We start from the raw sequence: 57,671 nt of genomic DNA, 5'->3' as shown, positions 1-57,671 counted from the left end.
TATCACCTTGTTTAGAAGAAGCGGCTTTAATGAAACGCTTATTACCAAATGATGAATTTAACGTATGGTTAGAAGCATTTTTGCCTCAGCTAAAACAAGAAAATTACACACTTGAAGTAGGCTTAGTTTCAGATAGAACGGATGGCCAATTAGTGCATTTAGATGGTGTTAATTTTTCAAGAGCCTGGAGTTTAAACAAAATAGCTGAAAACCTTCCTGATTACCACCATTTAAAAAATATCGCCAATCAACATATCAGTTATTCCTTGCCAAGTATTGTAGGCGATAGTTACGAAGGCGGCCATTGGTTGGGTAGTTTTGCTATTTATGCGTTGAGTTCGGTAGACCATTAATACTATGTGCAGAAGTTCATAATTTTTTGTTAAGTAGCTTAAAATAAATGCTTAAAATTTCAAAAAGAATTATTTTTGAAGGTAAAATATCATTTTATGAAATTCCTACAAAAATTTTCTATTATTTCGTTGCTTTTTACGTCCATTTGTTTTTCACAAACCCCTTTAATTAGTGCACCATCGGTAAGTCCTGATGGAAAAAATATTGCCTTTAATTATCAAGGTGATATTTGGACGGCCACTATTAACGGAGAAAACACCAAACGATTAACAGTTCATGAAGCCTATGATTCGAATCCGCTCTGGAGTCATGATGGAACATCTATTGCTTTTGAAAGTAATCGTTATGGAAATAATGATATTTTTACCATACCATCTCAAGGTGGTTTGTCTAAACGAATTACCTTTCATTCTGCTTCAGATTATATTACCGATTACACAAAATATGGTGATATTATATTCTCAACACGTCGAAATTTTGCTCAGGTAGAGCGTGAATATGAAACACACATTGTAAGCGATAAAGGCGGAACTCCAACACGTTATATGACAACGGTTGGTTTTGATGCAAAGCGCTCTCCTAATGGGAAATTTATTGTGTTTGTAAAAGGAAATTGCCGAATTCAACGTGAAGCGTATCAAGGCCCGGCTAACAGAAATATTTGGTTGTATGATATTGCTAAAGATGCCTACACTCAATTAACGTCTTTTGAGGGAAATGATTTTTATCCGCAATGGGGTGATGATGCAACTATTTATTTTCAATCGTCAAGATCAGGTAAATACAATGTGCATAAATTAACTATAAATACGAAAGGACAAAAAACTGGAGTTATCGAACCAGTGACCACTTTTAAAAATATGGGCATTTTTTCGTTTAACTTAAGTGCAAACGGAAAAACAATGGTTGCTATTCGAGGTGATAAGTTATTTCAAATAGACGCTTTAACAAAATCGCAAAAAGAAATTGATTTAAATTTAGCTTCAGATTTTAGATTTAATCCTGTTGTTCATAAAACGTATACAAATAGAGTGGATGAAATTGCTATTTCCCCTAACGGAAAATTAAGCGCTTTAGTTATTAGAGGTGAATTATTTATAAGATCGACCGATAAGGATAATAAAAAAACAGTCAATGTATCAAAATCTGCATACAGAGACAGAATGCCAACATGGTTAAATGATACCACTATTGTGTTTGTTTCAGATAGAGAAGGTCAGAGTGATTTATATCTTTTAAAATCTGATGACACGAAAGAATCAAGTTTGTTAAATTCACTTAAACATGATGTTGCAAGGTTGACTAAAACAGATGAAAATGAATCAAATCCAATCATATCTCCAGACGGAAAAACCATTGTTTACCAGCGTGGCAGAGGCGAATTAATTTCGGCTCAAATTGATGAAAAGGGTAAGATGTCAAAGGAAATCACCTTACTTGATGGTTGGGCAACGCCGAGTGATGTTGTGTGGTCTCCAGATTCTAAATGGTTGGCGTATAGTCTGGATGACTTAGATTTTAACGGTGAAATTTATATTCATAAAGCCGATAATACTAAAAAACCAGTCAATATTTCAATGCATCCAAAACAAGATAGTGGACCAATTTGGAGTGCAGATGGTAAAAAGTTAGTGTTTTCATCCAATAGAAATAATAACGATTACGACGTATGGTTTGTTTGGTTGAATACAGCTGATTGGGAAAAAACAGTACAGGATTGGGAAGAGGAAAAGAATACTGACGATAAAAAGGATGACAAAAAAGATGATAATAAAGCCGATAAAAAGAAAAGTGAATCTAAATCTGTTAAAGATATTGTCATAGATTTTGATGACATACATCAACGTCAGGTACAAGTCACAAATTTTGTAGGAGGTGAATTTGCTCGATATATATCTAAAGAAGGAGAAACTATTTACTATACAACGGGCAATGGAAGTAGAGGTGATGCCGAAGTTGAATCAGATTTATACAAAATTTCTTGGAACGGAAAAGATAAAAAAGAAATTACCACTAAAAACAAAAGACCATCAAGAATTACTGTTGACAACAAAGGTAAAACCATGTTTATGACGCTTAGTTCTGGAACACTTTCGAGTGTTACTTTATCCAATAATAAATCTGAAAGCTTAACTATTTCAGCTAAAATGGATATCAATTATTCAGAGGAATCTAATCAGATTTTTGAGGAAGGATGGAAAGCCATTAATGATGGGTTTTATGATCCAAATTTCCATGGACAAGATTGGAGTGCTTTGAAAGATAAATATAAGCCATTGGCAATGAAAGCATCGACACGAATAGATTTTCAAAATATATTCAACTGGATGTTAGGTCAAATTAATGCGAGTCATATGGGTTTCAGAAGTGGAGAAAATCGTGAAGACCTGCAAAGAGAATCCACGGGATTATTAGGTGTTGAATTTGAACCTAAAAATAATATTAGTCTAAAGGTTAATCATGTTACCTATGGCATGCCTGCGAATCGAGCCGCAAGTACGATTCAAAAAGGAGATATAATTACAGCAGTAAATGGGACGAAGCTTACTAAAGACTTAAATGTTTATCGTCTTTTAGAAGGCACTTCCAATGAAAAAATTTATTTAGAGGTACAACGTGGAAACGAATCTCTTGAAATCATTATAAGACCACAAAGTAGCAATAGAGAAGAGAATTATAATGCTTGGGTTAAGGAACGTAAGCGATTAACAGAAAAATATTCAAATGGCAAATTGGGTTATATTCATATTCAAGGAATGAATTGGCAAAGTTTTGAAGAATTTGAAAGAGAATTAACCTCCGCTGGTTTGGAAAAAAAAGGTTTGGTTATCGATGTTCGTTATAACGGAGGCGGATGGACAACCGATTATTTAATGGCTGTTCTTACTGTAAAACAGCATTCTTACACAGTTCCAAGAGGTGCCGCTGATAATTTAGAAAAAGAACAAACAAAATTTGTAAATCATTATCCATATAGTGAGCGTTTGCCATTAGTTACCTGGACAAAACCATCTGTTGCGCTTTGTAATTCTACAAGTTATTCCAATGCTGAAATATTTTCTCATGCCTATAAAACTTTAGGTATTGGAACCTTAGTTGGTGAGCCTACATTTGGTGCTGTTATTTCTACTGGTGCGGCCAGATTAATTGATGGATCTTATGTTAGAATGCCATTTAGAGGTTGGTATGCAAAGTCTACCAGGTCTAATATGGAATTAGGACCTGCCGTTCCAGACGTTTTGGTAACTAATAACCCTGATGATAAAGCAAAAGGCGAAGATACGCAGTTGAAAACAGCAGTAGAAGCTTTATTGAAACAGTTATAAGCATAAGTGAAATCATGGTTTAAGAATATCGGCCCAGGTCCCTTAGTTGCAGCTGCTTTTATTGGCCCTGGAACGATTACTGTATGTACTTTGGCAGGCGTAAATTTTGGGTTTACCTTGCTTTGGGCCATGGGTTTATCTGTGATAGCAACGCTTGTTTTACAAGAAATGTCGGCAAGACTCGGTGTTATTTCACAAAAAGGATTAGCAGAAGTAATTAAAACAGAGATACACAATCCGTTTTTTAAGTTCATTACTATATTACTGATTTTTATTGCCATTGTTTTTGGTAATGCAGCCTATGAAGCGGGGAATATTAGTGGTGCTGTTTTAGGTTTAGAAACTTTGATGACGAATCCAAGATTTTCTATCGGAAGCCTTTCAATCAACGTTTTAAGTCTTACTATTGGATTTATTGCATTTTTAATTTTATTCTTCGGAAATTATAAAACTTTAGAAAAAGCATTAATATCTCTGGTTATTATTATGAGTTTAGCGTTTATAGTAACTGGTATTATTACACAACCCAATATTTCAGATATATTAAAAGGGATTTTTATTCCGCAATTTCCTAAGAATAGTTTATTAACGGTGATTGGTCTTATAGGCACAACAGTGGTGCCATATAATTTATTTTTGCATGCGTCACTGGTTAAAGAAAAATGGAAGACCAAACAGGATTTGGAATTTGCAAGAAAAGACTCTTTTGTTGCGGTGATTTTAGGAGGTATTGTTTCTATGTTTGTGATTATATCAGCAGCATCTATTCAAACTGGTAGTATTTCGAATGCGGTAGATTTAGCAAAAGGATTAGAACCTTTATTTGGTGATTTTTCAACATATTTTTTAGCTATTGGTTTATTCTCAGCAGGAATTACAAGCGCTATTACAGCGCCTTTGGCTGCAGCTTATGTGACCAGTGGTTGTTTAGGGTGGGAAACAGATTTAGATTCTAAAAAATTTAGAGGAGTCTGGATGTTTATTCTCTTGTTAGGAATTTTATTTTCTTCTTTAGGGATAAAACCAATTGATATCATCAAATTTGCACAAATCGCTAATGGTATTTTATTACCAGTGATTGCCGGTTTTTTAATATGGATTATGAACCAAAGGTCGATTTTAGGTGTTTTTAAAAATTCTATTAGGCAGAATATTTTGGCTATTATAATTTTTGGAATTAGTATGTTGTTGTCAATTGCAACGATAAGCAAAATTTTAAATTTAAATCTATTTTAATGTATCATACAGCAGTAGATATTAATGTGGATGTAGGGGAAGGAATTTATAACGAATCTCAATTAATGCCATATATTTCGTCCTGTAATATTGCTTGTGGTGGTCATGCAGGCGATTTAGAAACCATGCGATCTGTTGTTAAATTAGCAAAACAATATCAAGTTAAAATTGGAGCACATCCATCATTTCCAGATATAGAGAATTTTGGACGTATTCCAATTAAGATAACCAGTGCTGCTTTATATACGTCATTAAAAGATCAAATCGATAATTTGATGGTTGTTTTAAAGGAGGAACAAGCTAGAATACATCATGTAAAACCTCATGGTGCTTTATATAATCTTGCAGCTGTTGATTCTAAAATTGCAAACGTTATTATAGAAGTAATGAAAAGTTTTATGTTACCAATTAAACTTTATGTACCGAATAATTCTGTAATTGAAAAATTGGCAATTGAAAACGATATTCCCATTATGCATGAAGCTTTTGCGGATAGGAATTATAATGATGATGGTAGTTTAGTTTCGAGGACAAAAAACAATGCGCTAATTGAAGATGCTACTCAAATGTTTGAACATGTGTATAGAATGATTATTTTTAAAAAAATTAAAACAATAACGGAGTCTGAAATAGATATTTTTGCCACGACCTTTTGTGTTCATGGGGATCATCCAAATGCTGTTTTATTTATAAAAAATTTAAAAACTCGACTTGCTGAAAACGGCATTCAAATACGCTAAAATATGAGTTTTAATTTAATATTTAAACCCTTTGGTGAGCGTTCTATTTTAGTTGAATGGCCTTCTGAGATTAGAGAAGATATTTTAAGAGATATTATTAAATTTAAAACAGCTATCGCGGATAAAAATATTAAATCTATTGTTGAATTAAAATCAGCATACAACTCGTTACTAATTAGTTATAATTCCATTTGTAGGAATTTTGAAAATGAGGTAAGTATCTTAAGAAATATATATATATCACCGAATTCTTATAGTGACATCATGTCAGTTTTATGGAAAATACCGGTTTGTTATGATAAATCTTTTGGTTTCGATTTGCAACATATTTCAGATTTAACAGGGGTATCTAAAAGTGAAATTATTAAGCGACATTTTGAAACTATTTACACCGTTTTTTTTATCGGTTTTTTACCTGGATTTTTATATTTAGGTGGTCTAGATGAAAGTTTATATGCGCCAAGAAAATCGACTCCAAGATTAAAAATTGATAAAGGTTCTGTTGCTATTGGGGGACATCAAACAGGTGTTTATCCAATTGAAAGTCCGGGTGGATGGAACATAATTGGGAACACTCCAATTAACTTTTTTAATGTAGAAAAAGACATACCTTGTTTTGCTAAACTAGGTGATAAAATAAAATTTTCACCTATTTCAAAGAAGGAATATCAAGATATAAAAACGCTTATAGAAGCTGGTGTGTATCAAATGGAAAGCGAGGAGATTTATGATTAATGTTCTAAATGCAGGATTTTATTCTTCTATTCAGGATTTTGGCAGACACGGGTATCAATCATATGGTGTTCCCTTAGCTGGTGTTATGGATAAGCAAGCAGCTGCTTTGGCTAATTCATTATTAGGGAATTCTGAAGATTTACCTGTTGTTGAAATGACTATGACTGGGGCTGCTTTAGAGTTTGATATTGATACTTATATCTGTATTTCGGGAGCCAATATGTCTCCAAAATTAAATGAAACGCCTATAGAGTTATGTAAAATAATTAAAGTTAACCAAGGAGATGTCTTATCGTTTGGTGCTTTAAAATTCGGATTTAGAAGTTATGTTGCGGTTTTAGGAGGAATTAATTCAGAGGCTGCGATGGCAAGTGCTAGTATGTATAAAGGAATCACAAAACAGTATGTTTTAAATAAAGGATATGTAATTTCGATTAATGAATCTGAATTAGATTTAATTGAACAAAATGCATCTGTTCGTGTAGATTTGTCTTATTTAAACTCGATGAATATTAATGTTTTTAAAGGTCCTGAATTTAATCGACTTTCAGAACAACAGCAATCTGAATTATTTTCAAAAGACTTTACGATTTCTAAGAACAATAGTAGAATGGGGTATCAATTACAAGAGTCTTTCGATAATAGTTTAGAGCCTATAATAACGTCTTTAGTGATTCCAGGAACGGTTCAATTAACGCCATCGGGAAATCTTATTATTTTAATGCGCGATTGTCAGACAACAGGCGGATATCCAAGAGTCCTTCAATTGGAAGAAAAATCAATAAATATAATAGCGCAAAAGTTTACAGGTCAAAAAATTTCATTTAAAATAAATTCTAATAATTAGGTTAAAATTTATTTCTTTTAGTTAAGTAGTTACTAGTTTTACGACAGACCATTAAAGTGTTTCCTATGCTAAAAAAAATCATATTGCTATTTGTATTAACGATATCAATTTTAAGTTGTAAAAATGAACTTCACGATGCTGATTTCATTATTAGTAAATCGATTGAAGTTTCAGGAGGCGATATACTTGACAATTCAATAATTGATTTTGATTTTAGAAAAACACACTATAAAGCCACTCGAAATGATGGGCTGTATAAATTTGAGCGAAGTTATTCGGTTCCTAATGGAAACTTAAAAGATATTCTTTCTAATGATGGATTTAAACGATTCTTTAATGATGAGTCTGTAGTTATTCAAGACTCTATGGCAGTTAAATATTCCAATTCTGTAAACTCAGTTCATTACTTTTCGGTATTACCTTATGGATTAAATGAAGCAGCTGTGAACAAACTACTTTTAGGAAAATCGAAAATAAAAGGAAAAAGCTATTATAAAATAAAAGTTACTTTTAATGAAGTAGGTGGAGGAGAAGACTTTGAAGATATTTTTATCTATTGGATTAACACCAATACTTATAAAGCTGATTATTTAGCCTATTCTTATAAGGAAAAGCAAGGTACAGGTTTACGCTTTCGCGAAGCTTATAACGAACGATGTATAGAAGGTATTCGGTTTGTCGATTATGATAATTATAAGCCGAAAGGTGATAATGCTGTTTTAGAAACATTAGACTTACAATTTGAAAATAACGAATTAGAATTACTTTCAAAAATAGAGTTAGAAAACATAACTGTAAGAACTGATTCTAATTAACGAATAATAAGTTATTGGTAATTATATCTGCATTTGCATTTATTGAGATAATATAAATATTACCATTGTTATTATCTTCTATATGCTTATAGATATTCGTTTTTAAAATGGCATTAACAAATTCAGGTGTTGAATTACTATGTCCAACAACCAAAACATTTTTTCCGTCATTTTCTTTTAAAAATATAGGAATGTCTATTGTTTTCGGGTTATAAATAGTAAGTTCTAATTGATTTTTTAACGCTGTCGGTTTTGCTGTTTCTTTGGTTCTGTTGTAATTCGTAGAATAGATAGCATCAAAGTTTATATTTTTTAATACGTCACTCCATTTTTCTGCTCGTTGTTTACCAATGTCTAATAAATGTGGATTATCATTTGTTGCATCACTTCTGTCTTTTTCAGCATGTCTAATAAAATAAAAAGTAGAAATCTTCTCTTTATTTGATTCAGACTTTTTTAGTTCTTTCCCACAGGAAATAAAAACTAAAATACATCCTAAAATAATACGGCTTAAATGTTTCATATTAAAAATTAAGCGAGTTCTAAAGCAATCTCTATCATTCCTTTAAAGGTAGTTTCTCTTTCAGCGCTTGTGGTTCGTTCTCCAGTAACTAAAGAATCAGAAATAGTTAAAATAGAAAGCGCATTTACATTGTGTTTGGCTGCAATTGTATACAGCCCGGCAGATTCCATTTCGACGCAAAGTACTCCAAATTTCGACCATTTTTTATAAGATTCAAAATCATCGGCATAAAACTCATCCGAGGTAAATATATTACCAGCTTTTATTTCTATTTCTTTTGATTTAGCTGCTTCTACAGCTTTTTGGAATAATTTAAAACTAGCAGTAGGAGCAAAGTCTGCGCCTCCAAACCTAAGTTCATTAATTCCAGAATTTGAAGAGGCTGCCATAGCTAAAACAATATCCCTTATTTTAACATGCGCTTGGTATGAGCCAGCACTGCCTACACGAATTAAATTTTTAACCCCATATTCAGTAATTAATTCATGTGTGTAAATAGATATACTTGGGACTCCCATGCCGGTTCCCATAACAGATACACGTTTGCCATGATATGTCCCAGTAAAGCCTAACATACCTCTTATTTTATTGAAACAAACTGGATTTTCTAAAAAAGTTTCAGCGATCCATTTAGCTCTCAAAGGGTCGCCAGGAAGTAAAATGGTTTCTGCAATATCCCCTTTTTTAGCTTCTATATGAACACTCATGCGTTTAAAATTTAGTTTTATTAATAGCTCGAATTTGATACTTCTCCTTTTAGAATTGCAATCCCAGAAGAAGTCCCTAAGCGTTGTACACCAAGATTAATATATTCTAAAGCTGTTTTAGCATTTTTGATACCGCCGGAAGCTTTTATTTTAACAAAGTCTTTAGCAACATCTTTCATAAGGTTAATATCGTTTATGCTAGCGCCTCTGGTTCCAAAACCTGTTGAAGTTTTAATAAAATCTGCGCCTCCCTTTATAGCGAGTTGACTTGCTTTTATAATTTCATGATCGTCAAGGTAGCAAGTTTCTAAAATAACTTTTAACGTGTTATTAGGCATTACCTTTTTAACAGCTTCAACATCTTTATAGACCTTATCAAAATCTTTGCTTTTTAAATAACCAATATTCATGACCATATCAATTTCGTCAGCGCCGTCTTGTATAGCTAATTGTGCCTCAGTCGCTTTAGATCGAGATGACATTGCTCCTAAAGGAAAGCCAATAACACTGCAGATCTTAACCTTTGAATCTTTTAAACAGTCTTTGGCTAACGAAACATAACAGCTATTAACACAAACAGAAAAAAACTGATATGTAATGGCTTCTTTACAAAGTTTTATAATGTCTTTTTCTGCAGCAGATGCTTTTAAAAGGGTATGATCTATATAGGTATTTAAAGGCATCATAATTATATTTTATATAGGTTAAAGTTAAGGCTATTTTATTTGAATAAAAACAGTTTTCAAAATAATTTGAGTATGCAAAGTAATTGAATAATTACCTTATTGCGCTATAATTTATGTTGCTTTTATGCAATGTTAACCTTTTAAATATCATATCTATTAGATGCTGACGTAAATCTTAATATAAGGCTAACAAGATTCAGAAGCATTGATTTTTAAAATCTAACTTTAACTAAATATAGATATAAAAAAATGGAGCTGCTTAATAAAACAACTCCATTTTTTTTATAGTTTATAGCCTAATTTCACTTATCAGTCGTTTGATAAGCTTCCTCAAGTATTGATGCTTTCGATGATTTTAACTCTTGAGATATACTTATTCTTTCAACGCCTAATTGAATAAATTTTTTGGCAGTATCAATATCAGTTATTCCGCCAGAAGCAATAATTTTAATGTCCTCTCTCACTGTTTTTTTAATAATCTTTATAGATGTAAATGTTGCCCCGTTATTGGTAAACCCAGTTGAGGTTTTTATATAGTCTGCATTTGCATCCATACATATTTGAGAGGCTTTTATGATTTCGTTTTTTGAAAGTTCACTTATTTCAAGAATAACTTTTAGCGGCTTATCATTTATAGCCAATTTTACATCAATAATATCTTTTAAAAGAGCCATATAATTTTTACTCTTTAGTAAGCCAATGTTTATAACCATTTCAATTTCATCAGCGCCATTTTCTATTGCCTTTTTAGCTTCGAATACCTTTGCTTTTGTTTCCATGGCTCCTAAAGGAAAACCAACGACCGAGCAAATTTTTACACATGTTTTATTAAGAAGCTGTTTCGCTAGAGGCACATAACAACCATTAATACATATTGAATGATAATTATTGTTAAGTGCGTGATTACATAAGTTAACAACCTCATGTTCTGAGGTAGACGATTTTAAAAGTGTAAAATCTATGAATGAGTTAATATCCATATAAGTAGGTTTTTTTAATTTGTTTTTTTAACATGTTTTGAAGAGGGAATGTTATTAAATTCTTGAGGGGAATTTCAGAACTTAATTATGTTCAAATTTATAACTTATTTACAATATTTTGTAATAAAAATGCATTTTATTGGTTTTTTGATACCGTTTATCGATTATTTGGCAAAAATAAAAGCAATGCTCATCTTCTTTATTTTAATAAAGATTTGATTCACATTGCTTTTAACTAACCAACCAACTTAAAGACTGTTTTCTAACAAAATTGTTACACTTGTATAAAACTTCTTAAATTTTGTTTGAAATTAAATCGTCTTGATTTCTAAAAACTAATTCATCATCAAATGCATCTAATAGAATGACACTGTCAGTTGTTACTTTACCAGCTAAAATTTCTTTACTTAACTGGTTTAATACTTCTCTTTGAATCACACGTTTTACAGGTCTTGCTCCATATTCTGGATTATATCCTTTTTTTGCTAAATAGTTGATTGCTTCTTGTGTTGCATCAAAAGTAATACCTTGCTTAGCAATCATTTTTGTGATACCTTTTATTTGTAAGCCTACAATATCAACAATATCCTCTTGAGTTAGAGGCGTAAACATAACGGTATCATCAATTCTATTTAAAAACTCTGGACGAACGGATTGTTTCAGAAGCGCTAAAACATCTACTTTTGCCGCTTCAATGGCGGAATCTATATCTTTCGTTGCTTCAAAACGATCATGAATAATAGTACTACCTAAATTAGAAGTCATGATTATAATTGAGTTTTTAAAATCAGCAACCCTGCCTTTATTATCAGTTAAACGGCCCTCATCTAAGACCTGTAATAAGATATTAAAGGTGTCAGGATGCGCTTTTTCAATTTCATCTAAAAGAATAACGGAATACGGTTTTCTTCTTACCGCTTCAGTTAACTGACCACCTTCGTCGTAACCAACATATCCTGGAGGCGCACCAACTAATCGGCTTACCGCATGACGCTCTTGATATTCGCTCATGTCAATTCTTGTCATCGCGTTATCGTCATCAAAAAGATATTCAGCTAAGGCTTTCGCAAGTTCTGTTTTTCCAACACCTGTAGTCCCTAAAAATAGAAATGTACCAATTGGTTTTTTTGGATTTTGTAATCCTGCGCGGCTGCGTCTTACTGCGTCACTCACAGCAATAATAGCTTCGTCTTGACCAACAACACGCTTATGAAGCTCATCTTCAAGTTTTAAAAGTTTTTCGCGCTCACTTTGAAGCATTTTTACAACAGGTATTCCCGTCCATTTGGCTACAACTTCAGCAATGTCATCATAAGTAACTTCTTCTTTTATAAGAGAGCTTCCAGATTGATTCTCTTTTAATGTTTTTTGTAATTTTTCTAATTGTTCTTGAGATTCTTTTATTTTTCCGTAGCGCAATTCGGCAACTTTGCCGTAATCACCATCACGCTCTGCTCGTTCAGCTTCCAGTTTATAGTTTTCAATATCTTGTTTAATATTTTGAATATTATCAACTACTTCTTTTTCGCTTTTCCACTTCGCAAACATTTCGTTTCTTTCTTCCTTGATATTCGCTAAATCTGAACGCAATACTTTTAGCTTAGCTTCATCTTTTTCACGTTTTATCGCTTCAATTTCAATCTCTAACTGCATGATTTTTCTATCTAAAACATCGAGTTCTTCTGGTTTAGAATTGATTTCCATGCGTAATTTGGACGCTGCTTCATCCATTAAGTCAATAGCTTTATCTGGAAGAAATCTATTGGTGATATAGCGTTGTGATAATTCAACAGCTCCAATAATAGCTTCGTCTTTAATTCTAACTTTATGATGTGTTTCGTATTTTTCTTTAATACCACGCAAGATGGAAATAGCACTTTCGGTATCAGGCTCGTCTACCATTACTTTTTGGAATCTACGTTCAAGGGCTTTGTCTTTTTCAAAATATTTTTGATATTCATCCAAGGTGGTTGCTCCAATAGCGCGTAGTTCACCTCTTGCTAAAGCAGGTTTTAAAATATTCGCAGCATCCATTGCCCCTTGGCCACCACCTGCGCCAACAAGCGTGTGAATTTCATCAATAAAGAGTACAATATCGCCTTCGCTAGTAGTCACTTCTTTAATCACTGCTTTTAAGCGTTCTTCAAATTCGCCTTTATACTTAGCGCCAGCAATTAAAGCACCCATGTCCAAAGCGAAAATTTGTTTGTCTCTTAAGTTTTCAGGGATGTCACCATCAACAATTCTATGTGCTAAACCTTCAGCAATTGCTGTTTTACCAGTTCCAGGTTCACCAACTAGAATCGGGTTGTTTTTGGTTCTACGTGAAAGAATTTGAAGAATTCTTCGTATTTCTTCATCACGACCAATAACAGGATCTAGTTTGCCATCTTTCGCCATTTGGTTTAAGTTCTTTGCGTATTTATTAAGGGCATTATAAGTTTCTTCCTGGCTTTGAGATGTTACATTGTCACCCTTACGCAATTCGTCAATAGCCGATATTAATCCTTTTTCGGTAACACCTTGATCTTTTAACATTTGCGCAATTTTGCTGTTTGATTTAAAAATAGCAATAATTAAATGTTCAACAGAAACATAGTCGTCTTTCATTTTTTTCGCAATAATCGACGCTTCATTTAATGTTTTTCCTGCTTCTCTGGATAGCATAATATCTCCGCCAGAAACTTTAGAGAAACTTTCTATTTGTTTATCAAGAGCTTGTACTAAGATATTAATATTGACATTCAATTTTTTTAAAATGAATGGAAGTACGTTTTCATCAACATCAAAAAGTGCTTTAAAAATATGTTCATTTTCTATTTCTTGATGACCGAAACTTTGGGCAAGCTGTTGTGCTTGCTGAATAGCTTCTTGTGATTTTATAGTATAATTATTTAAGTTCATAATGTTATTTATTTTTCTTCGTATTCTGAATAGGTCAATAACCTTACCAATAGAATTTAAAGGACAAAACGTCAGTTTAACCCAATAATAATGAGACGTTTAGTCAGATTGTAAGATTAGAAAAGGATTACGACTGAACACTAATTAAATTACAAAATATGGGATTATTTAACAAGATATTTAACAGTTCATCTGAAACTGAAGAAAGAAAAGAATTACCTTGGAAAGTTTTAACTACTATTTCTCAATTAGATGAGATTAAAGACAATTCAATTACAAAAAGGCAGCTTATTTTTAAGCATTCCACCAGATGTGGTATTAGTAGAATGGTTAAAAAACAATTTGAAAGAGATTATAATTTTTCCAATAATGTGTTTGACTTATATTATTTAGATTTAATAAACTATAGAGATGTTTCTCATCAAATAGCACAGCAATTTCAGGTCAATCATGAGTCTCCTCAATTATTAGTTATTAAAAATGGAGTGGTGGTTGTTCATTCTAGTCATGGAGGTATTAATAATATAAATCTTCAACAACTTATATGACACTTTAAGAGTAATTTTATTTTTTTAAGTATTTCGTAAACATTATATTTAGATGATAATATTCTAATTTTAAATATATATGCGTGTTTTATTGTTTGTTTTTTTGTTGTTTTTTTCCTTCACAACAATTAATTGTGGTAAATCAAAAAGTAAGTCTACTTTAAAATTTGATACATTAGTTTGGTCTGATGAATTCGATGAAAATGGAGCTATTAATTCAGAGAAATGGTTTCAACAAACTCAATTACCAGCAGGTGGTGATTGGTATGGTGGTTTAATAAATCATTACACCGACAGAAAAGAGAATGCATATGTAAAAGATGGGATTTTAAATATAGTAGCGAAAAAGGAAATATTTAACGATCAGGGAGAAATAAAAGAATATACATCGGCTAGATTAAATTCAAAATTCACATTCACGTATGGTCGGGTAGAAGTAAGGGCGAAATTACCGATGGGAATTGGTACGTGGCCAGCTATTTGGATGTTAAATAAGAATATTGATGAACCGGGTGCTTATTGGCAAAAACAAGGATTCGGAACTACCTATTGGCCAGTTTGTGGTGAAGTTGATATTGTAGAGCATTGGGGTAAAAGACAAAATTATATACAAAGTGCCGTTCATACGGCATCTAGTGCTGGTGATGATGTCGTAAATCTTGGCGGTAAAAGTGTAGAAAATGTTTCAAATCAATTTCATGTTTATAGCTTAGAATGGTATGAGGATAAGATGATTTTTTCTGTTGATGGTGATGAATATTATACCTACCAACCAACTATTAAAGATGCAAGTACCTGGCCATTTATTTCAGATCAATATTTATTGCTTAATATAGCGATTGAACCAGATATTGATCCATCTTTTGAAGAAAGTGCCATGGAAGTTGATTATATCAGAGTCTATCAATAAAATTTAATGACATATAAAGGCCTTTTTAATAAAAGTATAAAACTAGTTTACCTTGTTTTGTTTCTTTTTTGTTGTTGTGAAAATGATTCAATAAATAATATTGAAGTAAATGAAATTGACGAAAACTGGGATTTAGAACAAATTAAAGCATCGGGTACTTTAAAGGCTTTAATGGTATATAGCGGAACCACTTACTATCTTTATAAAGGGCGTCCGATGGGATATGAATTTGAATTGCTTGAACGATTTTCAAAGTATTTAGGGGTCTCTTTAGAAATAATAGTCGTAAGTAATGTAAATGAGCTTTTTGAAAAACTAAATAATGGAGAAGGCGATATTGTAGCTCATGGCTTAACCATTACAACTGATAGAAAAGAGGATGTTTCTTTTACAAATCATTTGTATTTAACGAAACAAGTTTTGGTGCAAAAGAAGCCTGATAATTGGCGAAGTATGAGTTGGGGCACGTTAACAAAAACATTAGTACATGACCCCATAGATTTGTTAGGAGACACCATTTCTGTTAGGGATATGTCTTCTTTTAAAGAAAGAATATATAATTTATCTGAAGAATTAGGAGGTACAATACATTTAGATCTGCTTCCTGGTGAGTTGGCAACGGATGAAATAATAGAGAAAGTTGCCGAAGGTGAAATTAGATATACCATTGCAGACCAAAACATTGCAAGTATTATGGCAACGTATTATCCAATTTTGGATGTAAAGGTTCCTGTTAGTTTTTCTCAAAGAATAGCCTGGGCAACCAGACATGACTCACAAAACTTACTAAAAGCTACCAATAGTTGGTTAGAACAAATCAAAAGGCAAATAGACTTTAATATAATTTATAATAAGTATTTCAAAAACAAGAAATACTTCAGAAGAAAAATAAGAAGTAATTTTTATAGTTTAAATAAACAACAGATCAGTCTCTACGATGATTTAATTAAGAAATATTCAAAATCTATAAATTGGGATTGGAGGCTAGTGGCTTCTCAAGTTTATCAAGAGTCAAAATTTGATCCCAGAGTGAGTTCATGGGCAGAAGCATCTGGATTAATGCAGTTAATGCCAAAAACGGCTGAAGAATTAGGAGTAACTAATAGGGCAGACCCAGAACAAAGTATAAAAGGAGGAACTAAATATTTGAAACAATTGTGGGAGAATTTTGAACAGGTAAACGATTCTGTACAGCGTATAAAATTTACAATGGCCTCTTACAACTGCGGATTATATCATGTTATAGACGCACAAAATTTAGCAGTAGAAAAAGGATTAAATAAAGATATCTGGGATGATAATGTCGAAAACATTGTTTTAAAACTGAATGAACCAGATTATTATAATCACCCTATTGTAAAATATGGTTATGTGCGTGGTTTAGAACCGTATAATTATGTAAGGCAAATTTTTGAGAGATATCAGCATTATATTCAATTTATAAATGAATAATATCGGTGTTTGACATGATGTATCTCAATATTTAATAAATAGAATAAATTATGACAGCAACTCAAATCTTTTCATTTGCAAATGCCTTCGTAATTCTTGGTTGGTTATTACTAGTGTTATTGCCAACTTGGAAATTTACTCAAACACTTATATTAAAAGGCGTGGTGTTTATACTTGCTGTGATTTATGCCTATTTAATTTTTAATGATATTGGTAACTTTAATTCAGATAGTTTTACAACATTAGAAAACGTGAAGGAACTATTTAAAAGTGACACAGCTGTTGCAGCGGGTTGGCTTCACTATCTAGCGTTCGATTTATTTGTAGGTGCTTATATTGTTAAGCAATCAAAAGAGCTTAAAATATCAAGATTAATATACACACTTATTCTACCCTTTTCGTTTATGTCTGGACCAATTGGATATCTCATATTTGTGTTTGTAAAAACGATAAAAACAAAATCAATGTTTGAGTCAAATTAGGAATATATTTTGATAAAAATATCTGTTTTATTTTAAATTTCATCTAATAAATTGTCTCCTAAATTTTGAGATTTTCAAATCGAAGGTCAGTTTTTTTTATTAACTTGTGAGAATGAAATCACCAAGTACAGACGCTTCAAATCATAAGAAATTTGATTACGATAAAGAACTAGCCATATTACATGAAGAATTAGTTCATTTACAAGAATGGGTAAAAAAGCAAGGTTTAAAAGTAGTTATCGTTTTTGAGGGTAGAGATGCCTCTGGAAAAGGAGGTACTATTAAGCGTTTTACCGAACCTTTAAATCCTCGTGTTTGTAAAGTAGTTGCCTTAGGCGTGCCAACCGAAAGAGAAAAAACACAATGGTATTTTCAAAGGTATGTCCCTTATTTACCTGCTGCCGGAGAAATCATACTTTTTGATAGAAGTTGGTATAATAGAGCAGGAGTAGAAAAGGTTATGGGGTTTTGTACAGATGAAGAATATAATGAATTTTTAAGGTCATGTCCAGAGTTTGAGCGTATGCTGGTTAGGTCTGGAACTATTGTTTTAAAATACTGGTTTTCAGTAAGTGATGAAGAGCAGGAAAAACGTTTTAAAAACCGTATAAGTAACCCTTTAAAACGTTGGAAATTTAGTCCGATGGATTTAGAATCACGTTCTAGATGGTTAGAGTATTCAAAAGCAAAAGACAATATGTTTGCACATACTGATACGAAACAAGTGCCTTGGTTTGTTGTGAATGCCGACAACAAGAAAAAAGCACGATTAAACTGTATAAGTCATGTGTTAAGTCAGATTCCTCATGAAAAAATGGATGTTAAACCTGTGGAACTTCCTGACTTACCAGATTACAAAGCTTATGTAAGGCCACCAATAAATTACCAGACTTTTGTACCTGAAAAATATTGAGTTTTTAGTTTTCCTTTAATACTTAGATTTATTTTTTTCATAAACCTTTGAGTCACTTCACATATTAGTTGTTTTAAATTATTTAAAATTTTTCTGAGTTATAGGTGGAAGTATATTTAAATAAAAGTTAATTTCTGTAAACAAAGAAAGTAACTGATTGTATTAAACTAGGTTACCAACACAAACAAATAGTCATCAATATAATATAAGATAACATGAAACGAAGCGTAAATTATTTTGCTATTTTATTATTTCTATTGTTGAATACTGTTTATTCACAAAATATAATTGATACTTTAACTTTTAAAGAATCCTTCAATTATGGAAAGTCTGTAGCTGTTTTTGGCGGCTCAGTTTCGGTAATTACCGCAAGTGATAGTGCCAAAAATATGTGGAATGAATATTTAGGAATGCGTATTACTAATTATGGAGTCCCTGGTGCAGGTTTTTCCTCATTACAGGGAAAATCTGTTCAACAGCAAGTTGATGAAGCTGGAGAGTTTGATATTTATGTACTTTGGGCATCAACCAATGACTATACAAATGATAGGGCTGTTGGTTCTTATACAGATTATACAGAATTTGATGGTTATGATAATTCAAAATTAATATCGCAAGCAGGAGGAATAAACTATTGTATAAAAAGAATTTATGAATTAAATCCCAATGCTGATATATACTTTTTTACATCTAGCAAAGCCTTTATTGATAGAGGAGGATATGATCCATTTTTTGCTAATGGGATGAATCAATATGTAGAAATGCAAAAAGAAGTCTGCTCACTTCATGGGATACCAGTACTAGATCAGTTTTCTTTAGGTGGATACAATATATACAATAAGCATTTATATTATAGAGACGCTATCCATATGAATGCATTAGGCTATAAAAAATTAGGAGAACTACAGGTGCCGTTTCTTGCTTTCCCGCAGTAGTTTAGTGGTTGAAATTAATATAACAATATATCAATAAAAAACCTCCCAAAATATTTTGGGAGGTTTTTTATTAGTTTATAATCTATAAGAGTTTATAATGTTTTTGAGTTTATTTTTTAAATCTTCACCCGTATCATAAACCATTTGTTCTTCACTAGGGAAGGGGATTGCACGCCTTTCTAAAAAAGGGATTAAACTAGTTTCTAAAGCTCTACGATCTCCTCTAGATGTTGCATAAATATGCTGGAAAACAAATTCACTGGTTATCGGAAAAGCATCCACCAATTGATTGGTTTTTATATTCACATATTCCACATTACCGGTTACTTGAGTTGCTTTAAACTGCGTAAACTCATAATACTCACAACGTACTGTTTTTAAGTTATCAACTTGTATAGCATTGCCAAGGCTGTCTTTTACAACTTGCCCTTTGTCATTTAATAAACTTTTTTTACCGTCGGCAATTTGTTTTTCTTTAATAACCTGACGTTCTTTAATTTGCTCGGGCGATATGTTTATATCTCTTAAATTTACACGCATGTTATAATCGTAGGTCACCTTGTCTTCTGGAGTGGCATGATACACTGCCCAAAAATTGTTAAGTCCGTAACTGCTAAAATTCAATAAATCGCTTTCTAATCTTGTTGGGATAACTTTTTGAGTATCATTAACCATATCAACCAAAACAAAATTAGTCCCTTTAAAGTGTGCGACTTCCATAAGTTGACGCACATCTTTATAATTAGGATTGATGTCTTCAATGGTGCTTAAATCGTCATAAGCAGCTCTGAAATCTAATTTATTATTGGAGTTTAATAATGCCTTGGCATTGTTATAAAGTTGCTCTGAAGCATTGTTTTTTTGATTTATAATTTGATTGTTGTAATTATTGAAATCAAAATTAACTTGTTTTCCATTTATGTATAGAGGAAGTAATGGTTTAATACGCTCCTGCCTGGCATCTAGTTCTACATAGGCATCATAAATACGAATGTAATTTTCAGGATTGTTGTCTTTTTTAAGAAAATCGATATTACTTAAATCACGTTCGGTAGCCTTGTTATAGGCTTCGTGAAGCATGACTATGAAGTCCGCTTTTCCTCTTTTGTCTTTATTAGTTCGTAATTTACCAATAGCATCATAAATAGCTTGGTCGTAATTACCTATGCTGACGGCTTTTTCAATTTTTTTACTAGTACTGCACGATAGCACAAGTATTAAAACGAGTGTAGAAAGTAAAAATTTTTTCATGTGTTCAAGATTTTGGGTTATTGGGGTACATTTCCAAAAGTGGTGCCAAGATACTAAAACAACAGATAAAACGCAAATAAATCAGTTAAAATGTAAATTTAATTAAAAACATGTAAGAGATATCTTATTTTTTATTATAAACAGGTAGTAATTTGGTAGATACTTCACCAAAACCTATTCGAGTGCCATCTTTTTCGCAATGACCACGCATAATTACGGTATCATTATCGTTGATGAATTTACGCTCAGAACCATCTTTCATTTTAATAGGATTTTCTCCTCTCCAAGTCAATTCAAGCATAGATCCGTAGGAATCTGGGGTTGGTCCAGAAATGGTACCACTTCCCATTAAGTCTCCAGAGTTAACAGGACATCCATTAATGGTGTGATGTGCCAACTGCTGAGACATATTCCAATACATATACTTAAAATTAGATTTAGAAACAATGGTTTCTTTAGCTCCTTTAGGTTGAATGGCAACCTCTAAATCAATATCGAAACTTTTTTTGCCTTTGTATTTTAAATATGGTAATTGCGGTTTTAAAGGCTTTGGACTTTCAACACGATACGGTTCTAATGCGTCTAATGTAACAATCCAAGGCGACATTGATGATGCGAAATTTTTAGCTAAAAACGGACCTAAAGGTACATATTCCCATTTTTGAATATCTCTAGCACTCCAATCGTTGAACAATACCAATCCAAAAATATATTCTTCGGCCTCTTCAATGGGAATAGGTTCACCTAAATCGTTCGCATCAGTCGTTATAAAAGCCATTTCTAACTCAAAATCAACTAATTTTGATGGTCCGAAAACAGGTTCCTTAGCACCTTCTGGAAAGGTTTGGCCTTGCGGCCTATGTACAGGAATTCCAGAAGGAATAATAGAAGAACTTCTTCCGTGGTAACCTACAGGAATATGAAGCCAGTTTGGCAATAAGGCGTTGTCTGGATCTCTAAACATGCTTCCTACATTAGTGGCGTGTTCAATACTAGAGTAAAAATCAGTATAATCACCTATTTGTACTGGTAATTGCATTTCAATTTCATCCAATCTAAACAAGACAATTTCTTTATGCTTTGTATTGGTTTTCAGGGTTTCGTTTTCCGAATCAAAAATTTCAGCTATTCTATTTCTTACCGCCCTCCACGTTTTTCTGCCATCAGCAATAAAATCATTCAACGTGTCTTGAAGAAAGATGTCATCGGTTAATGCAATACCATCAAAATACCCTAACTGATGTAGTGCACCAAGGTCGATAGCAGTATCACCAATACGTGTTCCAATAGTAATAATGTCATCGCGCGTTAGGAATACTCCAAAAGGAATGTTTTGAATTGGAAAATCTGAATTTTTATCGACGTGTAACCACGATTTTCTATCTGGGTTATTTGCTGATATTGACATAGTTTATTTTTAGTTTTTGTTATATCTATTCAAACCTACACATTTTTTTTATTTTAAATGAAAAAAATCCCCAAAATATAAGTTCTTTTTAATCGTTGATAAATCAGTTAAAAACTTATCTGTAATTCTAATTTTTTTGACGTATTAAACTAATCAATTTCCTATTTTTGCCGCAATATATAATTAGAACATAAATTTATGCAACGCGACGAACAAATTTTTGAACTTATACAAGCTGAAAAAGAGCGACAACTACATGGTATTGAACTTATTGCGTCAGAGAATTTTGTAAGCAATCAAGTGATGGAGGCTGCCGGTTCTGTATTAACTAATAAATATGCTGAAGGCTATCCAGGAAAACGTTACTACGGTGGTTGCGAAGTGGTCGATGAAGTAGAGCAAATCGCTATAGACAGAGCAAAAACCTTGTTTGGAGCAGCCTATGTAAATGTACAGCCACATTCAGGAAGTCAGGCTAATACAGCGGTTTATCATGCGTGTTTAACACCAGGTGATAAGATTTTAGGTTTCGATTTGTCTCATGGCGGGCATCTAACACATGGTTCTCCTGTAAATTTTTCAGGTAAATTATATGTACCATCATTTTATGGTGTAGAAGAAGAGACTGGTGTTTTAAATTATGATAAAATTCAAGAGATTGCTACTAAAGAACAACCTAAATTAATTATTGCTGGTGCTTCTGCTTATTCTCGTGATATCGATTTTAAACGGTTTAGAGTGATTGCTGATAGTGTTGGCGCTATTTTATTAGCCGATATTTCACATCCTGCAGGTTTAATTGCTAAAGGTATTTTAAACGATCCGCTTCCACATTGTCATATAGTCACGACTACTACGCATAAAACGTTGCGCGGACCTAGAGGTGGCATGATTATGATGGGACAAGATTTTGATAACCCATTTGGCATTACTTTAAAAAACGGAAGTTTACGTAAAATGTCGTCCTTGCTAGATTCAGCGGTATTCCCAGGAAATCAAGGTGGTCCATTAGAGCATATTATTGCAGCCAAAGCGATTGCTTTTGGAGAAGCGTTAACAGATGAATTTTTACATTATCAATTACAGGTAAAGCAGAATGCCGCGGCTATGGCAAAAGCCTTGGTAAGTAAAGGCTATCATATTATTTCTGGTGGAACCGATAACCATATGATGTTGATAGATTTGAGAAATAAAAATGTATCTGGAAAAGATGCCGAGCAAGCACTTGTAAAAGCTGATATTACTGCAAATAAGAATATGGTGCCATTTGATGACAAATCACCATTTGTAACATCGGGTATTCGTTTAGGAACTGCAGCAGTTACAACGCGTGGATTAAATGAAGCTGATATGGTAGCTATTGTAGAATTGATTGATGAAGTGATTACTAATTTTCATGATGAAGCTACATTAGAAGCGGTAAAGCTAAAAGTAAATGCTATGATGAAAGACAAACCTTTGTTTGTGTAAATATGGACTTTGAAACTTTTGTTTATTGCTAATTATTATACGTGTTACAATTTTCATCTTTATTTAAAATTTGGCTATTAGTATGATACAATGTTGTGCTTTCATGTTATCATACTATCTAATACTAGTGTTCAGAACGCTTTGGAGTTGGGGTTTGAATCTTAATTTCATTTGAAAATTTTATCCATTCTTTTAATAGTTCGTCATACTTTTCTTTTTCGGATTCCTTAAGATCGGTTTGCTCGCCCAAATCAGTTGAAAGGTCGTAAAGGGCGAAATTTTCGAGTTTGAAAGGCCTTATGAAATTTGTGATTTTCCAATTCCCCTTTCTCAGCATGGCATTTCCGTAATGCTCCAAAGCAAATACATAAGAGGAGTTGTGAATTTCATTTGTTTTTCCAGATACAAAAGGGATGAGCGAATTTCCTTTTAGAGGGTATACTTTATTTCCCTTGTAAGCTTCGGGATAGTCAACATTGGCAACCTCATAAAAAGTGGGTGCCAAATCCAATAAGCTGGTAAAACCATGGTGAATTTCATTTTCTCTATTTACGTTAGGGCCGCTTATAATCATCGTGGTATTTATACCGCCTTGGGTGGCAAAGTCTTTGAAATACCTGAATGGAGAAGAACCGGCCTCCGCCCATTGTGGACCATAGGAAATGTAGGAATTGGCATTACCCATGTTGTTATAGTCATCGTTGTAATAATCCCTTAAACCCTCATAACGAACATTATTTATGAAGTCTCTGTGTGCTGCTCCATTGTCTGACATAAACACGAATAAGGTGTTTTCATACTCATCAATATCTTTCAGGTGCTTGATTAATCGGCCAATATTGTGATCCAAATTATCAACCATACCTGCATACAACTCCATTTTTCTCGCTTCCTTCATCTGTTCTTGATGCGACAAAGAGGCCCAGGGTCTTACCCTTTCATGGCTTGGAGGAGCGCTCGCATCTTCTGGAATGATACCCGCTTTTTTAAGGCTGATTAATCTTCGGTTTTTTAACTTTTCATATCCATCATCGTATTGACCTTTATACTTTTCCCAATGCTTTTTATCCACTTGTAATGGCCAATGAGGTGATGTATAAGCTGCAAAAGCAAAAAATGGTTGATTATCATCTTTATCCGAATCAATATATTCAATCAGTTTATCGGTATAAAAATCGGTAGAATAATTACCCTCTTTCCACGACGTCGAATTTCCATCTTCGGTGTAACTTGAAAGCCCTTTGCCCATGCCACTTTCCAAGGCACTTTGATTGTTATAATGATTTCCTGCACCATCTATAAGTACAAAAGAGTGTTCGAACCCTTTTTGATGCGGATTGGACTCTGGTTTATTGCCCAAATGCCATTTGCCAGCCATATACGTATGGTAACCACTTTCTCTCAGTAATGCGGGAATGGTGACTATCCGGTTGGTTAGTCTGCCTTCGTAGCCAAACTCTGAAGTGACATTTCCTTGACCACCCATTCCTGCTATATGATTGTCATTTCCAGATAGCAACATGGCCCGGGTGGGCGCACACATGGGCGCCGTATGGAAGCTACTAAATTTGATGCCGTTAAGAGCTAAATCATCAATAGCCGGAGTTTCAATGTCTCCGCCATAGCAACCTATATCTCCAAATCCCAAATCATCAGCGACAATCAATACGATATTGGGTCTCTTTCTATATTCCTTTTTACTCTCTTTTTCAGAACACGATAGCAAGATTACACATACTAGTAATCCTGAGAAAAAATGCGAGATAGGTTTGGATATTTTATACTTATTCATTGTTTGACTGTTTCCTTAACTTCAATTAATACGTGTGATTTCTTTATCGGCATATGTAGTTTTACTATTAGTTATTTTAGATAAAGTACAATGCGGTAATCATTTTATTTAATTGTTTATATCAGTAAGTTAAACGAAGTTAGGGTTTTTAGCTTAAAAAATATATACGCACTATTGTGCATTCGTTTTTAGAGACGTACTAATCTAAATACCATTATTCTTGTTTTAGCTTTTGTTTTATTGTTTCTAAATTTTTCTGAAATAATTCGAGATTGCTATCTTCAGTTGTAACAGCAATATCAACGGCATGTTGATAGTTCTCAAGGGAAGTTTTTAAATGACCATTAATCATTAGTAATTCAGCATAACTATCAAATGCATTTGCAGAGTTTTGATAGAGAATTGTATTGGCTTTCAAAATCGATTCAGCTATTTTGGGATTTTTGTATGTTAGTAAATAGTCATAACCTAGATTATTAATGCCGCCTTCGTCAAACAAATTGGCTTCTTGACATTTTTTTAAACTTTTAAGAATTATGTCGTCTGTTTTTCCAATAATGTAGAGGTCAAGATGGCTGCTTAAATCCATAAACAAAAGGTTGAATTTTTCATTTCTTTGGGCTCTATAAGCTTCTGCTGCTTTCTGAGCTAAACCAAATGTTTTATCATAAGTGTCTTCAACGGTTGTTTTTACTTCTGGAACGACTCCAACGCCTTCCCAATTAGTTTTAGTAATTGGATTAATTGCTTTTCCTGTTGGAATAAAAACACTCAAATTATCATCGATTCTCATGCTTCGTCCCGGATTAGCGCCTCCACCAGTAGTTTGTCCTACTAAAGTGGCCTTTTTTTGAGTTTGCATATTATATGAGAATTCTTCTGCTCCAGAGAAAGTTCTTTCACTAGTCATAATAAATAAGGGAACATCTTCCATTTTAAGTCCTCCAACGTCATCTAATGTCCAAAATTCTTCTGTTGTATTTCCTTCTCTCCAATAAAGGCTATTCAAAAGTAATTTCTGATTAAAAAAATAACTACATAAGTACTGAACCATTCTAGGACTTCCGCCTCCATTTTTACTCAAGTCAATGATAATTGCATCTGTTCTTGACATTAATTTCATATAAGCATCAGTAATGTCCTTTCCAGTTTCCATTCCAGCAAAACCTCTTAAATCCAAATAACCCACATTTCCTTCCAGAATTTTAACAGTTTTGAACCCTGCATTTGCTTCTCTTGATCTATCCATTCTAGCAATATGTTCTGTTAGCATGCTTTTCTCAGTTGTTTCTAAATTCAAATATGGTTGGTTTGCCCGTATACGCATATGTTTATCTTTATTAATGGTTTGAACTGACTTAGTCAAGGCTGCTGCAAAAGTTTTATTATTTCTAAAAGAATCAAAATAACCATCTAACATTTGAGTCTTTAGATGTTGTTCAGTTAGCTTAGCAACTTCTGGAAACACATAAAAATCAATCATTAATTGTGAGAGGTTCTGAATCACCTTTTCCTTGTATTCTTTGGTTAATGAATTGTCCTGTGCTTGAAATAAACTTACAGTAAGAAATAATGCTATAAACAGGATGAATATTCGGGTATTAATTTTTGTTTTTTTCATTTAGTTATTATTTTTTATTGTACTTCTCTTTTTCAAATGCTTTGGTTCTTTTTATTTGTTCTTCAAGGTTCCATTCAAAATCAAATCTGTTTTTTAAATGCTCTGCTATTGGAATCAGTCCAATTTCGGCTCTTCTTTTATCAATATTTGTAGGGTCATAAACAGGCCATATATTAAAACTTTTAGTTTCAGGATAATACTTCATTTGTTCTCCATAAACTTGCATTTTTCCTAAATCTGTAGCTGTTCTATCTTCAATATTTACTAGATATCTGGGTGGGGTATTTCCAGTTTTCACTGCTTTTCTCAGCATAGGAAGGTATTTTGTGCGAGTTTCAAAGTCTGAGTGCTGAACAACTAAGTAAAGTGTTGTGTTTCCTCTATCACCAATAATATCTGAGCCCAACCATCCGTATTCATCTAGGATTTCTGTTACTTTTTTTTCATTAATAATGTGGTTTCGCGTGTATATTTCCTGATATTCCTGTGCTTCTCCAGAATCTACTCCATATTTTTCCATCAAAGCATCTCGTGTTCGAATTGGTTCTTGCTCATTACTGTTTATTGTATCTAAAACAGCCGTAAGATATTCCCGATTCAGCAACCGTGATTCTGTTATTGGTAGTTCTTGGCTTTCCTTTTTCTCATGCGCACATGATGTTACTGCCAATGCACTTAATACAAATGCAAATTTTAGTGTTTTCATAACTGATAAATTAGTTGGGGCTATAAATCTCCACTGCTTTCTTCATAATGTTCATTTGAGTTTGAATTGAATTTCTCCTTCTGTAATCACTTTTAGTTTTAAAAGCTAAGACCACATCAATTTCTGGGTAAATAGTAATATTTTGCCCTAAAGCACCTTGAGCCGAATAGGCATTTTTTAATCTGTAATCATTCGTGTTTTCAAGTAACCACCACATGTAACCATACCCTAAATCTAGTCCGTCTTCTTTAAGAACTGGCACACTTTTTTGAGCTTCTAAGTAGGAGGTACGTTGTGTAATTATTTCATTCACCCATTTTTCGGGAATGATTTGTTGGTCGTTCCATGTTCCTTTTCTTAGCATAAGTAAACCAATTCGAGCCATATCTCTAGTTGAAAACCACATATGATACGCAGGAAATTTTGATACCTCGTAGTTACCACTTTTTCGTTGAAGCGATTTGTCCCAATCTTGCATTTGGAGTGGTATGGCAAGTTGAGATTCTATTTCATCGTAAATAGTGCTGTTTGTTTCTTGCTCGAAGATATGTCCAGCAACATTAAAATCCCAATTACTATATAACCAATGAGTTCCTGGGTTTACAGATCCTCTTTCGGGTGCATATCTGCGAAAATCTCCGCCATTCGAGCCGCTTAAATACACACCTGACTTGGCAGAGATTAAATCTTTAATTTTGGCCTTTTTTTCTATAGGAAGTAGTTTAGACACATCATCGATGTTTAATTCTTCCAGTGTTTTGTCAAGATTTATAATGCCACTTTCAACATATTTTCCAAATAGTATGGTAAGGATGCTTTTTCTACATGAGGCGATATAGCTATTTTCTTCTAAATCTCCATATTCTAATACAATTTGCCCTTTATGAACGATTACTAACCCGGTAATTTTTGTACTGTCAATGATATATCGGGTAAAAATGGAGCGTTCTATATCGTCCCATCCATGTATTGATGGGTCTTCACTTCTTGACCAAATTTGGTCAGGATATATCTGTGCCTCATTTGTACAGCTAAATAAAAGGGAAATGCATAAAAATATAAATGGTAGTGTTTTGCAATACTTCATGTTTATTTAAGGTTTGATAAAATTTTTTTCAATGTTATCTCAAGTTGAATTAATTCTTCTTCTGTAATCCCTGAAAATGCTTTTTTTCTATTGGATACTATCACAGGCTCCAGTTTGTTTAATATGTCTTTTCCTTTGGGGGTAATGTCTATTTTAAATCTTCTGCGATCTTCAGTATTCATAGATCTTTTGAGGAATTTTTTATTGACCATGAGGTCAATCATCCGGGTTAGTGAAGCATTATCCTTAAAAACCAAATCCGCAATTTCTTTTTGGTTCAATTCAGGGAAAGCATTAAGATATTGTAGGATTAATTTTTGATCAATGGTGATATCATCAACCACTTTTAAAAAATTTTGATTCGCGAATTTTCTATAACTTTTTATGGTTTTTTCAATGGTATAAAATACTGTTTTAGAAGGTGTTTTCATGAGATGTTATTTGATACAAATATAATTGATATATCAAATAAAAAAATAAATTTCACATAAATTTTCAAATTAGTGTCAAATCTTTAATTAATTTTCCTCTGTAAAGGTGATATGCTGATATGCGCCTAAATCTGGAGAGGTTGTTCTGTTTACGTTTAAAATATCAAACGGGACCTGACTTGAAAACGTCATGTTTCCCTGATTATTTACGGCAGAATTATCACCAATAATCAATTCATTTAAAAAGGGATCTTTAAAATCAGGTGATTGATTAAAGAGGTTACCTTCGTAATGTGTAGGATCATTAAAATCGTAATTCGCACCTGTAAAGTTATTGTTGCTGTCTTCAAAACGAATTAAACAGTTCGTGAATTTAAAATTAAATGCTACGGCAGCATCTTCAATTTCATCTAACATTATTTCAGGATTATCATTTCCGTAGATAATACAATTATTAAAATTAGCCTCGGTTAAATCGGCTAGAATGGCGTTGTTATCTTCATCAATAATAAAATTATTTAATAATACAGACGGATATTGTCTAAAGCCATTGTCCCAATAATTTGCAATAGTACAATGCGTAAAATTGTATGTTCCGCCAATAGTACCTGCGAATGAAGATTGCCCAGAATTGTTAATCACAACATTTTCAGCGTTAATGGACGTATTTCTTCCAAGGATTCCAAACGCGCTGGAGTTATAGATTTGTGAGTTTGTGATGGTAATTTTATTATTGGCTTCATCAGGATTACCATCACTTAAAACACCAACCGTTGCATTTTTTATGGTGGTATAATCAATGGTGTTATTAATACTTCCGTCTAACAACCAAATAGAACTCCATTGCCCCGGGGTTTCAGAAAAATTAGGTTCTAAACGGTCGCCTTCAAGAACCACTTCGTTTTCCAAAATATCTTGATCTGTGCTGAACGCACCATTTATTTGAATGGAAGATCCTTCGGTTACTAACAGTCCGGAATTCTCATGAAAATGTAAACGCGCCCCCGGATTTATTGTGATTGTCTCACCATTAGGTGTGGCAGCAAACCCATATATAACATAAGGTTTTTCGTTGGTAAAGGTTAATTCTGTTGGCAATAATTCACGTCCTTGAATATCGGTTTCTATAATTTCACCATCAATATTTAATGTTAAGGTTTCAATAACTTTAGTCGTATTATCTCTGTTAGGGTATATAAAAACAGCATCTTGAACTAATGTAACTAGTTCAATTTTTTGAAGGTTGTTACCAGCATCAAATTCAATTTGGTCGGTATATAAATAGTTGGTAGCATTGGTGAGGTTAGTGATATCAACGGTAGTTTCAATAAAAACAAATAAACTGTCTTTTGCGAGAATTTCAAGGTTTTCAAATACGTTTCCTGCCATACCATCTACATTAAGTCTGTAAGCAGACGTTTCACCTAAGCCCAATTTAACTGATGGAATAACAATATCACTATTACTCTTATTGTAGACTTTTAAATTGTAAGTGCTAGAACCAATGTTGGTAAATACCGTGTCAAGATAGACGGTGTCTTTTGAAAATTCTAAGTTTCCAGTGCTGAGAGAGAATTCTAAATCTTTTCGGCATGAGCTCCAAAGCACTAAAAAGACAAGAAAAAAAAGAAAGTAAAAAATACGCTTCATATAGCAAATATAAATCTTAGCATTCAATATTAATTATTTTTAAAGAGATTAGGCGAATAATTCTTTAATTTCATTGGATATTCTGGCAGGACGTTCTGTTTTATTATTAATTAAACACCATTTAGTTTTAGATGTTGCTAAAAGTTGGTTGGTTTTACGATTTGTTATTTCCACCATTCGGGTAGATAGTGCGCCTTCAGATTTTAAAATATAGGTCTTAAGATGTATGGAATCATTTAGAAAAGCTGGATTTTTATATTCAATACAATGATTTACCATAACCCAAAAACAGGAGTCATTAATGTCTTTACTAACCACTTGAGCCCAATGCTGTTTTGCAACCTCTTGAACCCATTCAACATAACGAATATTATTAACGTGGTTTAATTCGTCTAAATCGGTTTCTATAACTTTAAAATCGGTTTCAAAAAATTTCATTAATTAAGGTTTTACAACAAAAATACCTTAATAATTATTGAAATTATAAAAATTTCGATTTCTCTTTGGCGTACAACAGTTCTACTTATTATTTTAATACTTTTGCTACAAACTTAAAAAAACATGACATTAAATTTTCCTATAACTTTTGAACCCATACTAAAAGAACGCATTTGGGGTGGAGAAAAATTAGTCTCTATTTTTAATAAGAAATCAAATCTATCTAATATTGGCGAAAGCTGGGAACTATCTGATGTAGAAGGTGATGTGTCTGTAGTTTCAGAAGGCGTTTTAAAAGGAAAAAGTCTTAAAGAATTGATACAAACTTACAAAGGTAAGTTGGTAGGAGAGAAGGTTTATAATGCTTTTGGAGATGATTTCCCTATCCTTATAAAATATATAGATGCAAAAACACCGCTTTCAATTCAGGTTCACCCAAGTAATGAGTTGGCGAAAGAGCGACATAATTCGTTTGGTAAAAATGAGATGTGGTATATTATGGAAGCCGATAAGGATGCTGAATTAATTATTGGTTTTAATCAAGAGGTAGATAAAGAAGGGTATGTTAATAAAGTAGAAAGTGGCGATATTTTAGATATTTTAAATATAGAAAAAATTACCAAAGGCGATACTTATTATATTCCAACGGGAAGAGTTCATGCTATTGGTGCCGGTGTTTTGTTGGCTGAGATTCAACAAACCTCCGATGTTACTTATAGAATTTATGATTATAAACGGGTAGATGCTAAAACCGGAAAAGAGAGAGAATTACATACAGAATTAGCACTCGATGCTATCGATTTTACATTGCAAGACAGTTATAAAACCTCATATAATATAAAACAAAATAAATCAAGTGAATTGGTGTATTCACCTTATTTTAAAACGAATATTATTCAACTCAAAGGTACATTAAAACAAGATTACTCAACCTTAGATTCTTTTGTCATTTATATGTGTGTTGAAGGTAATTCTGAAATTGTATATGGAAATAATACGTATCAATTAAATCTAGGAGAAACGATGTTGATACCTGCCGTTATTGAAGAGGTGGAACTCTCAGGAAATGATGCTAAATTGTTAGAAGTATTTTTATAACAACTATTCTTGACGTTTTAGTTCTGTCGTTCTTTTAATTTTTTAGATCGCAAAATTTTCAGGAAGTTGTTAATGTACTTTTTAGTGACAATTTTTCTTTTAAAGTACAAGCTGTTTTAGTGATTGCTAATCCTCCTTTACCAGTGCATTTAACACAAGAAGGCATTTGCTTACTTACTGATGATACAGTCTCGATTACTTCATTTAAAGGGATAAGCGCATTATATCCTGCACAAGCCATAGTTGCTGAAGACAGTGCATTAACTGCTGCACTTACATTTTTCCCTAGACATGGTGCCTCAACGCGATCTGCGATTGGGTCGCAAATCAAACCAATCATATTCTGAATAGCCATTGAAGCTGCGTCAATACCTTGTTTAGTAGATCCACCAAATAATTGCACTATTCCAGCTGCAGCCATTCCAGCAGAAGCGCCGCATTCTACTTGGCAACCATGTTCTTCAGCAGAGAAGCCAGGACCCATGGCAAAATAGACTCCAATAATTCCTGTGGCGAAATATGCTTTAATCAATTCATCATTTGAAGCGTTTATGTCATCCGCAACAGCTCTTAAAACACCTCCTACAACACCGCAAGAACCAGCTGTAGGATTGGCTACAACAACTTCCATTGCACTTTTCGATTCCATAATAGCAGATACATTAGCTATGATTTTATTTACAATAGAATTTTCTAAAATTTTCTTTTCCTTTTGAGCATTTTCAATTAAATGTGATTGTTGAGGTAAAATTCGGTCTTCATAATTGGTGCCTTCTAAGCCTGTTTTAATACTGCCTTCAATTATTTCAACAATATTTTTCATTTTATCAATTACCTCGTTATCATTCAATCCACTCTGATTTTTTTCATATAATAAACCGATAGCTCCTAAGTCAAGATTTTCTTTTTCTGCAAATTCTAATAGCGAATGCACGGATGTAAAAGGTAATTCAGATTCATTTCCTGATACAATGGGTAAAACTGGTTTTATTGTAATTAATTCATCAAAACTGATTGAATGTTTTAATTTATTAATTACGTCTATTGAAATGTCTTTTGAGAATTTAATGTTTATTAATCGCTTTTCACCATTAAAAGATTCAGAAATAGATTTATTTTCTGTAAGAAGAAGTGTAACGTCTTGTAATAGAATGTCTTTAGTAATACCAATTAGAAGCAACTCAAAATAACCACCATTAATGCTTACTCTAAAACCGTCTATATCTTGAATTTCAAAGGAGCCACCACCAATTGATATTGCAGTGATTTGCGTTTTTTTTCCATGAACTCCTTCCAATGCTAATCTAAACGTATTTACATGTTTGGTTTGAAACGTATTTATTTCATAAAGGATTGATATACCATTTTCTTTAGCTATTTGTTCGGTGTTTTTTATTTGGTCATCTGACATTTCTAATCCTAATAATCCGCCTTCAATACCAATTGTAGTTCCTTGCTCTCTATAGTTAGGTGCCCACGCACCACCTTTATCAAAATCAATGATGGCTTTTGTAAGAGGCTCATTTAAAATATCAACGCATATTTTGGCCGCACGCCATGATGCAGCAGTATGCGAACTAGATGGACCTCTCATGATTGGTCCAATTACATCATTAAAAATTCCTGGTCTATTTTTCATGATTCCACTTTATTGTATTAGTAAGTAATTTAGTAATTCAATTATTATAAAAAATGGTCTAATCAATAAAATTACACATTGTTAGTCATAGTTATTAATATTTTTTTGATTAATAGCGCAAAGCAAAAATTATTGCATGTAAAACTTGTTTTTATTTCATTTAAGTTTTAAAGGCTTTAATTATAGCATTTTAAGAAGTGTTTATTTTTCTGTTTTTTTAAATACGCTGCCATTAACCAAGTTTAAATCCCATTGGTAAATTCTATCTCCAAAAGTATACTGTCTTGTCCTTAAATATGGCTAATATTTTTTATCAAAAGCATTATTAATCCGAATTAATAAGATTGTTCCTGAATTGATTTAGTTATGGCAGACTTAACATCTCCTGTATGCTTTGTTGTTTTAGTTTCTATTAACATAATTGAGCATTCGTCTATTGAAGAAACTCGATGATTAATTCTTTTTGGAACCACAAACATGTCTCCAGTTTTCATAATTCTGTTAGGTTCATTTTCAATTTCCATTAAAAGCGTACCTTCTATGATGTAAAATAATTCATCCTCATTTTTATGATTATGCCAGGGAACTTCTTGACCTTTAATTTTGGCAATTTTTACATATTGGTCATTAACTTCTGTTACTATTTTTGGTGAAAAATAATTTTCAACCTCTTTTAGTTGTTCTTTTAGATTCATTTGATTTAGCTTTATAATTGTAGCTAATATTAGTATGATGAGTGTGTAGAAAAATGCTCATGATTTTCCTCTTAGAAAATTAGCTCTAAATATATAAACATTTCTGCTTTAAATATGTTTTAATCATACACATTGTTAGCTTTTTTTACATCCCACTATTTTTCCAATTCGAATATTAAAAAGCTTTGAAATTTTCCAATTGGCTCAACTAAACGAGGCTCACATATTTTGTATTTGAGTTTTTTATTATCTTAACATGGGCTAATTGTGGACTAAATATAAAAACAAAAAACCCTAACTAATTGAAATACAATTGATAGGGTTTTTATTTTGCGGAGAAAGAGGGATTCGAACCCCCGGAGGTGTGACCCTCAACAGTTTTCAAGACTGCCGCATTCGACCACTCTGCCATTTCTCCTTGAGTGTTTCTCATTAGGTATTCCCTAAATGCGGTTGCAAATATAGAAACCTTTTTTGTATCTAAAAAGCCTTTTTTCTTTTTTATTTTCTTCTTTTAATTCATTTTTTGACTGTATTTTTGCAGCATGGAACATTGGTATTACTATGTGCTTTTAGTGGTAGTAGGTATTATAGTCGGAATCATCAATACAATGAGTGGTGGCGGGTCTTTACTAACGCTTCCTGTTTTAATATTTATTGGCTTACCTTCTAATGTTGCAAACGGAACAAATAGAATCGCTATTGTTATACAATCTATTTTTAATATTGCAGGATATCAAAGTAAAAAGGCTATTGATAAATCTTGGTTTCCAATTTATTTATCTATTTCAGCAACCATAGGCGCTGTTATTGGTGCTAAATTGGCCATTGACATAAAAGGAGCGTTATTTAATAAAATATTAGCCGTAGTGATGGTGACGGTTGTTGGGTTTATGGTTTTTAGGCCTAAACAGAATTTCTCTCAATTGGCAGATAGAATTACTGGTAAGTATTTAAAATATAGTATCATTGCTTTTTTCTTTATAGGCATTTATGGCGGATTTATTCAAGCAGGTACTGGCATATTTATTTTATTATTACTATCGTCTATAAATCATTTAACCTTAATTAAGTCGAATATTATAAAAGTAATTGTAATGTTTATTTATACATTGGCAGCACTTTTTATGTTTGGAATGAATTTGAAGTTAGATTGGATTGCTGGATTAACATTAGCTTCCGGACAAGCTGCTGGCGGTTGGTTTACCAGCAGATGGTCTGTAAATAAAGGAGATGGCATCGTGAAAATATTTTTAATAATTATGGTCATAGGGATGGCTATAAAATTATGGTTCTTTTAAAAAAATAGTATGGGTAAAATTATAGAGCATTTAAATTGGCGTTATGCCACGAAAAAGTTTGATTCAAATAGAAAACTTTCAAAAGATAAAATTGATATCATAAAAGAGGCATTCAATTTAACGGCGACGTCTTTTGGACTTCAAACAATTAGTTTGGTAATAATTAATAATGACGATTTAAAAGCGTCCTTGGTTCCTCATACTTACTATCAGAATCAAGTTTCAGAAGCGTCACACTTATTAGTGATTTGTATTCAGAATGATATTTCAGATGATGATGTTAATACGTATTTTGATTCTGTAAAAACCATAAGAAATACACCAGATACCATTCTAAATCCATTTAGAGAAAATTTATTGAAAACAATGCAGAATAAATCTGTTGAAAATCGTCAACAATGGTCCAAGAATCAAGCCTATATTGCACTTGGTAATTTAATGACGGTGTGTGCTGTTGAAGGCATAGACTCTTGTCCTATGGAAGGATTTATTCCAGAAAAGTATGACGAAATTTTAAAGTTGAATGAAAAGGGATTAAAATCGGTTTTACTTTTACCTATTGGGTATCGTGCAGATGACGATATGTTTGCAACTCTAAAAAAAGTGAGAAAATCGTTAGACAAAACAATTATAGAAATTAAATAATATTATGCCAGGATTTGAACTATTTGGAGAAGCCGAACGAAATGAAGTAAATGATGTATTAAAAAGTGGCGTATTAATGCGTTATGGTTTTGATGGTATAAGAAATGGCCATTGGAAGGCAAAGGAATTAGAGTTGGAACTTCAAAATCAGTTTAAAGTAAAGCATGCGCAATTGGTTAGTAGCGGTACAGCCGCTGTTTCTATGTCTTTGGCTGTCGCAGGTGTTGGAGCAGGCGATGAAGTGATTATGCCATGTTTTACCTTTGTAGCCAGTTTTGAAGCTATCATGATGCTGGGTGCTATTCCTGTGTTAGTTGATATTGATAATACGTTAACTTTGGATATAGAAGAAGTTAAAAAAGCACTTACACCTAAAACTAAAGCTATTATGCCAGTGCATATGTGTGGTAGTATGGCAAATTTACAAGCGTTAAAAACTATTTGCGATGATAATAATCTTGTGTTAATAGAAGATGCTTGTCAGGCTATTGGCGGCACGTATCAAGGAAAAGCTTTAGGAAGTTATGGCGATGTTGGTAGCTTTTCTTTTGATTTCGTAAAAACAATCACCTGTGGTGAAGGGGGTGCTATTATTACCAATAATGATAAATATGCCCAGTTTGCTGACCATTTTTCAGATCATGGACATGACCATATGGGGAAAGACAGAGGCGCTGAAACACATCCATTTTTGGGATATAATTTTAGAATTTCAGAACTTAATGCAGCTGTTGGTTTAGCACAGGTAAGACGATTAAATGATTTTATAGCGATTCAAAAAAGACATTATACGATTTTAAGAGAAGCCTTATCTCAAATTCCCGACATTGAATTTAGAACGGTTCCTAAAGGTGGTGAGGAGAGTTACGGGTTTTTAAATTTCTTTTTACCAACTTTAGAAATTACACAAGCCGTATCAAAGGCTTTTAAGGAAGAAGGTATAGATGGTTGTTTCCATTATTATAACAACAACTGGCATTATATAAAAGAATGGCATCATTTAAAAAATTTGAAAACACTATATCCGGTTTCAGAAGAAGTGAAAAAGGGCTTAGAATATTTAAAAACTAAATCTTTCGAAAAGTCAGATTATTATATAGGTCGTAACTTATCTTGTTTAATAAAACTTTCTTGGTCGGAACAACAGGTAAAAGAAAGAGCGAATACTATGGTTAAGATTATAAAATACAGCGTTTAGGAATACCATTGATTATTACTTTTAAAGGAATACGATTAGCGCTCTGTATGGTTTTTGTAGTGGTTTAAAGTTTATGGTTTATATATTTAATAATTATATTGCTGAGAAATATAATTAAATGAAAAATTACTACTCTAAACTAATTGTTTTCTTCTTATTTGTTTGTCATGTTTCTATTGCTCAACAAATGCCAATTGATTTTTCTGATACTTCAGAGAATTTTAGTGTTTGGGGAGGAAGTGTATTTTCAACCACACAATCTCCAACAGATTTCAATAATACCGTAGGAGAATTTTTCCATTCTGCATCTGCTGGCGAGCAAGGTTTTTATTTAGATTTATCAAGAGCAATCGATTTAGATTTTCAAAAAACAATAACCCTATCGTTTTACGCTTTCGATTCAAACATACATGCCGTAGGACTAAAGTTGGAACATGGTATAAATCCAGATGTTCAAGTGACTGTAAATACAACCTCTTCACAAAATAATTGGATTTCTCTAACGTTTGATTTTTCAAATGCAGTTTATAGTTCAGGTTTTTCCTCAGTCAATGCCAGTGGGACGTATACCAGATTAACGGTTTTAATAGACCAGGGTATCGCAACTTCCGCAACGTTTTTAATTGATGATATAGATGACGGTTCTACGCCTATTGTGTCTCCTCCAGATCCTGTTTACGATTATTTAGTATGGTCTGATGAGTTTGATGGGAGTGGTGCCATAAATACATCAAATTGGTTTCATCAAACAGTTGGTCCCAATGGGGGCGTTTGGTATAATAGTGAACTTCAACATTATACAGACAGAATCGAAAATTCTTTTTTAGAAAATGGATTTTTAAATATTGTTGCAATAAAAGAAAATTATCAACCAGCCGGGGCACCTTCACTGCCGTATACTTCGGCTAGACTAAATTCTAAATTTGCGTTTACCTATGGGAAAGTTGAAGTTAGGGCTAAATTACCTTTGGGTGTAGGAACCTGGCCAGCAATCTGGACACTGGGAAAAAACATCACAGAAACTGGGGCTTATTGGGAAACTCAAGGATTTGGTACAATAGGCTGGCCTGCATGTGGTGAAATTGATATTATGGAGCATTGGGGTACCAACCAAAATTATGTTCAGAGTGCGATGCATACACCTTCTAGTTATGGTGGTACTGTTAATTTAGGCGGACAAACAATACCAACAGCTTCTACAGAATTTCATACATATGTATTAGAATGGTATGAAGATAAAATGGTATTTAGCGTGGATGGCAATGTGCATTATACCTATCAACCGGCTAATAAAAATCCAGATACCTGGCCTTTTTTTGAAGATCAATACCTTTTGTTAAACGTGGCCATACAATCGAGTATTGTTGCTTCATATACACAGTCGGCAATGGTTGTAGATTATGTGAGAATTTATCAAACGAATCCGTTAAGTGTTGACGATAATGCTCTATTTGACGTTAAAGTTTATCCTAATCCAGCCGATACAGACATTAACATTTCATCTCAATTAAATATTGATAAGGTTGATTTGTATGATATTACGGGAAAATTAATTTTAAGTAAAGTGAAAAACCAAAACACTATGAATGTTAACGGTTTAAATTCAGGTTTTTATGTGCTTAAAATTTATTCTGGAGAAAAAAGCACAACAAAAAAGATACTTATTAATTAATACCTTACATAGTCAACAATCTCTAAGCCATAGCCTATTAAACCAATACGCTTGGTTTGCTCAGAATTTGTAATTAACCGTAATTTATGAATATTGAGATCATGCAGAATTTGTGCTCCAATACCGAAATCTCTAGTATCCATATTAATTCTTGGTGCCTTAGATATTTTGCTGGGAGTTTGGTTTTGTTTTAAAAAATCCAATCGGTTTAGTATGTCCATTGATTGTGATTCTTGATTTATAAAGATGATAGCACCTTTGCCTTCATCATTAACCACCTTAAACATAGCATCAAGTTGTTCATCAACATCGTTGGTAAGCGTACCAAGAATGTCATTGTTAATTAATGTTGAATTTATTCTTGTTAGCACGGCATCATTATTTTTCCATTGTCCTTTGGTAAGTGCTATATGAATTTGGTCGTTAGTTGTTTGCTTGTAAGCTCTTAATCTAAAACTTCCAAAGCGCGTTTCAATTTGAAAGTCTTGCTTTTTCTCAATTAAAGAATCGTGTTGCATTCTATATGCAATTAAATCTTCAATAGAAACAATTTTAAGGTCGAGGTTTTTAGCAACTTCAATAAGTTCCGGTAACCTCGCCATACTTCCATCTTCATTCATAATTTCAACAATAACACCAGCTGGTTTTAACCCTGCTAATCGTGCAAAATCAATGGCAGCCTCCGTATGTCCTGTTCGTCTTAAAACGCCACCTTGTTTGGCAACTAAAGGAAATATATGTCCTGGACGAGATAACTCAAATGGTTTTGTGTCAGGGTCAATAAGGGCTTTAACCGTTTTAGCTCTATCACTTGCAGAAATACCCGTAGTAACACCATTACCCCTTAAATCAACTGAGACAGTAAAAGCTGTTTCCATATGGTCTGTATTATTACGAACCATCATATTAAGATCTAACGCTTCACATCTGTTTTCTGTAAGCGGTGCACAAATAAGACCTCTGCCGTGAGTTGCCATAAAGTTGATCATTTGCGGTGTTACTTTATCAGCTGCGGCTACAAAATCGCCTTCATTTTCTCTATTTTCATCATCCACAACAATGATTACTTTACCATTTCTAATGTCATCAATGGCTTCATGAATGGTGTTAAGCTTAAATTGTGTTTTTTGAGTTCGTGTTTTCATTTCTGATGTCATGTCGCAAAGATATTGCTTATTTAATACTATCGATACAATTTTGTTTTAAGTCGTCACTAATCGTTCTTTTTAAAAGGAAATAAGATAGAAAATAGATAGGTAAGCCTAATATTACAAGGATAATATTTGGCTTTTTATTTGGCTTATTAATAGTATTATAAAAAGTGATAATATTGAGATAGCCTTTTAAATAATAAATGATATATAAAAAGAACGAGATGAGACTAATTTGTAAGGAAGCAGACTCCAAAGAAGGCAGCTTATTATTTTTAAAAACAAAGAACAAAATAATGAGTATCGATCCTATACTATAAAGTATGATTGAAAATTTAGAATGATCATTAAAATCAAGACTAATGTTTTTTGAACGAAGGTATTCTTCTTTTATTTCAATTTCTTTGTTACGAATGTCTTCTAATTGAATTCCTCTATAATTTAAAACTTTAACAACTTCGTATTTTATTTCTTCATCATAACCCAGTGTTTCATAATTTTTTATGACATCCAATAGCTCTTCATTGGTAAATGATACTAAAAACTTATAGTCTACAGCTTCATCGTCTTTTATTCCAAATAATCGTTTAATAGGCTCAATAAAGTTTCCAAAACTAAACAATCCTTTATCAGCTGTTGCTCTCTTTGTTAATACAATACCTAGTGGAAGCATTACTAATGTAGAAAACCATGAAGCAATTACTGGGTTTAAACCACCGCTTTTTGCACTATTTGTGGCAAAAATACCTATAAAGTGATACGTTAAAAAAAGTAAAATAGCAATAACCATTGGTAACCCAATTCCTCCTTTTCTTATAAGAGCACCTAGTGGTGCTCCAACGAAAAATAAGATGATACAGGCAAAACCTAAAGCCAGTTTTTCATGTAAAGCAATAATATGCTTATTATAGTTTGATTTTGAAATTTTAAAACTATTTTTCCGTGTACTTATAATTTGATTGGTACTTCTCGCATTGTTTAATGCAATATTTACTAGCTGTAATTTGTTTTTTGTTTGAAATATATCTAAAAGATTTCCAGTATAGATTGAATCAGATTTTTTAAATTCTGCCTTTTTTAGAGGAATAGCAATAGATCGCTCATAAATTTTATCTGAAAACTCAGTATATTCTTCTTGATTCTTTAGTTTGAGCGAATCAATGGTGTAGTCTAAATCATTAACATTTAGCATGTTATACTTATTTGTGACAGATTTATCGTCTAAATTATCTTCGTTATTGATTGATGATATATCAATATTAATCGTGTATTTTTCAAATGTGCTTTTTGCAAAAGGCACTTTTTTTCTTGCTTTGAGACTTTTAGGTTGTAAATCGTTATAATAATTGCCATCAAAAAGCACAAGTTTCATAACATTAGACGTATCGGCAGTAATTAGCTCTCCGTATTTTGCCTTGATAGTGGTTGTATTAGTTCTTCCATCATCGGCTTTAACATGAATAACCACATTTTGAAGATATTGCTCATTGTCCCCAGTTTTATCACTAAATTTAATATTATAACCTGTACCCTCTACTTGATTGAACTGCCCTTTGGCTAGTAACATAGCCGGTTTCATTTTAGCAATATTTTTTCTAAGATTAAAAGAGTTGTATTCTGACCAGGGAATCACATTGTTAGAAAAGAAAAAAGTTGTAATACCTAAAATAACTATAAAAACACTTAATCCAGACATGGCTCTCATAAGTGAGATTCCTGTAGATTTCATAGCAGCAAATTCGTAGTTTTCTGCAAAATCACCAAACACCATAATGGAAGCTAATAAAATAGTGAGCGGCACAACCAAGGGCATTAACTTGGGCATAAAATAAATTAAGAATTTAAATATGACAATAATATCTAAATCTTTTCCCGCTAACTCTCTTATATAAAGCCAAATAGTCTGTAATACAAAAATCAGCATAAGAATTAAAAATACGCTTATAAAAGTTTTAAGATACGTGGTTATTATGTAACGGTCTAATATTTTCAAGTGGTGCCTAATCTAAATTATTGATGTAATAATCTTTGTATTTATTAGCATCAAAAACAAATAAGGTTTTTGATAATGGCTCATTTGTTTTAAAAGAATTTACTGTAAGCGTTGTTTTTGTGCCATTCTTTCCTATTTGAATTAAATTGTAAATGTGTTTTGTTTGCGAATCTATTCCAAGTAAAATATAATTAATCTCTGAATTAGAATCAATTGGAATAAGTTTTACATATTGAATTTTTCTTCCTTTAACATCTTGTAAAATATCTAGAGAACTCGTGTAACCATTTTCATAAAAAGAAAGCATTTTGCTAGGCGCGATAATATCTTCATCGTCATCATTTTGTTTTGAGATGGTTACTTCTTCATCTTCAGGGCTAATATTATAAAGTGTTTTTCCGTCAAACAGTCTTGTAATTCCAAGAATGTTTAGTTTGTATTTGTCGCCTTTTAAGACAACATCACCTCGTGTTTCTTGTTTAATATTTTCAGCTGTATTTTCAAGAACATATTTAAAATCAATAGAAATATTTTCATAACTGCTAACTTTGTCGGATACTTCTTTTAATAGGCCTTTTCCAGTTTTTTGAGCAAAACTGTTGATGCTGCTTAATACTACAAAAAGTGATAATATTACATGTTTCATTTTAATGGTCGTTATGATTGTTCGTTTTCTAAGAGGTTATCTAAAGACGTTAAATCGGGCAACAAAACTTGTCTTGCTTTACTTCCTTCAAAAGGGCCAACAATACCAGCTGCTTCTAATTGGTCAATAATTCTTCCAGCTCGATTGTAACCTAGTTTTAGTTTTCGTTGCAAAAGTGATGCAGAACCTTGTTGCGCCGTTATAATAACTTCGGCAGCGTCTCTAAATAGTTTATCTCGTTCTGATATATCTACATCAAGACTTGTGCCGCTTTCTTCCCCAACATATTCTGGAAGAATAAACGCGTCAGGATACGCCTTTTGAGACCCAATAAATTCTGTAATTTTTTCAATTTCGGGAGTATCAACAAAAGCACATTGAACTCGAATTAAGTCGTTGCCTTGTGTAAATAGCATATCACCGCGACCAATAAGTTGGTCGGCACCAGAGCCATCAAGAATCGTTCTGGAATCTATTTTAGAGGTCACCCTAAATGCAATTCTAGCTGGAAAATTAGCTTTAATAATTCCTGTAATAACGTTTACTGAAGGTCTTTGTGTCGCTATAATGAGGTGAATTCCAATAGCTCTGGCAAGTTGCGCTAAACGTGCAATAGGTGTTTCTACTTCTTTACCAGCGGTCATAATAAGATCTGCAAACTCATCAATCACTAAAACGATATATGGTAAAAATTGATGACCGTCGTTAGGATTTAGCTTTCGTGCTTTAAACTTAATATTGTATTCAGCTATATTTCTACATAAGGCATTTTTAAGTAATTCATAACGATTATCCATTTCAATACATAATGAATTTAATGTATTGATAACTTTGGTGTTATCTGTTATGATGGCGTCTTCGCTGTCTGGTAGTTTCGCTAAATAATGACGTTCTATTTTATTAAAAAGCGTTAATTCTACCTTTTTAGGGTCTACTAAAACAAACTTTACCTCGGCGGGATGTTTTTTATAGAGTAATGATGTTAAAACCGCATTTAATCCAACAGATTTTCCCTGTCCCGTCGCACCAGCCATAAGTAAATGGGGCATTTTAACTAAATCAACCACAAACGTTTCGTTACTAATCGTTTTTCCCAATGCCACTGGAAGTTGCATTTCTGAATTCTGAAATTTCTTAGAAGCAATCACAGATCTCATGGAAACTATGGTCGCATTTTTATTGGGGACTTCAATACCAATAGTGCCTTTTCCGGGAATAGGAGCAATGATACGAATCCCTAAGGCTGCCAGTGATAATGCAATATCATCTTCTAAATTCTTGATTTTTGAAATTCTAACACCTGCATTCGGAACAATTTCATATAAGGTGACCGTTGGACCAATGGTAGCTTTTATACTGGCAATTCCAATATTATAATTATTAAGTGTTTCAACAATTTTATTTTTATTTTCTTCTAACTCTTCCTGATTGATAGTAATACCCTCAGAGTCATATTTTTTTAATAAATCAAGAGGCGGAAATTGATAATTTCCTAACTCAAGAGTGGGATCAAATAAGCCAAAATCTTCAACGAGTTTATTAGCTAAATTATCGGTTTCAGAAAGTTCTTCTTTAGTTTCTTCGACAATTATTTCTATTTCAGGCTCATTAGGTTCACTTTTTATTTTAAGGTCTAAGCTGGGTTTTGGTTTCGAAAGGATATCTGTTTTCGTCTCTTTTTTAGTTTCTTTTATGGCTGATTTAATGGCTTCAGCTTCAAGAGATAAATTATTTTCTAAGGCAATTGTGTAATTGTCTTCATTTGCTTTTGAAACAAAATCGTTTTTTATATCTTTTTTTGCTGATTTAAATAAACTGATAAAGCTTTGAGCGGTTAGTTTATACCGAACTGCTAAAAATATAATTAAAACGAATAGTAGTAAAGATGCCGTGCCAATTTTTCCTAAATAATCTTGTAAGAAAGTGTTTATTTCATATCCAACAGTTCCTCCTAAAGAATCATTAATATGACTAAAGAAACCTAGAAATACAGAAATCCAAATAATCGTTATAAGTCCCCAAAACCAATGGTTTCTAAGTTTAGCTTTACTAGAATCAAGAAGCACATATAAGCCTGAAAGAATAAATAAACCAGAAAAAATAAATGCTGCTATACCAAAGCCACGTAAAATAAAAAAATTACTTAACCAAGCTCCAGATTTGTTTAACCAGTTATCTGTTTGTACCTGCCGCGATGCAAAATTAGAAAGCGTGCTTTGATCTGCATTGCCAGTAAAGAAAAATGATATAAATGCGACGCCCAATAAAAGACCAAAAATCAATAAAAAACTTCCAAAAATAAGCTTTTGTTGATTAGATAATTTGAAGCTTAAAGGCTTCGTTTTACTTTTTGGAGTGTTATTAGTTTTAGTTTTCTTCTTCGCCATTAATGCGCTGTTATTTTAAACAAAAATACAAATTACTACCATTAACGAAACTATATTTTAAAAAATTGCAGAACTTAGTGTTTACCAGTAATTAATGAAATGATATTCAAAGAATGTATACTCAATTTTTAATACGTTAAAACCTTAAAAATCTTCAAAAATTTTTGGAATATAAATAATAAATCCAATAATAATAGCAAAAATTGATGCTAGAATAACCGCTCCTGCTGCTATGTCTTTGATCACCCCGATTTTTTTATGATTCTCGGGGTGAATAAAATCGGCCATTTTTTCAATAGCTGTATTTATTCCTTCTATACTAATGACTAGACCTATGGCAAGAAACTGAACAATCCATTCTGTTTTTGAAATATTAAAATAGAAACCAAAAGCTGTAACCAAAAGAGCAATTATAAACTGAATTTTAATACTGGCTTCTGTTTTTATTAGGAATAAAGCACCTTTAAAGGCAAATCCAATGCTTTTTAATCGATTGATCAAAAAGGATTCCTTTTTATCCATAAAGTTCAAATAGGTGATGCTTATTTTAAGGCTTCTAATGCAGCTTGATAATTTGGTTCTTGCGCAATTTCTGGAACTTGTTCCGTATATATAATTTCTCCCGATTCGTCAGCTATAATAACACATCTTGAAAGTAAGGAATCAAAGTTGCCAGAAATCATTATTAACCCGAAAGTCTTTCCGAAATCTCCATTTTTGAAGTCTGAAAGCATGATTACATTTTCTAGGCCTTCTGCTGCACAAAATTCTTTTTGAGCAAATGGTAAATCACGTGAGATACACAATACTTTCGTATTTTCTAATTCACTAGCAGATTTATTAAAAGCCCTTACCGAAGCTGAACAAATACCAGTATTTACACTAGGAAAAATATTTAAAATGAGATTATGTCCTTTAAAGTCAGACAAGGTTTTAGTAGATAGATCAACAGCTACTAACTTAAAATCTGCTAATTTTGATCCGATTTTTGGAAGATTTCCAGAAGTTTGAACAGGATTGCCACCTAATGTAATTGTCGCCATAATTTTATTGTTATAAATTTTTACAAAAGTATGAATATTTGCAATATTTTCTATGTAGAATCAGGGATTTTTGTTGAAAGAAAATATAGTTGTAAGTACTGATTGTTTGTTAACATTAATTAACGGTTATAGTTAAAGTTGTAATAAATAAAAATTTATTGTTTAACAAAAACATATATTTGTTAAACAAAAAATAACCTTAAATAAAATTGACAAAATGAAAAATGTATTAAAAACAGTATTAATTGCTCTTACACTTGTAATTGGTAATTCAGTAATCGGTCAAACCAAAAATATTGTAGAGACTGCTATTAGCTCAGAAGCTCATACAACCTTAGTTGGTGCAGTTAAAGCAGCCGATTTAGTTGGAGTTTTATCCAGCGAAGGACCGTTCACAGTATTTGCACCTACAAACGATGCTTTTGCAAAGTTGCCGGAAGGAACCGTTGCATCACTTTTAAAAGCTGAAAATATCGGAACCTTACAAGCGATTCTTAAGTATCATGTTGTGTCTGGAAAATTTATGGCTGCTGATGTGATTGGTTTAATTAAGAAAAATAATGGTAAAGCTATGATTCCAACAGTAAATGGAGAAAACTTAACAGCTTCAATAAAAGATGGTTCTGTGTATGTCACTGATATGAAAGGAAATTCTTCAAAAGTAGTAGCAGCAGATTTAAATAATACAAATGGTGTTATACATGTTGTAGATACTGTATTGTTGCCATAATTAAACAATTGATTGATTTAAATAAAAGCATCTTCTGTTATGGAAGATGCTTTCTTTTTATTAGAAAAAACTATTTCAAAATATTATTCAATAAATTTTATCAATTACAAGATAATTTAATAAAATCTGGTATTCGAATTTAAATCCTGATAATTTCATAATTTTATAACATTGAAAATTAAACTAAAAAATATTTAGAATAATGGATAACAAAGGTAATTACAACATTAATGGAGACGCAAGTCAATGCCCCTTTTTAAGTGGAGCCCAAAAAAAGTCTGCTGGTGGAGGAACGAATAACCGTGATTGGTGGCCTAATGAGTTAAAATTAAACATTTTACGTCAAAATGGTGTAAAGTCAAATCCAATGGGAGAGGGCTTTAATTATGCAGAAGCATTTAAAAGTGTTGATTTTGCAGCACTAAAACAAGAGGTTATTGATTTAATGACTGATTCTCAAGATTGGTGGCCTGCAGATTACGGACATTATGGACCATTTATGATCCGCATGGCATGGCATAGTGCCGGTACTTACCGTGTTGGAGATGGTAGAGGAGGAGCCGGTTCTGGTACACAGCGTTTTGCACCATTAAATAGTTGGCCAGATAATGGTAATTTAGATAAGGCACGTTTATTATTGTGGCCAATTAAAAAGAAATACGGAAAGAAAATTTCTTGGGCAGATTTAATGATTCTTGCGGGTAACTGCGCTTTAGAATCAATGGGTTTTAAAACCTTTGGTTTTGCTGGAGGAAGAGAAGATGTTTGGGAGCCAGAACAAGATATTTACTGGGGATCTGAAAATCAGTGGTTAGGTAATGATGAAAGATATGATACTAGTGATGGTGATTTAGAAGGTCATTTAGGAGCTGTACATATGGGGTTGATTTATGTTAATCCAGAAGGCCCAAATGGTGTTCCAGATCCATTGAAATCAGCGCATGATATAAAAATTACTTTTGGGCGTATGGCTATGAATGATGAAGAAACAGTGGCTTTGGTTGCTGGAGGTCATACGTTTGGAAAAGCACATGGAGCTGCAGATCCTGAAAAATATGTAGGACCAGAACCACATGGTGCCCCTATTGAGGAGATGAGTACAGGTTGGAAAAATAGTTTTGGTACCGGGGTTTTAGATGATACGATTACGAGTGGTTTAGAAGGCGCTTGGACACCTAATCCAACAAAATGGGATCATGACTATTTTGAAGTGTTATTAAATTACGACTGGGAATTAACAAAAAGTCCAGCAGGGGCACACCAATGGACGCCGACTGCAGATTCTCATGCTAGAATGGCACCAAAAGCTGGTGACCCAAATGGTAAACAAGCTTTAATGATGTCTACCGCAGATATGGCACTTAAAATGGACCCAGTATATTTAGAAATTTCTAAAAAATTCCACAAGGACCATAAAGCGTTTGAAGATGCGTTCGCAAGAGCATGGTATAAATTAACTCATAGAGATATGGGGCCAATAGCGCGTTATTTAGGTCCTGAGGTGCCAAGTGAAGAATTATTATGGCAAGATCCAATTCCGGCTGTGGATTATACCTTAAGCGATTCAGATATTGAATCTTTAAAGAAGATGGTTTTAACATCAGGACTTACAGTTTCGCAGTTAGTAACAACAGCTTGGGCATCAGCATCTACGTTTAGAGGTTCAGATAAACGTGGTGGAGCCAATGGTGGTCGTATACGTTTAGAACCACAAAGAAGTTGGGAAGTAAATAACCCTGCTGAGTTGGATAAAGTTTTAAAGGTATTAGAAGGTATTCAAAATGAGTTTAATGGCTCTGTTTCAATGGCAGATCTAATTATATTAGCTGGCGTTGCTGGAGTTGAAGAAGCTGCAAGAAATGCCGGACACAAGGTTTCTGTTCCTTTTACGCAAGGTAGAGGTGATGCCTCTCAAGAGCAAACTGATTTAGAATCTTTTGGTTATTTAGAGCCTTTAGCAGACGGTTTCAGAAATTATATAAAATCTGATTTAAAAGTTGCTGCAGAAGACTTATTGGTTGACCGCGCTAATTTATTAACGCTTTCAATTCCTGAAATGACTGCGTTAGTGGGAGGTTTACGAGTATTAGGCGCTAACTTTGATGGTTCTAAGTATGGTGTGTTTACTGATAAAGTAGGAAGTTTAACGAATGATTTCTTTACAAATATTTTAGATTTTACGTATACATGGAGTGCTACTTCAGAAGACGATAGAATTTTTGAAGGACGTGACCGCAGAACTGGAGAAGTTAAGTTTACAGGTACTCGCGCAGATCTTATATTTGGTTCTAATACCGAATTGAGAGCGGTAGCAGAGGTTTATGGTGCCAATGATGGTGAAACAAAGTTTGTAAATGATTTTGTTGCTGCTTGGACTAAAGTGATGAACTTAGATCGTTTTGATTTAGATTAATTTTCAATAATTAATTTTTATAATGGGATGAGTGTATACTCATCCCATTTTTTATAAAGACATAATACCATGAATGAAATAGAACTTTTTTTTAATACAATTCAAACTGGGAATATTGATAATGTTGAAGCTCAATTAAAAAGAAATCCAGAATTAGTGAATACGACAGATTCCAGAGGATTTACACCGTTAATTTTTGCTGCTTATTTTGATAAGGAAATAATTGCCAAAAGTTTGATTGAACATAAGGCACCAATAGATGCGAAAGATGCGTCAGGTAATACGGCTTTAATAGGTGTTTGTTTTAAAGGAAATGTGAATCTCGCAGGATATATAATTAACCATGGTGCTGATGTTAATGCTGTTAATAATAATGGGACTTCTCCTTTAATATTTTCCGCCATGTATAATAAAGTTAACAGCATAAAATTACTCCTTGAAAATGGGGCAGATGTTAATATTAGAGATAATGAAGGAAAAACAGCTTTAGAATATGCACAACAAAAAGGGTTTACAGAATTAGTTGGTATACTAAAACGTCTAGAATAACTTTTGCATTCTTTTTATTTCTTTTTAAAATGATAAGCCACAAATTATTTTTTTACTAGTTGTCTTATTTTAATATTTAAAGCTGCATATAAAAGGGTGGTAAAAGGACTCAACCAGTTGAATATAGCATAGCCAGCATATTGCAAGGTGTCAACACCTAAAACCCCTGCCTGATAGGCGCCACAGGTATTCCAAGGAACTAATACCGATGTAACTGTTCCACTATCTTCTAAGGTTCTTGAAAGGTTTTCTGGTGCTAAGCCTTTATCTCTAAAAGCTTTTGCATACATTTTGCCGGGTACTACAATGGCTAAATATTGATCACTGGCTGTTACATTTAAAGCTAAACAACTAGCCACTGTGCTGGCAAATAAGCCGAATGTAGTATGAAATAATTTTAATAATGCTTTACTAATTGTGGTTAATGCACCAATGGCATCCATAATACCTCCAAAAGTCATGGCACAAATAATAAGCCATATGGTTCCCAACATCTTTGCCATTCCACCGGCTTTAAATAATCCTTTTAAGGCTTCATTATCAGTAGGAATAGACGTATCAACCGTGATCGCATTCATGATGCCTTTATAGCCCGTTGAAAAATCTAAAGTATTACCTCCTCCAATAGTGGTTACTATGTCTGGTTGAAAAATTAAGGCTGCTATTGCTCCTAAAAGAGTTCCTATTAAAAGAGCTATAAGAGGTGATGTTTTTTTTACGATTAAGACAATAACAACTATTGGAACTACAAATAGCCACGGACTCACATTTACAGAAGATTCTATAGATTCGATAATAACATGAGTGTCTGCAGAACCTTTAGTGTCTAGATTTAAACCAATAATAATAAATACAATTAATGCCACAATGATTGTTGGAACCGTTGTATACAACATATACCTTATATGTGTAAATAAATCTGTTCCAGCCATTGCGGGAGCTAAATTTGTAGTATCACTCATTGGAGATATTTTATCTCCAAAATAGGCACCAGAAAGAATAGCACCAGCTGTCATTCCTAAAGGAATGCCTAAAGCATCTGCAATACCAATTAAAGCAATACCAACTGTAGCAGAAGTGGTCCAGCTACTTCCTGTGGCAACCGATATCACCGCACAAATAATGACACATGCTGCTAAAAAAATCGTTGGGTTTAAAATTTGTAAACCATAATAAATCATTGTTGGTATAATACCACTAATAAGCCACGTACCTGCTAGTGCTCCAACCATTAACAAAATAAGAATAGATCCAGCAGTTGATTTTATGTTTTCTCCAACTTCTTCAACCATTTGATCAAATTTAACTTTGTTAAAAAAACCAACAATTGCTGCAACAGCACCTCCCATTAGTAAAATGAATTGGTTTGAGCCACTTAAAGCTTCATCACCAAAAGAAAATACGTTATACGCCAACATGCCAACCAAGGCAACAACAGGAACTAAAGCTTCCCAAATATTTAATTCTTTATTTTCATAAATGTGTTCATCTTTAGGTCCTTTAGGTTTAATGTTTTGACTTTTCATAGGGAAGGTTGCGTTTTTATCTTTTTTTTTGAAGTGAAATAAGCTTTTAGAACTGTAATGTTACGCTTTTAGAATAAAAATAGCAAATACAAAAAAAGCCAAAATGTTAATTTTGGCTTTTTATAAAATTGATTTAGTTAGTTTTTAACTTAATATGTGAAGTTGTTTCATGCATGCATTCATCATTTCGTAGGTTCTTTCTATATCGTCATCCAAACCAATTGAAAAACGTATTAATCCATCGCTTAAACCCATTTCATTTTGTTCATCTTCAGGAATTTCGCTCGATGTTGAACTTCCTGGTGCACTAAATAATGTTTTGTAAAATCCTAAACTTACTGCCAAATATCCAAGATTGTTGTTTTGCATGAGTTCCATAAGTTCATTGGCTTTATCTAAGGTGCCAACATCAATGGTAAGCATACCTCCAAAACCATAATCAGGATGCATTATATTTTTAAACAATTGATGTGAAGGATGCGATTTTAATCCGGGATATACAGTTTTCAATCCGTTGGATTCAAACTTCTGAGCAAGGTATAAGGCATTTTTACTGTGTTGTTTTATTCTTATATGAAGTGTTCTTAGATTTTTTAAAACAGATGCGGATCTCAAACTATCCATAGTAGAGCCTAATAACATACTAGCACCATTATTAACGTTTCTTAAATCATTAATAAATTCTTGAGTTCCACAAACTACGCCACCCACAGTATCACTAGAACCATTAATAAACTTTGTTAAGCTGTGTATTACCACATCGGCTCCTAACATTGCAGGAGAAATAGATAACGGAGAAAAAGTGTTATCTACTACTAATTTTAAATGATGTTTTTTGGCAATTTTTGCTAAAGCTGCAATGTCTGCAACTTCAAGAAGCGGATTGCTAACCGATTCGCAATAAATAACTTTTGTGTTTTTTGTAATCGCAGCCTCAACAACATTAGGTTTAGTAATATCAACAAATGATGTTTCAATTGACATTCTAGAAATAAAATTTTTTAAAAAAGCGTAGGTTCCTCCATAAATGGTTCTACTGCTAACGATATGATCTCCAGATTGACAAAGCTGCAATAATGTTGGTGTTATAGCTCCCATTCCAGAGGCAGCAACATTTGCTGTCTCAGTTCCTTCCATAGCTGCTAAAGCTTCACCTAAGTATAGATTAGAAGGCGATGAGTGTCTTGAATATAAGTAACAGCCATCTGCGTTACCTTCGAAAGTGTCAAACATAGTTTTGGCAGACAGAAAGGTATAAGTTGAGGAGTCAGAAATGGAAGGGTTAACCCCTCCAAATTCTCCAAAATATTGTAAATCTTGGATATTATTTGCGGGTTTAAAAGACATAATTTTATGTTTAACTGGAATCAAATATCAATATATTTAGATTAATATACAATGATTATTCATATATTTAGATTATAAAACTATATATTATTATTTTTATAGAATAAAAATAATATTTAGTTTGACTTTAGGTGTTATTTAAGAAAATTTTTCAATTATGAAGTTAGATGCCATTGATGCACAATTATTAACTTATTTGCAGCAAGATTCAAAACAGACCAATAAGGAATTGTCCAACAAGCTTAACCTTTCGGTTACGGCAGTTTATGAACGCATAAAAAAACTTGAAAAAGAAGGCGTCATTAAAAAGTATGTTGCCTTAGTTCAAAAGGAAAAGGTAGACAAAGCTTTTGTAGCATTTTGTCATATTAAACTTATTCAGCACACGCAAGAATATGTTGTAAGATTTGAAAAAGAAGTTGCTACTTTAAAAGAGGTTTTAGAATGTTATCATATTAGTGGTGATTATGACTATTTATTAAAAGTATTGGTTAAAGACATGCAAGCATTTCGAGAATTTATGGTTAATAAGTTGACGAATATTAATCACATTGGGAGTACTCATAGTATGTTTGTTATCAATGAGGTAAAACATACAACTTCAATAACAATTTAATATGTTATCTAGAAATTTTAAAGGCATTGAGCTATTTATCATTTTTATTGTGTTACCAATATGCTTTGCTCTTCAATTTTCCATATGGATTAAGATGGGTATTGGTCTTATTGGGTTTATATATATTATTTACATATTGCTAAAAGTAGAACAGATAAAAATTAAAATTTCAACAAATATAAACTGGATATTTTTTTGGAAACAAACCATTTATAAACTATTAATTATTATGTTTTTAACCACACTTTTTGTTTGGTTATCCAATAAAGATTTGCTTTTCAATGTTTTAATTAATAAGCCCATATTATGGGGCTTTATAGTGTTTATTTATAGTTTTTTTTCAGTATTTCCACAAGAATTAATCTACAGAAGGTTTTTCTTTCAACGATATAAATCGCTATTCAAAAGCAGTAATCAATTCATGTTCTTAAACGCCATTATATTTTCTTTAGGGCATATTTTCTTTAGGAATAGTTTAGTCATTGTGTTAACGTTTTTAGGAGGTTTATTGTTTGCTTTTACTTATAACAAAACGAAATCCACACTTTTAGTTTCTATTGAACATGCTCTTTATGGGAGTTGGTTGTTTACTGTTGGTATGGGATCCGTTCTAGGGTTTCCTTCTTAGTAGTTAATGATAACTTTTTTATCCAATGGTTTTTTTCTATTTTTATCAAAAGACAATTATCAAATTAAACAATGAAAAAAGCGAGTTTATTTTTATTAGGAATAATTATCGGTGCTTTTGCCACCTATTTTTTTTGTCCGAGACAAGCAGCTAAATTAAAGGAACAACCTATTGTTAAACCTAAAGGTGTTATTACGGTTGAAAAAGCAAAAGAACTAAATACTAATTGGACCTTACATAGAAAAAAAGCTGTAGATTCGGCTGCGGCTAAGCAAGGACGAAAACAAGATGATCGTTCTGTTTGGTGGTCTTTGGATGATGTTGAAAATTATGTAGCCTATGCAAAAAGTGAATCACAACGTTTAGGCTATGATATGAATGGTATTCGTGTCTATCTTGGTGTTTACGGAAAAAATGCGGGGCAAACTAAAAAAGATTTAACAACCATGTTTTTAGTTCCAACAGGTAACGTTTCTAAGTCTCAAGCGAGTAGTATTGTATTGCCACCTACAGATGATGATTTGCCAATTGATCCTTTAAATGATGGTACAGGAAGTGGTAACGGATATCCTAAATAACAAGTGCAAGAAATTTTAATACAGAATTATATTTTATTAACGCATTCTTTTGAAGCCATGGCTGCTTTAACGGGTGTGTTCTTGTTCAAGGAGTATAAGAATAATGTTGGTAAATACTTTATTTACTTTTTGATATATTTAATTCTGTGTGATATTTTGGGCGGGTATACCAGTTTAGTATTTCCCGATAGATTACTTAGTTTTCTTGTGGGAACTATTATTGAAAAAAACTATTGGTGGTCAACACTATATTGGAAGATTGGTGCGATTATGTTTTTTGCTTTTTATTATCGAAAAATTTTAAAGACAAGATCTTTTACTGCAATCCTAAAATATCTTAGTTATGGTTTTTTTGCTTTTTCCATGGTTTATATTTTATGGCATTGGCAAGATTTTTTTATAAGTTTCTTCCCAATAATAAGTGTTTTAGGGTCTATAATTGTTTTTTTATGTACTGTTTTCTATTTTATTGAAGTTTTGCAAAGTGATAATATTTTAACATTTTATAAATCATTAAATTTCTATATAAGTGCAGCAATTTTTATTTGGTGGCTCATTATTACGCCTATTGTTTTTTATGATAATTATACAACTTATCAAGTGGAAGTTTACGAAAGAGACTGGAACTACATTACACTAAGAAGACTTATCTATTTATTATCTAATATTTTCATGTATTCAACTTTTACCTTTGCTTTAATATTTTGCAAACCAGAATTAAAAAATGATTAACTTTTTATTTTTGACTCAATCAAAGTTGGTTTCAACAGCATCAGAACGCTACTTGTTAGTGTATATGATTGGTGTTTTGGTAATTATTACCTCATTGGTTATTATTTTCTTCATGGTTTTTCAAAAACGAAAAAATAAACTACTACTAGATAAAATTAAACAACAACAGATTTTTGAAGAAGAAATAGCTCTAGCGCAAACAGAAATTCAAGAGCAAACCTTGAAAAATATTGGGTGGGAATTACATGATAATGTTGGTCAATTATTGGCTTTTGCAAGTATGCAATTAAGTATTTTAAAAATGCAAGTAACTGATGATGTTAAAGATAAATTTAAAGATACGTCTGAAGCACTTAAAGAAAGTTTAAAAGAGGTAAGGTCGTTGTCAAGATCATTAAACAATGAAGTGGTACTGAATATTGGTTTTGAAAAATCGATTAATAATGAATTGGACCGATTAAAGAAAATGAAATTTGCTTCAGTAACGTTGGAGGTCAAAGGTGAAAAAGTAGATTTTAATAATAAGAAAGATGAAATTATTATTTTCAGAATTATTCAGGAATTTTTATCGAATTCGGTAAAATATTCTGAAGCTAAACATCTTAAAATAGTTCTTGTATATATGCCTGATTTATTGAGAATAGTGGCTTCAGATGATGGAAAAGGATTTGATACGAACACTGTTGAAAAGGGTTCAGGATTATTAAACATGAAAAGTAGAGCCGATTTAATTAAGGCTAAATTAAATATGGTTTCTAAGCCAAATGAAGGTGTACAGTTAGTGATTGAATATCCTTTTAATAAACGCTAAAAATATTTCATAAAGAATTTTACAAGCTTTATTTTTCCGCTGTAGGGCGCATATCGCATAGGAACATCCATCCAGCTTCCTCTTTTTACCACTGGTTTTTTATGTGAAAATGTATAAAACGTGTGTTTTCCATGATAGGCTCCTATGCCACTGGAACCAACGCCACCAAAAGGAAGTTTAGGATTTGCAAATTGAACAATCGTATCGTTAATAGCGCCACCACCAAACGAATAAGTTGTTATCATTTTATTCGCAAATTTTTTATTATTACTGAATACATATAATGAAAGTGGCTTGTTATATCTTTTAATAATATTATTAATATCATCTTCATTTTTATAGCTCAACACAGGTAAAATGGGTCCGAATATTTCATCTTTCATAATCTCACTATGTAAACTTGGCTCATCAATAACTGCAGGAGCAATGAATAAGTCGTCCTCATTGGTTTCTCCACCAATAACGATATTTCCGTTGTCTAGCATTTTAGACAAACGTTTAAAATTTTCAATATTAATAATTCTAGCAAGATCTTGAGATTCCATTGGGTTTTTGGAATAAAATGTCTCTATTTTTTCTCGAAGCGCCTCTATAAAATCTTTTTTAACAGTATCATGAATCAATATATAATCTGGCGCAATACACGTTTGACCGGCATTTAAAAATTTGCCCCAAGCAATACGTTTTGCAGCAAGTTTTATATGGGCTGTTTCGTCTATAATGCAAGGGTTTTTTCCACCTAATTCTAAAGTGGTAGGCGTGAGGTGTTTCGCAGCTGCTTGTGCTACAATTTTACCAACATTTACGCTTCCGGTGAAGAAAATGTAATCCCATTGTTGTTTTAGTAATTCCTGAGCAATGGAAGCATCGCCTTGAACAATAGCCACATAATCTTCCCTAAAAACAGTTTTTATAATAGACTCAATAACCTGAGATGTATTCGGCGTTAATTCACTTGGATTTAAAACGACGGTATTTCCCGCTGCGATAGCGCCTATAATAGGTAGAAAAGCCAATTGATATGGGTAATTCCAAGGCGAAATAACCAACACGGTTCCGTAAGGTTCATAATAAATTTTATCTGTAGAAGGAAAATTTAAAAGCGATGGAAATACCCGTTTTGGCTTCGCCCAATTGTTTAATTTTTTTAAAGTTAAATCTAGTTCAGAAAGTACTATTCCAGTTTCAGATAAAATAGATTCGAATTTTGGTTTCTTAAAATCTGCGAATAGTGCATCAATAATGTGTTGTTCATATTTAATGAGTTCAGACTTTAAACGTAATAGCATTGATTTTCTGAAGGCTAAAGATTTAGTTTCTTCAGTT

51 protein-coding genes, 1 tRNA gene and 1 pseudogene (1 of these 53 running past the window's edge) are annotated in these 57,671 nt (G+C 32.6%); 27 read left to right on the top strand and 26 right to left on the bottom strand.

All coding sequences use genetic code 11. The annotated features are described in order from the left end of the window. The 7 genes from AC15TD_RS08200 to AC15TD_RS08170 form a co-directional block, all read left to right on the top strand. Positions 1–353: the final stretch of a DUF2891 domain-containing protein gene (locus AC15TD_RS08200; protein WP_484451652.1), read on the top strand. The gene continues 757 nt to the left of window position 1, outside the view; the window shows 353 of its 1,110 coding nt (coding positions 758–1,110); its start codon lies off the left edge, out of view; it ends in the stop codon at positions 351–353. Positions 354–449: 96 nt separating this feature from the next. After that, positions 450–3,680: a S41 family peptidase gene (locus AC15TD_RS08195; RefSeq protein ID WP_484451651.1), complete on the top strand. Its 3,231-nt coding sequence runs from the start codon at positions 450–452 to the stop codon at positions 3,678–3,680. A gap of 6 nt (positions 3,681–3,686) precedes the next feature. Then, on the top strand, positions 3,687–4,916 hold the full coding sequence (locus tag AC15TD_RS08190) for an Nramp family divalent metal transporter (RefSeq protein WP_484451650.1): 1,230 nt from the start codon (positions 3,687–3,689) through the stop codon (positions 4,914–4,916). Next, the gene (pxpA, locus tag AC15TD_RS08185) at positions 4,916–5,656 is read left to right on the top strand and encodes a 5-oxoprolinase subunit PxpA (protein ID WP_484451649.1); all 741 of its coding nucleotides are present in this window, start codon (positions 4,916–4,918) and stop codon (positions 5,654–5,656) included. Before AC15TD_RS08190 ends, pxpA begins: the two co-directional genes overlap by 1 nt. Before the next feature lie 3 nt (positions 5,657–5,659). Beyond that, complete coding sequence (gene pxpB, locus AC15TD_RS08180; RefSeq protein WP_484451648.1) at positions 5,660–6,391, top strand: 5-oxoprolinase subunit PxpB; 732 nt, start codon at positions 5,660–5,662, stop codon at positions 6,389–6,391. Continuing rightward, a complete protein-coding gene (locus tag AC15TD_RS08175; RefSeq protein WP_484451647.1) occupies positions 6,384–7,238 on the top strand; it encodes a 5-oxoprolinase subunit C family protein in 855 nt (284 codons plus the stop codon). Before pxpB ends, AC15TD_RS08175 begins: the two co-directional genes overlap by 8 nt. Before the next feature lie 65 nt (positions 7,239–7,303). Further along, entirely contained in the window at positions 7,304–8,053 is a 750-nt protein-coding gene (locus AC15TD_RS08170; RefSeq protein ID WP_484451646.1) for a DUF6503 family protein, read from the top strand. On the opposite strand, the gene AC15TD_RS08165 is transcribed toward AC15TD_RS08170, so the two are convergent. From AC15TD_RS08165 to clpB, 5 genes are all read right to left on the bottom strand, one after another. Further along, positions 8,046–8,576: a phosphoglycerate mutase family protein gene (locus tag AC15TD_RS08165; protein ID WP_484451645.1), complete on the bottom strand. Its 531-nt coding sequence runs from the start codon at positions 8,574–8,576 to the stop codon at positions 8,046–8,048. The two genes, AC15TD_RS08170 and AC15TD_RS08165, sit on opposite strands and share 8 nt — an antisense overlap. An 8-nt stretch (positions 8,577–8,584) precedes the next feature. Continuing rightward, the gene (gene deoD, locus AC15TD_RS08160; protein ID WP_484451644.1) at positions 8,585–9,283 is read right to left on the bottom strand and encodes a purine-nucleoside phosphorylase; all 699 of its coding nucleotides are present in this window, start codon (positions 9,281–9,283) and stop codon (positions 8,585–8,587) included. A 20-nt stretch (positions 9,284–9,303) separates the two neighbouring features. After that, positions 9,304–9,966, bottom strand: coding sequence for a deoxyribose-phosphate aldolase (deoC, locus tag AC15TD_RS08155; RefSeq protein WP_484451695.1), 663 nt, complete (start codon positions 9,964–9,966; stop codon positions 9,304–9,306). A gap of 305 nt (positions 9,967–10,271) precedes the next feature. Beyond that, complete coding sequence (gene deoC, locus AC15TD_RS08150) at positions 10,272–10,949, bottom strand: deoxyribose-phosphate aldolase (protein WP_484451643.1); 678 nt, start codon at positions 10,947–10,949, stop codon at positions 10,272–10,274. 294 nt (positions 10,950–11,243) lie between these two features. Then, complete coding sequence (gene clpB / locus AC15TD_RS08145; RefSeq protein ID WP_484451642.1) at positions 11,244–13,853, bottom strand: ATP-dependent chaperone ClpB; 2,610 nt, start codon at positions 13,851–13,853, stop codon at positions 11,244–11,246. A 158-nt stretch (positions 13,854–14,011) separates the two neighbouring features. Between clpB and ytxJ the strand changes: the two genes are divergently transcribed. The 6 genes from ytxJ (at position 14,012) to AC15TD_RS08115 (ending at position 19,093) form a co-directional block, all read left to right on the top strand. Then, positions 14,012–14,401 carry a bacillithiol system redox-active protein YtxJ gene (gene ytxJ / locus AC15TD_RS08140; RefSeq protein ID WP_484451641.1) on the top strand — a complete coding sequence of 130 codons (390 nt, stop codon included), beginning with the start codon at positions 14,012–14,014 and terminating at the stop codon, positions 14,399–14,401. A 79-nt stretch (positions 14,402–14,480) separates the two neighbouring features. Further along, positions 14,481–15,311: a glycoside hydrolase family 16 protein gene (locus AC15TD_RS08135; protein WP_484451640.1), complete on the top strand. Its 831-nt coding sequence runs from the start codon at positions 14,481–14,483 to the stop codon at positions 15,309–15,311. A gap of 6 nt (positions 15,312–15,317) precedes the next feature. Beyond that, on the top strand, positions 15,318–16,763 hold the full coding sequence (locus AC15TD_RS08130) for an MltF family protein (protein WP_484451639.1): 1,446 nt from the start codon (positions 15,318–15,320) through the stop codon (positions 16,761–16,763). Between the two features lie 50 nt (positions 16,764–16,813). Further along, positions 16,814–17,245: an ABA4-like family protein gene (locus AC15TD_RS08125; protein ID WP_484451638.1), complete on the top strand. Its 432-nt coding sequence runs from the start codon at positions 16,814–16,816 to the stop codon at positions 17,243–17,245. A 112-nt stretch (positions 17,246–17,357) separates the two neighbouring features. Continuing rightward, a complete protein-coding gene (gene ppk2, locus AC15TD_RS08120; RefSeq protein WP_484451637.1) occupies positions 17,358–18,158 on the top strand; it encodes a polyphosphate kinase 2 in 801 nt (266 codons plus the stop codon). A gap of 215 nt (positions 18,159–18,373) precedes the next feature. Next, on the top strand, positions 18,374–19,093 hold the full coding sequence (locus AC15TD_RS08115) for an SGNH/GDSL hydrolase family protein (protein ID WP_484451636.1): 720 nt from the start codon (positions 18,374–18,376) through the stop codon (positions 19,091–19,093). Positions 19,094–19,168: 75 nt separating this feature from the next. Here AC15TD_RS08115 and AC15TD_RS08110 read toward each other — a convergent pair whose 3' ends face one another. Both AC15TD_RS08110 and fahA read right to left on the bottom strand, forming a co-directional pair. Continuing rightward, positions 19,169–20,344, bottom strand: a complete 1,176-nt coding sequence (locus AC15TD_RS08110) for a hypothetical protein (protein ID WP_484451635.1) — start codon at positions 20,342–20,344, stop codon at positions 19,169–19,171. 124 nt (positions 20,345–20,468) lie between these two features. After that, positions 20,469–21,752, bottom strand: a complete 1,284-nt coding sequence (gene fahA, locus AC15TD_RS08105) for a fumarylacetoacetase (RefSeq protein WP_484451634.1) — start codon at positions 21,750–21,752, stop codon at positions 20,469–20,471. A 198-nt stretch (positions 21,753–21,950) separates the two neighbouring features. On the opposite strand from fahA, the gene glyA reads away from it, so the two are divergent. Next, positions 21,951–23,222: a serine hydroxymethyltransferase gene (glyA, locus tag AC15TD_RS08100; protein WP_484451633.1), complete on the top strand. Its 1,272-nt coding sequence runs from the start codon at positions 21,951–21,953 to the stop codon at positions 23,220–23,222. A 124-nt stretch (positions 23,223–23,346) separates the two neighbouring features. Here glyA and AC15TD_RS08095 read toward each other — a convergent pair whose 3' ends face one another. The 7 genes from AC15TD_RS08095 to AC15TD_RS08065 all read right to left on the bottom strand — a co-directional run bounded on the left by AC15TD_RS08095 (position 23,347) and on the right by AC15TD_RS08065 (position 30,947). Beyond that, the gene (locus tag AC15TD_RS08095; protein WP_484451632.1) at positions 23,347–24,948 is read right to left on the bottom strand and encodes an arylsulfatase; all 1,602 of its coding nucleotides are present in this window, start codon (positions 24,946–24,948) and stop codon (positions 23,347–23,349) included. 280 nt (positions 24,949–25,228) lie between these two features. Further along, positions 25,229–26,635 (bottom strand): S41 family peptidase, encoded by a 1,407-nt coding sequence (locus AC15TD_RS08090; protein ID WP_484451631.1) that lies wholly within the window; start codon positions 26,633–26,635, stop codon positions 25,229–25,231. Between the two features lie 7 nt (positions 26,636–26,642). Next, on the bottom strand, positions 26,643–27,341 hold the full coding sequence (locus AC15TD_RS08085) for a DUF6624 domain-containing protein (RefSeq protein WP_484451630.1): 699 nt from the start codon (positions 27,339–27,341) through the stop codon (positions 26,643–26,645). Between the two features lie 10 nt (positions 27,342–27,351). Beyond that, positions 27,352–28,428 (bottom strand): serine hydrolase domain-containing protein, encoded by a 1,077-nt coding sequence (locus AC15TD_RS08080; protein WP_484451629.1) that lies wholly within the window; start codon positions 28,426–28,428, stop codon positions 27,352–27,354. A gap of 2 nt (positions 28,429–28,430) precedes the next feature. Beyond that, positions 28,431–28,859, bottom strand: a complete 429-nt coding sequence (locus AC15TD_RS08075) for a MarR family winged helix-turn-helix transcriptional regulator (protein ID WP_484451628.1) — start codon at positions 28,857–28,859, stop codon at positions 28,431–28,433. An 87-nt stretch (positions 28,860–28,946) separates the two neighbouring features. Beyond that, positions 28,947–30,509, bottom strand: coding sequence for a right-handed parallel beta-helix repeat-containing protein (locus AC15TD_RS08070; protein ID WP_484451627.1), 1,563 nt, complete (start codon positions 30,507–30,509; stop codon positions 28,947–28,949). Positions 30,510–30,557: 48 nt separating this feature from the next. Next, positions 30,558–30,947, bottom strand: a complete 390-nt coding sequence (locus tag AC15TD_RS08065; RefSeq protein WP_484451626.1) for an acyl-CoA thioesterase — start codon at positions 30,945–30,947, stop codon at positions 30,558–30,560. Between the two features lie 123 nt (positions 30,948–31,070). On the opposite strand from AC15TD_RS08065, the gene AC15TD_RS08060 reads away from it, so the two are divergent. Next, positions 31,071–32,045: a type I phosphomannose isomerase catalytic subunit gene (locus AC15TD_RS08060; protein WP_484451625.1), complete on the top strand. Its 975-nt coding sequence runs from the start codon at positions 31,071–31,073 to the stop codon at positions 32,043–32,045. A 58-nt stretch (positions 32,046–32,103) separates the two neighbouring features. On the opposite strand, the gene AC15TD_RS08055 is transcribed toward AC15TD_RS08060, so the two are convergent. The 3 genes from AC15TD_RS08055 to AC15TD_RS08045 all read right to left on the bottom strand — a co-directional run bounded on the left by AC15TD_RS08055 (position 32,104) and on the right by AC15TD_RS08045 (position 34,797). Continuing rightward, complete coding sequence (locus AC15TD_RS08055) at positions 32,104–33,684, bottom strand: L-serine ammonia-lyase, iron-sulfur-dependent, subunit alpha (RefSeq protein ID WP_484451624.1); 1,581 nt, start codon at positions 33,682–33,684, stop codon at positions 32,104–32,106. 335 nt (positions 33,685–34,019) lie between these two features. After that, on the bottom strand, positions 34,020–34,379 hold the full coding sequence (locus tag AC15TD_RS08050; RefSeq protein WP_484451623.1) for a cupin domain-containing protein: 360 nt from the start codon (positions 34,377–34,379) through the stop codon (positions 34,020–34,022). 333 nt (positions 34,380–34,712) lie between these two features. After that, a tRNA-Ser gene (locus AC15TD_RS08045) sits at positions 34,713–34,797 on the bottom strand. 127 nt (positions 34,798–34,924) lie between these two features. Here AC15TD_RS08045 and AC15TD_RS08040 point away from each other — a divergent pair. From AC15TD_RS08040 to AC15TD_RS08025, 4 genes are all read left to right on the top strand, one after another. Then, the gene (locus AC15TD_RS08040; protein WP_484451622.1) at positions 34,925–35,680 is read left to right on the top strand and encodes a sulfite exporter TauE/SafE family protein; all 756 of its coding nucleotides are present in this window, start codon (positions 34,925–34,927) and stop codon (positions 35,678–35,680) included. 9 nt (positions 35,681–35,689) lie between these two features. Further along, positions 35,690–36,325, top strand: a complete 636-nt coding sequence (locus AC15TD_RS08035) for an NAD(P)H-dependent oxidoreductase (protein WP_484451621.1) — start codon at positions 35,690–35,692, stop codon at positions 36,323–36,325. A 4-nt stretch (positions 36,326–36,329) separates the two neighbouring features. After that, positions 36,330–37,523, top strand: coding sequence for a DegT/DnrJ/EryC1/StrS family aminotransferase (locus AC15TD_RS08030; RefSeq protein ID WP_484451620.1), 1,194 nt, complete (start codon positions 36,330–36,332; stop codon positions 37,521–37,523). Positions 37,524–37,641: 118 nt separating this feature from the next. Next, positions 37,642–39,195, top strand: coding sequence for a glycoside hydrolase family 16 protein (locus AC15TD_RS08025; RefSeq protein ID WP_484451619.1), 1,554 nt, complete (start codon positions 37,642–37,644; stop codon positions 39,193–39,195). On the opposite strand, the gene ribB is transcribed toward AC15TD_RS08025, so the two are convergent. From ribB to tpx, 6 genes are all read right to left on the bottom strand, one after another. Then, positions 39,192–40,352, bottom strand: a complete 1,161-nt coding sequence (gene ribB, locus AC15TD_RS08020; protein WP_484451618.1) for a 3,4-dihydroxy-2-butanone-4-phosphate synthase — start codon at positions 40,350–40,352, stop codon at positions 39,192–39,194. The genes AC15TD_RS08025 and ribB overlap by 4 nt on opposite strands. A 16-nt stretch (positions 40,353–40,368) precedes the next feature. Then, positions 40,369–42,339, bottom strand: a complete 1,971-nt coding sequence (locus AC15TD_RS08015) for an LptF/LptG family permease (RefSeq protein WP_484451617.1) — start codon at positions 42,337–42,339, stop codon at positions 40,369–40,371. Positions 42,340–42,346: 7 nt separating this feature from the next. Continuing rightward, positions 42,347–42,985 (bottom strand): outer membrane lipoprotein periplasmic chaperone LolA1, encoded by a 639-nt coding sequence (gene lolA1 / locus AC15TD_RS08010; RefSeq protein WP_484451616.1) that lies wholly within the window; start codon positions 42,983–42,985, stop codon positions 42,347–42,349. Between the two features lie 11 nt (positions 42,986–42,996). Next, positions 42,997–45,372 (bottom strand): FtsK/SpoIIIE family DNA translocase, encoded by a 2,376-nt coding sequence (locus AC15TD_RS08005; protein WP_484451615.1) that lies wholly within the window; start codon positions 45,370–45,372, stop codon positions 42,997–42,999. A 144-nt stretch (positions 45,373–45,516) separates the two neighbouring features. Next, a complete protein-coding gene (locus AC15TD_RS08000; protein ID WP_484451614.1) occupies positions 45,517–45,894 on the bottom strand; it encodes a diacylglycerol kinase family protein in 378 nt (125 codons plus the stop codon). A gap of 20 nt (positions 45,895–45,914) precedes the next feature. Further along, the gene (tpx, locus tag AC15TD_RS07995; protein WP_484451613.1) at positions 45,915–46,415 is read right to left on the bottom strand and encodes a thiol peroxidase; all 501 of its coding nucleotides are present in this window, start codon (positions 46,413–46,415) and stop codon (positions 45,915–45,917) included. A gap of 217 nt (positions 46,416–46,632) precedes the next feature. On the opposite strand from tpx, the gene AC15TD_RS07990 reads away from it, so the two are divergent. The 3 genes from AC15TD_RS07990 to AC15TD_RS07980 all read left to right on the top strand — a co-directional run bounded on the left by AC15TD_RS07990 (position 46,633) and on the right by AC15TD_RS07980 (position 50,107). Next, positions 46,633–47,145 carry a fasciclin domain-containing protein gene (locus tag AC15TD_RS07990; protein ID WP_484451612.1) on the top strand — a complete coding sequence of 171 codons (513 nt, stop codon included), beginning with the start codon at positions 46,633–46,635 and terminating at the stop codon, positions 47,143–47,145. A gap of 202 nt (positions 47,146–47,347) precedes the next feature. After that, positions 47,348–49,558 (top strand): catalase/peroxidase HPI, encoded by a 2,211-nt coding sequence (gene katG / locus AC15TD_RS07985; RefSeq protein ID WP_484451611.1) that lies wholly within the window; start codon positions 47,348–47,350, stop codon positions 49,556–49,558. Between the two features lie 69 nt (positions 49,559–49,627). Then, the gene (locus AC15TD_RS07980) at positions 49,628–50,107 is read left to right on the top strand and encodes an ankyrin repeat domain-containing protein (protein WP_484451610.1); all 480 of its coding nucleotides are present in this window, start codon (positions 49,628–49,630) and stop codon (positions 50,105–50,107) included. Between the two features lie 44 nt (positions 50,108–50,151). Here the strand turns inward: AC15TD_RS07980 and nhaC are convergent. Together nhaC and AC15TD_RS07970 are read right to left on the bottom strand one after the other, a co-directional pair. Further along, positions 50,152–51,651, bottom strand: a pseudogene (gene nhaC, locus AC15TD_RS07975) (Na+/H+ antiporter NhaC); the annotation flags it as partial. A gap of 126 nt (positions 51,652–51,777) precedes the next feature. Continuing rightward, on the bottom strand, positions 51,778–52,980 hold the full coding sequence (locus AC15TD_RS07970) for an aminotransferase class I/II-fold pyridoxal phosphate-dependent enzyme (protein ID WP_484451609.1): 1,203 nt from the start codon (positions 52,978–52,980) through the stop codon (positions 51,778–51,780). Between the two features lie 157 nt (positions 52,981–53,137). Here AC15TD_RS07970 and AC15TD_RS07965 point away from each other — a divergent pair, with 157 nt between their 5' ends. From AC15TD_RS07965 to AC15TD_RS07945, 5 genes are all read left to right on the top strand, one after another. Next, the gene (locus tag AC15TD_RS07965) at positions 53,138–53,596 is read left to right on the top strand and encodes an Lrp/AsnC family transcriptional regulator (protein ID WP_484451608.1); all 459 of its coding nucleotides are present in this window, start codon (positions 53,138–53,140) and stop codon (positions 53,594–53,596) included. 1 nt (position 53,597) lies between these two features. Continuing rightward, positions 53,598–54,224 carry a CPBP family intramembrane glutamic endopeptidase gene (locus AC15TD_RS07960; RefSeq protein WP_484451607.1) on the top strand — a complete coding sequence of 209 codons (627 nt, stop codon included), beginning with the start codon at positions 53,598–53,600 and terminating at the stop codon, positions 54,222–54,224. A 71-nt stretch (positions 54,225–54,295) separates the two neighbouring features. Continuing rightward, complete coding sequence (locus tag AC15TD_RS07955) at positions 54,296–54,802, top strand: hypothetical protein (RefSeq protein ID WP_484451606.1); 507 nt, start codon at positions 54,296–54,298, stop codon at positions 54,800–54,802. 3 nt (positions 54,803–54,805) lie between these two features. Next, entirely contained in the window at positions 54,806–55,534 is a 729-nt protein-coding gene (locus AC15TD_RS07950) for a hypothetical protein (protein WP_484451605.1), read from the top strand. A 10-nt stretch (positions 55,535–55,544) separates the two neighbouring features. Next, the gene (locus AC15TD_RS07945; RefSeq protein ID WP_484451604.1) at positions 55,545–56,345 is read left to right on the top strand and encodes a sensor histidine kinase; all 801 of its coding nucleotides are present in this window, start codon (positions 55,545–55,547) and stop codon (positions 56,343–56,345) included. Here the strand turns inward: AC15TD_RS07945 and AC15TD_RS07940 are convergent. Continuing rightward, the coding region (locus AC15TD_RS07940) for an aldehyde dehydrogenase (RefSeq protein WP_484451603.1) at positions 56,342–57,671 on the bottom strand (1,330 nt) is incomplete at its 5' end. The genes AC15TD_RS07945 and AC15TD_RS07940 overlap by 4 nt on opposite strands.

The organism is Yeosuana sp. (genome assembly GCF_057126245.1).
Note: the sequence above shows the minus strand (reverse complement) of the source record. Positions and strands in the feature narration are given on the sequence as shown.

Bases quoted from the DNA above. Each gene is read 5' to 3' on its own strand.
- AC15TD_RS08195 (WP_484451651.1), top strand. From the start codon at position 450: ATGAAATTCCTACAAAAATTTTCTATTATTTCGTTGCTTTTTACGTCC.
- pxpA (WP_484451649.1), top strand. From the start codon at position 4,916: ATGTATCATACAGCAGTAGATATTAATGTGGATGTAGGGGAAGGAATT.
- pxpB (WP_484451648.1), top strand. From the start codon at position 5,660: ATGAGTTTTAATTTAATATTTAAACCCTTTGGTGAGCGTTCTATTTTA.
- AC15TD_RS08175 (WP_484451647.1), top strand. From the start codon at position 6,384: ATGATTAATGTTCTAAATGCAGGATTTTATTCTTCTATTCAGGATTTT.
- AC15TD_RS08170 (WP_484451646.1), top strand. From the start codon at position 7,304: ATGCTAAAAAAAATCATATTGCTATTTGTATTAACGATATCAATTTTA.
- AC15TD_RS08165 (WP_484451645.1), bottom strand. From the start codon at position 8,576: ATGAAACATTTAAGCCGTATTATTTTAGGATGTATTTTAGTTTTTATT.
- deoD (WP_484451644.1), bottom strand. From the start codon at position 9,283: ATGAGTGTTCATATAGAAGCTAAAAAAGGGGATATTGCAGAAACCATT.
- deoC (WP_484451695.1), bottom strand. From the start codon at position 9,966: ATGCCTTTAAATACCTATATAGATCATACCCTTTTAAAAGCATCTGCT.
- deoC (WP_484451643.1), bottom strand. From the start codon at position 10,949: ATGGATATTAACTCATTCATAGATTTTACACTTTTAAAATCGTCTACC.
- clpB (WP_484451642.1), bottom strand. From the start codon at position 13,853: ATGAACTTAAATAATTATACTATAAAATCACAAGAAGCTATTCAGCAA.
- ytxJ (WP_484451641.1), top strand. From the start codon at position 14,012: ATGGGATTATTTAACAAGATATTTAACAGTTCATCTGAAACTGAAGAA.
- AC15TD_RS08135 (WP_484451640.1), top strand. From the start codon at position 14,481: ATGCGTGTTTTATTGTTTGTTTTTTTGTTGTTTTTTTCCTTCACAACA.
- AC15TD_RS08130 (WP_484451639.1), top strand. From the start codon at position 15,318: ATGACATATAAAGGCCTTTTTAATAAAAGTATAAAACTAGTTTACCTT.
- AC15TD_RS08125 (WP_484451638.1), top strand. From the start codon at position 16,814: ATGACAGCAACTCAAATCTTTTCATTTGCAAATGCCTTCGTAATTCTT.
- ppk2 (WP_484451637.1), top strand. From the start codon at position 17,358: ATGAAATCACCAAGTACAGACGCTTCAAATCATAAGAAATTTGATTAC.
- AC15TD_RS08115 (WP_484451636.1), top strand. From the start codon at position 18,374: ATGAAACGAAGCGTAAATTATTTTGCTATTTTATTATTTCTATTGTTG.
- AC15TD_RS08110 (WP_484451635.1), bottom strand. From the start codon at position 20,344: ATGAAAAAATTTTTACTTTCTACACTCGTTTTAATACTTGTGCTATCG.
- fahA (WP_484451634.1), bottom strand. From the start codon at position 21,752: ATGTCAATATCAGCAAATAACCCAGATAGAAAATCGTGGTTACACGTC.
- glyA (WP_484451633.1), top strand. From the start codon at position 21,951: ATGCAACGCGACGAACAAATTTTTGAACTTATACAAGCTGAAAAAGAG.
- AC15TD_RS08090 (WP_484451631.1), bottom strand. From the start codon at position 26,635: ATGAAAAAAACAAAAATTAATACCCGAATATTCATCCTGTTTATAGCA.
- AC15TD_RS08085 (WP_484451630.1), bottom strand. From the start codon at position 27,341: ATGAAAACACTAAAATTTGCATTTGTATTAAGTGCATTGGCAGTAACA.
- AC15TD_RS08080 (WP_484451629.1), bottom strand. From the start codon at position 28,428: ATGAAGTATTGCAAAACACTACCATTTATATTTTTATGCATTTCCCTT.
- AC15TD_RS08075 (WP_484451628.1), bottom strand. From the start codon at position 28,859: ATGAAAACACCTTCTAAAACAGTATTTTATACCATTGAAAAAACCATA.
- AC15TD_RS08070 (WP_484451627.1), bottom strand. From the start codon at position 30,509: ATGAAGCGTATTTTTTACTTTCTTTTTTTTCTTGTCTTTTTAGTGCTT.
- AC15TD_RS08065 (WP_484451626.1), bottom strand. From the start codon at position 30,947: ATGAAATTTTTTGAAACCGATTTTAAAGTTATAGAAACCGATTTAGAC.
- AC15TD_RS08060 (WP_484451625.1), top strand. From the start codon at position 31,071: ATGACATTAAATTTTCCTATAACTTTTGAACCCATACTAAAAGAACGC.
- AC15TD_RS08055 (WP_484451624.1), bottom strand. From the start codon at position 33,684: ATGAAAAATAGACCAGGAATTTTTAATGATGTAATTGGACCAATCATG.
- AC15TD_RS08050 (WP_484451623.1), bottom strand. From the start codon at position 34,379: ATGAATCTAAAAGAACAACTAAAAGAGGTTGAAAATTATTTTTCACCA.
- AC15TD_RS08040 (WP_484451622.1), top strand. From the start codon at position 34,925: ATGGAACATTGGTATTACTATGTGCTTTTAGTGGTAGTAGGTATTATA.
- AC15TD_RS08035 (WP_484451621.1), top strand. From the start codon at position 35,690: ATGGGTAAAATTATAGAGCATTTAAATTGGCGTTATGCCACGAAAAAG.
- AC15TD_RS08030 (WP_484451620.1), top strand. From the start codon at position 36,330: ATGCCAGGATTTGAACTATTTGGAGAAGCCGAACGAAATGAAGTAAAT.
- AC15TD_RS08025 (WP_484451619.1), top strand. From the start codon at position 37,642: ATGAAAAATTACTACTCTAAACTAATTGTTTTCTTCTTATTTGTTTGT.
- ribB (WP_484451618.1), bottom strand. From the start codon at position 40,352: ATGACATCAGAAATGAAAACACGAACTCAAAAAACACAATTTAAGCTT.
- lolA1 (WP_484451616.1), bottom strand. From the start codon at position 42,985: ATGAAACATGTAATATTATCACTTTTTGTAGTATTAAGCAGCATCAAC.
- AC15TD_RS08005 (WP_484451615.1), bottom strand. From the start codon at position 45,372: ATGGCGAAGAAGAAAACTAAAACTAATAACACTCCAAAAAGTAAAACG.
- AC15TD_RS08000 (WP_484451614.1), bottom strand. From the start codon at position 45,894: ATGGATAAAAAGGAATCCTTTTTGATCAATCGATTAAAAAGCATTGGA.
- tpx (WP_484451613.1), bottom strand. From the start codon at position 46,415: ATGGCGACAATTACATTAGGTGGCAATCCTGTTCAAACTTCTGGAAAT.
- AC15TD_RS07990 (WP_484451612.1), top strand. From the start codon at position 46,633: ATGAAAAATGTATTAAAAACAGTATTAATTGCTCTTACACTTGTAATT.
- katG (WP_484451611.1), top strand. From the start codon at position 47,348: ATGGATAACAAAGGTAATTACAACATTAATGGAGACGCAAGTCAATGC.
- AC15TD_RS07980 (WP_484451610.1), top strand. From the start codon at position 49,628: ATGAATGAAATAGAACTTTTTTTTAATACAATTCAAACTGGGAATATT.
- AC15TD_RS07970 (WP_484451609.1), bottom strand. From the start codon at position 52,980: ATGTCTTTTAAACCCGCAAATAATATCCAAGATTTACAATATTTTGGA.
- AC15TD_RS07965 (WP_484451608.1), top strand. From the start codon at position 53,138: ATGAAGTTAGATGCCATTGATGCACAATTATTAACTTATTTGCAGCAA.
- AC15TD_RS07960 (WP_484451607.1), top strand. From the start codon at position 53,598: ATGTTATCTAGAAATTTTAAAGGCATTGAGCTATTTATCATTTTTATT.
- AC15TD_RS07955 (WP_484451606.1), top strand. From the start codon at position 54,296: ATGAAAAAAGCGAGTTTATTTTTATTAGGAATAATTATCGGTGCTTTT.